Source organism: Paraflavisolibacter caeni (genome assembly GCF_025628885.1).
Lineage (GTDB): Bacteria > Bacteroidota > Bacteroidia > Chitinophagales > Chitinophagaceae > Flavisolibacter > Flavisolibacter caeni.
The window spans coordinates 1-57,671 of the sequence record NZ_JAOTIF010000004.1 but is presented as its reverse complement, the minus strand read 5'-3'; the positions used below and the strand labels follow the sequence as shown (position 1 = coordinate 57,671).

Annotated in this window: 44 protein-coding genes (1 of these 44 running past the window's edge); 22 read left to right on the top strand and 22 right to left on the bottom strand. The window is 41.4% G+C overall.

Annotation, left to right across the window (positions count from 1 at the left end):
- A protein-coding gene (xylA, locus tag OCK74_RS07905) for a xylose isomerase (RefSeq protein WP_279296480.1) crosses the window boundary here: on the bottom strand, positions 1-387 show its start. It extends 942 nt beyond the left edge of the window; the window shows 387 of its 1,329 coding nt (coding positions 1-387); the start codon lies at positions 385-387; its stop codon lies beyond the left edge, outside the window.
- 82 nt (positions 388-469) lie between these two features.
- Positions 470-1,948, bottom strand: a complete 1,479-nt coding sequence (locus tag OCK74_RS07900; RefSeq protein ID WP_279296479.1) for a xylulokinase — start codon at positions 1,946-1,948, stop codon at positions 470-472.
- A 148-nt stretch (positions 1,949-2,096) separates the two neighbouring features.
- Here OCK74_RS07900 and OCK74_RS07895 point away from each other — a divergent pair, with 148 nt between their 5' ends.
- The 4 genes from OCK74_RS07895 (at position 2,097) to OCK74_RS07880 (ending at position 7,649) form a co-directional block, all read left to right on the top strand.
- Entirely contained in the window at positions 2,097-3,005 is a 909-nt protein-coding gene (locus OCK74_RS07895; RefSeq protein WP_279296478.1) for an AraC family transcriptional regulator, read from the top strand.
- A gap of 287 nt (positions 3,006-3,292) precedes the next feature.
- On the top strand, positions 3,293-5,338 hold the full coding sequence (locus OCK74_RS07890) for a kojibiose hydrolase (RefSeq protein ID WP_279296477.1): 2,046 nt from the start codon (positions 3,293-3,295) through the stop codon (positions 5,336-5,338).
- A 143-nt stretch (positions 5,339-5,481) separates the two neighbouring features.
- The gene (locus tag OCK74_RS07885) at positions 5,482-6,849 is read left to right on the top strand and encodes a vanadium-dependent haloperoxidase (RefSeq protein ID WP_279296476.1); all 1,368 of its coding nucleotides are present in this window, start codon (positions 5,482-5,484) and stop codon (positions 6,847-6,849) included.
- Between the two features lie 53 nt (positions 6,850-6,902).
- Positions 6,903-7,649 (top strand): Mut7-C RNAse domain-containing protein, encoded by a 747-nt coding sequence (locus OCK74_RS07880; RefSeq protein ID WP_279296677.1) that lies wholly within the window; start codon positions 6,903-6,905, stop codon positions 7,647-7,649.
- A 1-nt stretch (position 7,650) separates the two neighbouring features.
- Here OCK74_RS07880 and OCK74_RS07875 read toward each other — a convergent pair whose 3' ends face one another.
- From OCK74_RS07875 to OCK74_RS07860, 4 genes are all read right to left on the bottom strand, one after another.
- Entirely contained in the window at positions 7,651-8,394 is a 744-nt protein-coding gene (locus tag OCK74_RS07875; RefSeq protein ID WP_279296475.1) for a 3-keto-disaccharide hydrolase, read from the bottom strand.
- 7 nt (positions 8,395-8,401) lie between these two features.
- Positions 8,402-8,815, bottom strand: coding sequence for a c-type cytochrome (locus OCK74_RS07870; RefSeq protein ID WP_279296474.1), 414 nt, complete (start codon positions 8,813-8,815; stop codon positions 8,402-8,404).
- 119 nt (positions 8,816-8,934) lie between these two features.
- Positions 8,935-9,987, bottom strand: coding sequence for a sugar phosphate isomerase/epimerase family protein (locus OCK74_RS07865; RefSeq protein ID WP_279296473.1), 1,053 nt, complete (start codon positions 9,985-9,987; stop codon positions 8,935-8,937).
- Between the two features lie 30 nt (positions 9,988-10,017).
- Positions 10,018-11,175, bottom strand: a complete 1,158-nt coding sequence (locus tag OCK74_RS07860) for a Gfo/Idh/MocA family protein (protein WP_279296472.1) — start codon at positions 11,173-11,175, stop codon at positions 10,018-10,020.
- Positions 11,176-11,600: 425 nt separating this feature from the next.
- Between OCK74_RS07860 and OCK74_RS07855 the strand changes: the two genes are divergently transcribed.
- The 7 genes from OCK74_RS07855 to OCK74_RS07825 all read left to right on the top strand — a co-directional run bounded on the left by OCK74_RS07855 (position 11,601) and on the right by OCK74_RS07825 (position 19,241).
- Positions 11,601-12,476, top strand: a complete 876-nt coding sequence (locus OCK74_RS07855) for a hydroxypyruvate isomerase family protein (protein ID WP_279296471.1) — start codon at positions 11,601-11,603, stop codon at positions 12,474-12,476.
- 64 nt (positions 12,477-12,540) lie between these two features.
- A complete protein-coding gene (locus OCK74_RS07850; RefSeq protein ID WP_279296470.1) occupies positions 12,541-14,220 on the top strand; it encodes a GMC oxidoreductase in 1,680 nt (559 codons plus the stop codon).
- Positions 14,221-14,306: 86 nt separating this feature from the next.
- Positions 14,307-15,770 (top strand): Gfo/Idh/MocA family protein, encoded by a 1,464-nt coding sequence (locus tag OCK74_RS07845; protein WP_279296469.1) that lies wholly within the window; start codon positions 14,307-14,309, stop codon positions 15,768-15,770.
- Positions 15,771-15,855: 85 nt separating this feature from the next.
- The gene (locus OCK74_RS07840) at positions 15,856-16,416 is read left to right on the top strand and encodes a gluconate 2-dehydrogenase subunit 3 family protein (RefSeq protein WP_279296468.1); all 561 of its coding nucleotides are present in this window, start codon (positions 15,856-15,858) and stop codon (positions 16,414-16,416) included.
- A 127-nt stretch (positions 16,417-16,543) separates the two neighbouring features.
- On the top strand, positions 16,544-17,434 hold the full coding sequence (locus OCK74_RS07835) for a sugar phosphate isomerase/epimerase family protein (protein ID WP_279296467.1): 891 nt from the start codon (positions 16,544-16,546) through the stop codon (positions 17,432-17,434).
- A 108-nt stretch (positions 17,435-17,542) separates the two neighbouring features.
- Entirely contained in the window at positions 17,543-18,127 is a 585-nt protein-coding gene (locus OCK74_RS07830) for an RNA polymerase sigma factor (RefSeq protein ID WP_279296466.1), read from the top strand.
- A gap of 1 nt (position 18,128) precedes the next feature.
- Complete coding sequence (locus OCK74_RS07825) at positions 18,129-19,241, top strand: energy transducer TonB (protein ID WP_279296465.1); 1,113 nt, start codon at positions 18,129-18,131, stop codon at positions 19,239-19,241.
- A 24-nt stretch (positions 19,242-19,265) separates the two neighbouring features.
- On the opposite strand, the gene OCK74_RS07820 is transcribed toward OCK74_RS07825, so the two are convergent.
- The 8 genes from OCK74_RS07820 to OCK74_RS07785 all read right to left on the bottom strand — a co-directional run bounded on the left by OCK74_RS07820 (position 19,266) and on the right by OCK74_RS07785 (position 26,754).
- Entirely contained in the window at positions 19,266-19,799 is a 534-nt protein-coding gene (locus tag OCK74_RS07820; protein ID WP_279296464.1) for a shikimate kinase, read from the bottom strand.
- A 134-nt stretch (positions 19,800-19,933) separates the two neighbouring features.
- The gene (locus OCK74_RS07815) at positions 19,934-21,112 is read right to left on the bottom strand and encodes an acyl-CoA dehydrogenase family protein (protein ID WP_279296463.1); all 1,179 of its coding nucleotides are present in this window, start codon (positions 21,110-21,112) and stop codon (positions 19,934-19,936) included.
- Between the two features lie 201 nt (positions 21,113-21,313).
- Entirely contained in the window at positions 21,314-21,823 is a 510-nt protein-coding gene (locus tag OCK74_RS07810) for a CAP domain-containing protein (RefSeq protein WP_279296462.1), read from the bottom strand.
- 74 nt (positions 21,824-21,897) lie between these two features.
- On the bottom strand, positions 21,898-22,698 hold the full coding sequence (gene pyrF, locus OCK74_RS07805) for an orotidine-5'-phosphate decarboxylase (RefSeq protein WP_279296461.1): 801 nt from the start codon (positions 22,696-22,698) through the stop codon (positions 21,898-21,900).
- Positions 22,695-23,978: a kynureninase gene (gene kynU / locus OCK74_RS07800; RefSeq protein WP_279296460.1), complete on the bottom strand. Its 1,284-nt coding sequence runs from the start codon at positions 23,976-23,978 to the stop codon at positions 22,695-22,697. The genes pyrF and kynU overlap by 4 nt, the downstream gene beginning before the upstream one ends.
- Positions 23,979-23,996: 18 nt before the next feature.
- Positions 23,997-24,782, bottom strand: a complete 786-nt coding sequence (locus OCK74_RS07795) for an SDR family oxidoreductase (RefSeq protein ID WP_279296459.1) — start codon at positions 24,780-24,782, stop codon at positions 23,997-23,999.
- Between the two features lie 10 nt (positions 24,783-24,792).
- Positions 24,793-25,650 carry a glycerophosphodiester phosphodiesterase gene (locus tag OCK74_RS07790; RefSeq protein WP_279296458.1) on the bottom strand — a complete coding sequence of 286 codons (858 nt, stop codon included), beginning with the start codon at positions 25,648-25,650 and terminating at the stop codon, positions 24,793-24,795.
- 207 nt (positions 25,651-25,857) lie between these two features.
- The gene (locus tag OCK74_RS07785; protein WP_279296457.1) at positions 25,858-26,754 is read right to left on the bottom strand and encodes a BON domain-containing protein; all 897 of its coding nucleotides are present in this window, start codon (positions 26,752-26,754) and stop codon (positions 25,858-25,860) included.
- A gap of 454 nt (positions 26,755-27,208) precedes the next feature.
- Here OCK74_RS07785 and OCK74_RS07780 point away from each other — a divergent pair, with 454 nt between their 5' ends.
- On the top strand, positions 27,209-27,445 hold the full coding sequence (locus tag OCK74_RS07780; protein WP_279296456.1) for a hypothetical protein: 237 nt from the start codon (positions 27,209-27,211) through the stop codon (positions 27,443-27,445).
- Positions 27,446-27,633: 188 nt separating this feature from the next.
- Here the strand turns inward: OCK74_RS07780 and OCK74_RS07775 are convergent, their stop codons facing one another.
- The gene (locus tag OCK74_RS07775) at positions 27,634-29,124 is read right to left on the bottom strand and encodes a hypothetical protein (protein ID WP_279296455.1); all 1,491 of its coding nucleotides are present in this window, start codon (positions 29,122-29,124) and stop codon (positions 27,634-27,636) included.
- 673 nt (positions 29,125-29,797) lie between these two features.
- Between OCK74_RS07775 and OCK74_RS07770 the strand changes: the two genes are divergently transcribed.
- Together OCK74_RS07770 and OCK74_RS07765 are read left to right on the top strand one after the other, a co-directional pair.
- On the top strand, positions 29,798-30,361 hold the full coding sequence (locus tag OCK74_RS07770) for a hypothetical protein (RefSeq protein WP_279296454.1): 564 nt from the start codon (positions 29,798-29,800) through the stop codon (positions 30,359-30,361).
- Positions 30,362-30,629: 268 nt separating this feature from the next.
- Complete coding sequence (locus OCK74_RS07765; RefSeq protein ID WP_279296453.1) at positions 30,630-31,859, top strand: alpha/beta hydrolase-fold protein; 1,230 nt, start codon at positions 30,630-30,632, stop codon at positions 31,857-31,859.
- A 29-nt stretch (positions 31,860-31,888) separates the two neighbouring features.
- Here OCK74_RS07765 and OCK74_RS07760 read toward each other — a convergent pair whose 3' ends face one another.
- The gene (locus OCK74_RS07760; protein ID WP_279296452.1) at positions 31,889-34,495 is read right to left on the bottom strand and encodes an MGH1-like glycoside hydrolase domain-containing protein; all 2,607 of its coding nucleotides are present in this window, start codon (positions 34,493-34,495) and stop codon (positions 31,889-31,891) included.
- 321 nt (positions 34,496-34,816) lie between these two features.
- Between OCK74_RS07760 and OCK74_RS07755 the strand changes: the two genes are divergently transcribed.
- The 4 genes from OCK74_RS07755 to OCK74_RS07740 all read left to right on the top strand — a co-directional run bounded on the left by OCK74_RS07755 (position 34,817) and on the right by OCK74_RS07740 (position 40,411).
- Entirely contained in the window at positions 34,817-35,884 is a 1,068-nt protein-coding gene (locus tag OCK74_RS07755) for a medium chain dehydrogenase/reductase family protein (protein WP_279296451.1), read from the top strand.
- Between the two features lie 54 nt (positions 35,885-35,938).
- Positions 35,939-36,586: a hypothetical protein gene (locus OCK74_RS07750; RefSeq protein ID WP_279296450.1), complete on the top strand. Its 648-nt coding sequence runs from the start codon at positions 35,939-35,941 to the stop codon at positions 36,584-36,586.
- A gap of 359 nt (positions 36,587-36,945) precedes the next feature.
- On the top strand, positions 36,946-37,242 hold the full coding sequence (locus OCK74_RS07745) for a type II toxin-antitoxin system death-on-curing family toxin (RefSeq protein WP_279296449.1): 297 nt from the start codon (positions 36,946-36,948) through the stop codon (positions 37,240-37,242).
- A gap of 700 nt (positions 37,243-37,942) precedes the next feature.
- Positions 37,943-40,411: an ABC transporter permease gene (locus OCK74_RS07740; protein ID WP_279296448.1), complete on the top strand. Its 2,469-nt coding sequence runs from the start codon at positions 37,943-37,945 to the stop codon at positions 40,409-40,411.
- 22 nt (positions 40,412-40,433) lie between these two features.
- Here the strand turns inward: OCK74_RS07740 and OCK74_RS07735 are convergent, their stop codons facing one another.
- A complete protein-coding gene (locus OCK74_RS07735; RefSeq protein ID WP_279296447.1) occupies positions 40,434-42,347 on the bottom strand; it encodes an AMP-binding protein in 1,914 nt (637 codons plus the stop codon).
- Positions 42,348-42,632: 285 nt separating this feature from the next.
- Positions 42,633-43,889, bottom strand: a complete 1,257-nt coding sequence (locus OCK74_RS07730) for an NRAMP family divalent metal transporter (RefSeq protein ID WP_279296446.1) — start codon at positions 43,887-43,889, stop codon at positions 42,633-42,635.
- Between the two features lie 496 nt (positions 43,890-44,385).
- On the opposite strand from OCK74_RS07730, the gene uraA reads away from it, so the two are divergent.
- A complete protein-coding gene (gene uraA, locus OCK74_RS07725; protein ID WP_279296445.1) occupies positions 44,386-45,678 on the top strand; it encodes a uracil permease in 1,293 nt (430 codons plus the stop codon).
- Between the two features lie 294 nt (positions 45,679-45,972).
- Complete coding sequence (gene katG, locus OCK74_RS07720; protein ID WP_279296444.1) at positions 45,973-48,255, top strand: catalase/peroxidase HPI; 2,283 nt, start codon at positions 45,973-45,975, stop codon at positions 48,253-48,255.
- Between the two features lie 150 nt (positions 48,256-48,405).
- Here the strand turns inward: katG and OCK74_RS07715 are convergent, their stop codons facing one another.
- From OCK74_RS07715 to OCK74_RS07705, 3 genes are all read right to left on the bottom strand, one after another.
- Positions 48,406-50,256, bottom strand: coding sequence for a peptide-N-glycosidase F-related protein (locus OCK74_RS07715; RefSeq protein ID WP_279296443.1), 1,851 nt, complete (start codon positions 50,254-50,256; stop codon positions 48,406-48,408).
- A gap of 94 nt (positions 50,257-50,350) precedes the next feature.
- Positions 50,351-51,595 (bottom strand): thioredoxin family protein, encoded by a 1,245-nt coding sequence (locus OCK74_RS07710; RefSeq protein WP_279296442.1) that lies wholly within the window; start codon positions 51,593-51,595, stop codon positions 50,351-50,353.
- A gap of 67 nt (positions 51,596-51,662) precedes the next feature.
- Entirely contained in the window at positions 51,663-52,790 is a 1,128-nt protein-coding gene (locus OCK74_RS07705; protein ID WP_279296441.1) for a redoxin domain-containing protein, read from the bottom strand.
- Between the two features lie 110 nt (positions 52,791-52,900).
- On the opposite strand from OCK74_RS07705, the gene OCK74_RS07700 reads away from it, so the two are divergent.
- A complete protein-coding gene (locus tag OCK74_RS07700) occupies positions 52,901-54,349 on the top strand; it encodes an NAD-dependent succinate-semialdehyde dehydrogenase (protein WP_279296440.1) in 1,449 nt (482 codons plus the stop codon).
- A gap of 364 nt (positions 54,350-54,713) precedes the next feature.
- Positions 54,714-57,167, top strand: coding sequence for an outer membrane beta-barrel protein (locus OCK74_RS07695; RefSeq protein ID WP_279296439.1), 2,454 nt, complete (start codon positions 54,714-54,716; stop codon positions 57,165-57,167).
- A 126-nt stretch (positions 57,168-57,293) separates the two neighbouring features.
- Here OCK74_RS07695 and OCK74_RS07690 read toward each other — a convergent pair.
- Positions 57,294-57,671 (bottom strand): hypothetical protein (locus OCK74_RS07690; protein WP_279296438.1); only part of this gene is annotated, 378 nt, incomplete at its 5' end.

The window sequence follows — 57,671 nt, the reverse complement described above, 5'->3', positions numbered from 1 at the left end:
CACCATGGTTTGCAGACGCTGCTCATTTTTTACAATGTCATTACCATAGTCCACAACATCCACATCATGGAAGCAGTAGTAAGGAAGGTTCATCTTGGTAATGAATTCAAAAGCTGCATCCATCTTGGCTTTTGCCTTTTCAATGGGGTCCTGGATGCTTTCCCATGGAAACAGGTGAGTGGGAGCTCCAAAGGGATCTGAACCATTGCCGTTGAAAGAGTGCCAGTAAGCACAGGCAAACTTGAAGTGATCTTTCAAAGTCTTGCCCGCTACTACTTTGTTTTCATCATACCAGCGGAAGGCCAGTGGATTGTCGCTCTGGGGCCCTTCATATTTGATCTGCCCAATGCCTTTATAGTACTCTTGCGCACCTAATAATACAGACATGTGATTGAATTTATAGATTAGAAATTGAGGTTTATAATATTAAAATTTGAATCGCTTATGATATCTTTTAGTCAACGCGCTGCTATTGCCCAAGGGCTTGGATCAGGTGTTTCTTCCAACCAACATACAATTCATCATACAACTCCGCATTACCCGGTTCAATTAATTGCAATGGCTTGATCCCATCAAAAGCTTCCCGCTCACTGAAAACTCCGGCGCCAATTCCGGCACCTATGGCCGCGCCAACACTACCATCAGCTGCATATAACTCCACAGGTACGCCTGTTGCATTCACAAAGGCTTCAGTAAATACAGGACTAAAGAACATGTTGGCCCTTCCCGCACGGATCACTCCTGGATTCATCCCATTCTCTCTCATGATATCCAGACCATAACGGAAAGCAAAAGCAATGCCCTCCTGGGCGGCACGGAAAATATGGGCGCGTGTATGGATATTCAGATCAATATCTTTTACCTGGGCGCCAACAATTTTATTATTCAACATCCGCTCAGCACCATTGCCGAAAGGAAGTATGGTCAGTCCATTACTGCCTGGCATTATGTCTGCAGCTTCTCTGTCAATTACTGCATAAGAAATGCCAGGAGCTGCTACATCCCTCACCCAACGATTTAAAATTCCGGTACCATTGATGCACAACAATACGCCCAGCCGCTTTTGATCAGGTGCATGATTTACATGAGCAAAGGTATTGATGCGTGATTGCTGGTCATAGGTCAATTGATCACTGACACCATAGATCACCCCGGATGTACCGGCTGTGGCAGCTACTTCACCAGGTTGCAGCACATTCAGCGATAAAGCATTGTTTGGTTGGTCGCCTGCTTTATATGTTACCGGTATACCTTCGGTTAACCCTAATTGTTGGGCGACTTCTTTTTGCAACCTTCCATGCTCAGAGAATACCGGGTTTACTGTTGGAATAAAAGAATCCTTGAATCCAAAGTATGACATGACCGCACGGGAGACTTCATCTTTTTGAAAGTCCCAGAAAACGCCTTCCGAAAGTGCAGATGCGCTGGTGGTTATTTCCCCTGTTAGTTTCAAGGCGATATAATCGCCAGGCAGCATCACTTTTGAAATACGGTCGTAAACCTGGGGCTCAGCATCTTTTACCCAAGCCAGCTTAGCAGCAGTAAAATTGCCGGGAGAATTCAAAAGGCTGCTTAAGCAGGTATCACAACCTATTGCCTGGAAAGCTTTTTCACCATAAGGCACAGCACGGCTGTCACACCAGATAATTGAATCACGCAACACTTCACCGTCCTTATCCACAACCACCAATCCATGCATTTGATAAGCGATCCCAATGGCAGCAATTTGCTTAGGATCGAAGTTACCCTTGGTCTTAGCTTTCTGAAAAGCCTGCTGGGTATGTTCCCACCACATTTGTGGCGCTTGTTCAGCCCAACCTGGCTGAAGGGACTTAATATCACTTTCGGTTTCGGGATACTGGGCAGATGCAACGCACTGCCTGGTTTGTGCATCAACTACAGAAACTTTTATGGAAGAGGTGCCTACGTCTATACCGAGTAAAAGCATCGTTAGATTTTTAGTGAAGGTTTAGATTTTAAAAGCAATGCAAGTTAACAGCAACTTTTCCGTTCAACAACTACTCTATTAATGATTACTGATACGATTTTAATATTTTTATCTACTTTTACACTACTGATGAACTTAATATCGTATTATGAAGCCTTTAATTGAGAAACTTCCGCTTTCTGGTGATACTTCTTTTGTGGCACGTACCCACCGTACGCCTTTATTTGAAGTACCCTGGCACCAGCACCTGGAGTATGAATTGATTTTCTTTACGGAAGGGGCAGGTATGAGCTTTATTGGAAACTATGTGGGTGAATTTGAGGCCGGGGATGTATTCTTCTTAGGATCAAACCTTCCTCACACCTTTCAAAAGAACAATGAGGACATGGTTGTAAGCGCTGTGGTTGTTCATTTTCGTGAAGATTTCTGGGGCCCGGAATTACTGCAATTACCAGAAAGCAAGTTGATCAGTAAGCTTTTGAAAACAGCCGCACATGGTGTAAAATTTTCCGGTGAAATGAAGAGTCAATTGGGCAAAATGATTCTTTCCCTGGAAAAGGAAAAAGGCTTTCGACGTATCCTCAGTTTACTGGAATGCCTTGCATTAATGTCGGAAACAGAAGAATACACCACTGTTTCAACACAGGAAATAAAAGAACTCAATCCCAGAGACCGGGACCGCATCGACCGCATTTTCCAATATACAATGGATCATTTCAGGCAACCAATACAATTAGCAGAACTGGCCGATATCGCCGGAATGACGATCCCTGCATTTTGCAATTATTTTAAAAAACGTACACGCAAAACCTATATAGATTTTGTAAATGAGATCCGGATTGGCCACGCATGTAAACTATTGCTCACCACAGAGCAAAGCATACTGGATGTCTGTTTCGATAGCGGCTACAACTCCGTAGCTAACTTTAACCGCCAGTTTATGAAAGTAAAAGGACTAACCCCCTCTGCTTACAGGAAAGAACTAGTAAATAATAAACTTACTAAAATGAAAGAAACACTGGAAATTAACCAACAAATCAGAAGCCTGACCTCCTGATTTATTTTATACCTTTTGATGCCACATTTTACATTTCCTCCCCCGACCTAATAGAGACATTATAGAGACATTATAGAGACCTTATAGAGACCTTACTGCTGTCTAACTGCATAGGAACTCCCTGTCTACTCTATACCAAAGCCCTATCAAAGCCCAGGATAAAGCATGAAAATGCAAATTTCACTTCCTCCTAACCCTCACCGATACCCATTGAATTCTCTGTTTTAATAACGTACCTTTAGCTCTGCTGAAGCCATAAACTAGTACTGATTACTCAACGTTTGAATATGAAAGTATTGAAAGCCTGTACACTCGTAATTATTTTCTTGATCTCCTTCAAAACCTTCTCCCAACCAATTGACCCATGGATCATCAAAGCCGATAGCATCAATCCAGCTAATTACTATGGTGTCACCGTGGCGAATGGCATGATCGGGATCGTTTCTTCTCCCGAACCATTAAAGGTAAAAGATGTAGTGCTGGCAGGCGCCTATGACCAGTACGGCAGGGGCCGTGTCAGTAACTTCCTTCGTAGTTTCAATCTTTTGAACATGTACCTTGATATCGATGGTAAAAGAATTAGCAACCGCAACACCTCAAACCTCAAACAAGAACTGGATATGCAGCATGCTCGCTTTACCACATCGTTTGATTTTGAAGATAAAGCAACAGTTACCTATACATACTACTCACTGCGGCATTTGCCTTTCACAGTTTTAATGGACGTTTCCATTACCGCCAAAAAAGACATAACCTTTACCGGTAGTAGTGTCATGGAAGCCCCGGATGCCCTACGTGATGTAGAAAACTATTACAATGAGATCGATCGCCCCCATATTGTGATCAGTCTTTTGACATCTTCTGCTAAAAGTCCTACCGGCAAATTACTGATGTGTGCCTCTAATACTTTTATTTTCACCGAACCGCACGGCCAGGAACCCAGGGTTATTCATGAAATGTGGGACAATAACTTGCACCTGATGAAGTTCAACAGGAAATTGAAAAGCGGTGAAACTTATACTTACTCGGTAGCAGGCTCCTCCATAACATCTGCCCACCACGATGATCCCCTCAACGAGGCTGAACGCCTGACCATCTACGCTAAACTGGAAGGACGTGAACGTTTGCTTCAGTTTCATCAGAAAGCCTGGGATGACCTCTGGCAAGGTGATATCAAAATAGAAGGTGATGATCAATCTCAGCAAGATGTACACAGTATGCTCTACCATTTGTATTCCTTTGTAAGGCCAGGTACCGCCCTCTCTCCTTCCCCTATGGGCTTAAGCGGACTAGGTTATAACGGCCACGTATTCTGGGATACAGAATTGTGGATGTTCCCGGCTTTGCTGGTAATGCGCCCCGAACTGGCCAGGAGTATGATCGAATACAGGTTCCAACGTCTCGAAGCAGCCAAACGTAATGCTTTCTCAAAAGGATTCAAAGGCGCCATGTTCCCTTGGGAAAGTGCTGAAACAGGTGTGGAAGAAACTCCGGTCTGGGCTTTAAGCGGTCCATTTGAACACCACATTACTGCTGATGTTGCTATAGCTGCCTGGAACTATTACCAGGTAACACAGGATAAGCAATGGTTAAGAGAAAAAGGCTGGCCAATCTTAAAGGAAACAGCCGACTTTTGGACAAGCCGGGTAGAAAGAAACAGCCCAGGCCACTATGATATTAAAAATGTTGTAGCCGCCGACGAATGGGCCGAAAACGTAGACAACAACGCCTTCACCAATGCAGCAGCTAAAGCGAACCTGCAATATGCTTCTCAAGCGGCCGGCATATTGGGAATACAGGCCAATCCTGATTGGCTGCATGTAGCTCAAAATATTCCCATTTTAAAGTTGGACAATGGAGTTACACAAGAACATGCCTCCTATAAAGGCGAGGGCATCAAACAAGCCGATGTGAATCTGCTGGCATATCCCTTAAAAGAAATTACAAATGCAGATCAAATCAAAAAAGACCTGGAATATTACGAAACGCGTGTGCCTACTGAAGGCACTCCTGCCATGACACAGGGAGTTTTTTCCTTATTACATGCAAGATTGGGCAATAGCGACAAAGCCTATTTCTGGTTCAAAGATGCGTACATTCCTAACCTGAACCCGCCTTTCCGGGTTATTGCGGAAACCAAGGGCGGTACCAATCCGTATTTTGCTACAGGGGCTGGCGGCATTCTGCAATCTGTAATTATGGGTTTTGGTGGCATTGAAATCACACCCCAGGGCATCAGGCAAATTAAATCGGCTTTACCAAAAAATTGGAAAAGCCTTACGATAACAGGTGTAGGTCCGGATAAGAAAACCTTCCGCAGGGTGCAGGACTAAATTATTCAACGAATATGCAACAGGTCACTTAAATATTTGGTCTGTCTAATACTAGTTAAAATGATCAATTAAAGTTAAATTGTAGAGCGATTAGAAAGGCTGCCAAAACAATGTAACATCTAAATAATAATTGCTTTAACCATATGAAGGCTTATTTCTATCTCTGCCTCGTCATAACAGGTTTATTGTCCTGTTCACAACAAAAAGATTACCACCAGTTCACTGGCGATCCGCTTTTGTACTGTAAAACAGTCAAAAGACTGAACGATGTTGTCCTGGAAAACAACTTTCCTCCTGTAATTGCCTCCCGAAATTATGCATATGCCAACATCGCGGCTTATGAATGCATCGCTGCCGGTGATAGCAATTATCATTCGTTATCAGGACAAATCAAACACCTCCCGCCCATGCCAAGACCACTAGCTGGCCAGAATATAGATTTTAACCTGGCGGCTTTGTTAGCATTTGTCAAAGTGGGCAATGCGGTTACCTTCCCGGAAGGTGTTCTGATGGACTATTACAATGAACTAAAGGAACAGGCTTCAGACGCTGGTATGCCTGAAAACATACTGAACTACACAGTTGCTTTTTCAGATACCATAGCTGCTTCAATATTGAAATGGAGTAAGGGCGACAAATATGCTGAAACACGCAGTGCTGAAAAGTTTACTGTGACCACTGAAGATGGTAGATGGATCCCTACTCCTCCTGCTTATGCCCAGGCCCTGGAGCCACACTGGTGTGACATTCGACCACTTGTATTGGATACATGCTCGCAATTCCAGTCACCACCACCTCCCAAATTTGACATGTATAAAAACAGTCCTTATTATAAAGAAGTAATGGAGGTTAAAAATACCGGCGACAGCTTAACAGAAGAACAAAGACATGTTGCCGACTTTTTCGATGACAATCCTTTTAAGCTAAACGTTAGCGGACACATGATGTTTGCAACAAAGAAATTCTCTCCTCCAGGGCATTGGATGAACATCGTAGGCATCGCAGCACGAAAAGCAAAGGCAGATTTCAATTCCACAGTAGCGGCTTATGCGGAAACATCCATCGCTTTGTTTGATGGATTTATCTCCTGCTGGAAAACAAAATTCAGCTACAATAGCATCCGTCCTGAAACCGTCATCAATAAATATATCAACCCCGACTGGAGGCCATATATTCAAACACCTCCCTTCCCCTCATATACAAGCGGACACTCAGTGATCTCCGCTGCTGCTGCCGAGGTAATGTCTCATTATTTTGGCGATCAATTCGTTTATAGAGACTCTTCTCTAAGAGAATTCGGAATTAATGATATGACTTTTAAATCATTCAGGGATGCAGCTTGGGAAGCATCATTATCCCGCCTTTATGGAGGCATTCACTTCCGCTCGGATATTGTCAATGGTAATCAGGAAGGAAAACAGATCGGTACGTATATTGTAGAGAAGTTAAAAATGAAAAATGATGCCGATAGTAAAATGTTTGCAAGCAAGCAGGTTCGGGCACAATGGTGAGTTGATAATGATGAAATCGAATTATAATTGAATGATAATCTTCCTGATGATTGGTGACAACTTTCTTCTATTTTCATAAATCACTTAATGACTTTCTTTCAGTATCAAAAAGAAATAGCTGGATTAGTTATACCTTCCATGGAATATCATCTGTTAAAGACGCCATTGAAGCTTTAGGCATTCCTCATCCGGAAGTGGACATTATTCTTGTTCATAATTTATCAGTTGACTTTACCTACCGCCTAAAAGAAAATGACCACATAGATGTATACCCGATTTTGCCAGATCATGTGTTTCCGGAAAACTATTCATTATCCAAAAAATATATCGGTCTTGATCAATTTGTTTTAGATGTACACCTTGGCAAATTAGGTAAAGCTATGCGTGTTCTGGGGATTGACTCTTTGATGGAAAATAACTTCAGTGATCAAAAGATTGCACAAATAGCTGCTTCTGAAAACAGGATCGTACTCACCCGGGATGTCGGTCTGTTAAAACATAAAGTAATTAAATGTGGCTATTGGATCAGGTCACAATACTGGGAAGAACAGCTCAGCGAAGTAGTAGAGCGGTTTAACCTAAGAAATAAAATGAAACCTTTTACAAGATGTACTGTCTGTAATGGCATCATCGAACCTGTTTCTAAAGATGTGGTTATAGATCAACTGCCGCTTGTGAGTAAACAATTGTTTACTGAGTTCTTTCAATGTACCAATTGCAAGAGAGTGTATTGGAAAGGCTCACATTATGAGCATATGGAAGAATGGGTAAAAAGGTGGACTACCAACCGTAATGAATGATTCAAAGTCGTTTTATTTTAATATTACGGTACCAGACCTGATCACCATGATCTTGTAAGGCTATTTTGCCTTTCCTGAAGGTCCCAAAATCTGGCATGTCTTTAAACTTACTTTGAGCGATCAGGCTTTTCCATTGTTCATTCCAAAGAGTGGTGGAGACAATAGGTACACCATTTAAAATGAAATCTAATTTGCCGTCATTTGCAATAATTTCTACATGATTCCACTCCCCCGCAGGTTTCTGAGCTTCTGAAGAAGAAGCTATTAAATCATATAAATCTCCTGCACGATGCTTATAGATTTGCGCATCCTTGTGAGCGACATTATCCAAAACCTGCATTTCCAGGCCCGTATGCCAGGTCTGTTTGTATTTTGTTGTGTCCTCCTGGACATAGAAAATGATGCCGCTATTTCCCTTCGGAGCTATCTTCCAGTCTACTTGTAAATGAAAATCTTCAAACTCCTCATTGGTCACAAGATCCCCGCCTTCATTTGTTTGTCCCTTTTCCTTATACGATGGATCCAGATAAAGTGAATGGTCAACTACTTTCCATGCTGAACCTGCACTTGCTTTACCATAGGTATGCCATCCCTGAGTAGTATTCCCGTCAAACAGTAATTGCCACCCATCATCTGTTTCATTATTGCCTAATGTATTTACTGTCGGATTCATCTTGGTTTGTTTTAAAGCAGTGCAGGCAGCCAAAAGAGCTGCCAGCACTACTGTTGAGAAGAGTAAACGCATTACTACTTTATTTTTTAAGCAGCAAAATGTATTTAACTATAGCCTTTGCATCATCTTTTGACAAATTCGGGTGAGGCGTCATAGGAACTTTCCCCCAAACTCCGGTACCGCCCCTGATTACCTTTGCGGACAAAGAATCTAAGTTCTCATCTGTCATCGGGTATTTAGCAGCTATTTCGCGGAAAGGTGGACCAATCAACTTTTCATCTATCTTATGACAGGTTCCACAATCATTTTTGGCTTCCAACTCTATGCCTTTTACATAATCTGGATTACTTGATAAATCAGTAGCAGGTGCAGCTTCTGCAGGTTGTTCAGTGGCCGGAGTCTCAGTTGTTTTTTCTTCAGCAGACTTATCCCCGCTTGAGTTGCAAGCAATCATAGCAACCAGAACTGAAAATACAATGAAAGATTTTTTCATGATGTTTGGTTTGGTTTAAAATTGAATCACAAATTTAAATACAAGGTATGATGTTTACACTTATGACAAAAGTCAGGTTTCATGATCGAGCTATACATAATAAATACAATGCCAGAACCCTAAATGCCCAGTATAGTTTTATTAAACGTTTCATTTGAACCTGTGCCGGCAAAATCATCAAAAGTTTTATCAGTAACAGGAATAATGTGCTCCTTAATAAAAGTTGCACCCTCACGAGCTCCTGCTTCAGGATGCTTCATGCAACACTCCCATTCCAGTACAGCCCAGCCTTTATAATCATATTGCGCCAGTTTACTGAAAATAGCTTTAAAGTTCACTTGCCCATCACCTAAAGAGCGAAAACGACCAGCACGATCGATCCAGCTCTGGTACCCACCATAAACACCCTGTTTTCCAGTTGGATTAAACTCGGCATCCTTAACATGAAATGCCCTGATACGTTCGTGGTAAAAATCTATATATTCTAAATAATCGAGACATTGTAATACAAAGTGTGATGGATCATAAAGAAGGCAGGCCCTTGGGTGATTATCTACTTCTTTTAAAAATCGTTCATAGCTAATACCATCATGCAAATCTTCACCCGGATGTATTTCATAGCAAACATCCACACCACAGTTATCAAATTCATTTAAAATAGGCAACCATCGATTGGCAAGCTCCTTAAAACCAGTTTCAACTAGTCCGGCAGGACGCTGTGGCCACGGATATACGGTATGCCATAATAATGCTCCGCTGAAAGTAGCATGTGCATTAAGCCCAAGATTCTGGGAAGCCCTGGCAGCCCACTTCAATTGCTGAACCGCCCACTCTGTACGCACCTTCCCTTTCCCCCGGTATTGCTCGGGCGCAAAACCATCAAACAAACTGTCATATGCCGGATGTACTGCTACCAATTGTCCTTGCAAATGGGTCGAAAGTTCAGTGATCTGCAAGCCACATTCATTAACCAGGCCTTTTAGTTCATCAGCATAAGTTTTACTTTCTGCTGCCTTTTGCAGGTCTATACAACGCGCATCCCATGTTGGAATTTGAACGCCTACATATCCCAATCCTTTAGCCCACTGACATATACTTTTAAGATCATTGAATGGAGCCTGGTCCCCTAAAAATTGCGCTAAAAAAATGCCTGGCCCTTTAATAGTTTGCATGATGTTCTAATTTGAGAGGTTTACTAATTATTAAATTTCGAATTCTGTCCATTTTTTACTGCTGCCTGAACTACGCACAACATTCTCAATAAATGCCATACCTCTAACGCCTTCCTCTACTGAAGGGAATTCTATATTGCCCGCATCTATATTTTCAGCATTGATTCTTGAAGAAAGGGTGATTGCAAAGTTTCTATAGATGTTTGCAAACGCTTCTAAGTAGCCTTCCGGATGGCCACCTGGCGTGCGACTATTGTGTTGTGCAATGGAAGATAAATATCCGGATCCGGCGCGAAGTATTTCAGCTGGCTTATCCTGCCATTTTAAGATCAAGGTATTGGGCTCCTGCTGCTGCCAGACTAAGCCTCCCTTTTCTCCATATACTTTTATGATTAATTCATTTTCTTCCCCAGCTGCAATTTGGGTAGCAGTTAATACACCAGATGCCCCATTATTGAATTTAAGTAATACAGCACCATCATCATCCAAAAGCCTGCCCTCAACTACAATGTTTAATTGGGCACAAAGTTCTGTTACCTGAAGCCCCGTTATGTATTCAGCTAAATTAAATGCATGGGTGCCGATATCCCCCATTCCACCAGCTTTTCCGGATCTTTTAGGATCAGTCCTCCAGGCTGCCTGTGTACCTTCTTTGCTACCAGAAAATTTACTGAGCCACCCCTGGTGATAGGAAACATATATTTTAACAATATTACCCAATGCGCCACTGGCTACTATTTCCTTCGCCTGCTTGACCATAGGATAACCCGTATAGGTATGTGTAAGCCCAAGTAACAAGCCTGATTTAGAAACCTTCTCTTTGAGTAATTTAGCCTCCTCTAAAGAAAGCGTAATCGGCTTATCAATCATTACATGGAAACCGCTGTCTAAAGCTTTGTAAGCTGGATCAAAATGTGCATGGTTAGGCGTTACAATACTAACAAAATCCATTCTCTCATTAGAAGGTAATTTACTTTCCCTTTCGATCATTTCATCATAACTGGCATAAATCCTTTCGTCCGGCAAAAACAGATTGCGTCCACTCTCCATAGCGACATCCTTGCGCGTGCTGAAAGCGCCACAAACTAATTCAATCAACCCATCTGTATTTGCTGCAATTCGATGCACAGCCCCGATAAAAGACCCGGTCCCTCCTCCAATCATCCCCATCCTTAGTTTTCTTTTCATATTGATTTGTTTAATGAAATTTATTGCAAAAGATAATAAACAATATGAAATAGCAATGACTAATTATCCTTTTGTTCAATTACCTACCTATTTGCCATTATTCACCAAAAAATAAATAATCTTATAGAAATATATCCCAATAATTAAAAAATGTTCATTAAAAGACAAGTTTATAAACATTTTTAAAATAAAAAAATTACATTTAGCCCTATAATTCTAACGATAAAAGCAATTGATTGTCATGTATGTACAGAAACATAATGAATCATTCCACTACTTCATAGGTGATAGGCCCTACTTTCCAAAAGCATTATCATTATTTACTATAATCCACAGGAATTGTCGTTATTAATCATAGTTTATAGACAATGGCTGAATATTCCAACTACAATTCAATCGAACATTCATTAATTAATACTAAATAGATGCTCCATAGAAGAAAAATGATGAAACAATTGGTTGCAGGAACATTAGCCGCAGCAACATTCAATTCATCTGCCTTTGCCTCTAAAAGTGAGGCATTAAAAACAGGAAACCTTATGAAAAATATTAATCATTCAGTTTGCCGCTGGACCTATTCATTTTTATCATTAGACGAACTGTGCACCACAGTTAAAAAAATAGGTTTTAACGCCATTGACCTTGTAGGTCCAAAGGATTGGGCTACTTTGAAGAAGCATGATGTTTATTCTTCAATGTGTAACGGAGCTGAGATTAGTTTAACTGAAGGCTGGAATGATAAACAATACCACCAAAAACTCATTCAAAATTATACCGAGCACATTGATCTGGTAGCGAAAGCTGGCTATAAAAACCTGATATGCTTTAGTGGCAACCGTAGGAATATTGATGACGAAACTGGCATGATTAATTGTGCGGAAGGTATAAAACAAATTATGGCCCTGGCAGAAAAAAAAGGAGTGATCATACTAATGGAACTTTTAAACAGCAAAGTGAACCATAAAGATTACATGTGTGACCATACCGCCTGGGGTGTAGAACTATGTAAGCGTGTGGGCTCTGAAAACTTTAAATTACTGTATGATATTTACCATATGCAGATAGACGAAGGAAATGTAATACAAACAATTACAGAAAATCACAACCACCTGGGACATTATCATACGGGAGGTGTGCCTGGACGTCATGAAATTGATGAATCACAGGAATTATATTATCCGGCGATTATGCGTGCAATTGTAAAAACAGGTTTTAAAGGATATGTAGCACAGGAATTTATTCCAGCAAAAGAAGACAAAATAGCTTCCTTGCAAGCTGCTATAAAGGTTTGTGATATTTAAGTAAACAGCAAAATCACCAGGTGATTTCATCTATTATTTTATATTAATTAAACGATTGGGCAATATGGCAAATAATGTTTATGATGCGATTGTAATTGGTTCGGGGATTTCCGGAGGTTGGGCAGCAAAAGAACTAACCGAGAAGGGACTCAAAGTATTATTATTGGAAAGAGGCCGGAATGTTGAACATGTAAAGGACTATGTAAACGCAACCAAAAAACCCTGGGAATTCCCACATCGTGGAGGCCGCACCCAGCAAATGATTAAAGACTATCCTGTACTGAAAAGGGATTATCCATTAAATGAAACAAACCTGGATTTCTGGGCCAATGAAAAAGATAATCCATATACAGAAGTCAAACGATTTGATTGGTTTCGGGGTTACCAGGTTGGCGGACGATCGCTATTATGGGGACGTCAGTGTTACCGCTGGAGTGACCTGGACTTTGAAGCCAATGCAAAAGATGGTATTGCTATTGACTGGCCAATACGCTACAAGGATATAGCGCCCTGGTATGATTATGTTGAAAGATTTGCAGGCATCAGTGGTTCAAAGGAAAATCTGCCCCAATTACCCGACAGCCAATTTTTGCCAGCAATGGAAATGAACTGTGTTGAAAAAGAAGTGGCAGCCCGGATAAAGAAACACTATAATAATAAACGGACAATGATCATTGGTCGTGTGGCTAATATCACAGAACCCTTACCCGGAAGAACCAATTGTCAATATAGAAACAAATGCTGGTTGGGTTGTCCGTTTGGTGCTTACTTCAGCACTCAATCTTCAACCTTACCTGCTGCCATGAAAACTGGGAACTTAACACTTCGGCCATGGTCCATTGTTACAAGAATATTATACGATAAAAATAAAAAAAGAGCAACAGGCGTTGAAATCATTGACGCCCAGGACAATAAAACTTATGAATACCAGGCGAAGATCGTATTCGTGAATGCCTCTGCATTAAACAGTGCATGGGTACTTATGAATTCCGCAACAGATGTTTGGCCTGATGGATTGGGCAGTAGCAGTGGAGAATTAGGACATAATGTAATGGACCATCACTTGGGTGTGGGCGCCTCTGGTCTAGTTGAAGGTTTTGAAGACAAATACTACTTTGGTCGCAGGGCCAATGGAATTTATATTCCCAGGTACCGTAACTATGGTGATGACAAACGGGATTACTTACGAGGTTTCGGTTACCAGGGAAGTGCCAGCCGTGAGGGATGGAGCCGCGACGTGGCAGAATTGCAAATAGGTGGAGATTTAAAAGACGCATTATCAGAACCCGGTCCTTGGGTAATGGGTATTGGTGGCTTTGGGGAAATTCTACCGTACCATGAAAACAAGATCACCTTAGATAAAAGCAAAAAAGACAAATGGGGACTACCAGTTTTAGCCATTGATTCTGAGTGGAAAGAAAATGAAAGAAAAATGCGTATTGATATGGTTAATGATGCAATGGAAATGCTGACAGCAGCCGGAGCCAAAAATGTAAAACCCCGGCAAGGAGATGGCACTATTGGCCGCGGTATCCATGAAATGGGGACAGCACGTATGGGAAAAGATCCAAAGACATCAGTTCTGAATGCGAACAACCAGGTTTGGGATGCGCCCAATGTATTCGTTACAGACGGAGCTTGTATGACATCGGCGTCCTGCGTGAATCCATCATTGACCTATATGGCCCTGACAGCCCGTGCAGCTGATTTTGCAGTAAAAGAATTGAAAAAGGGGAACATTTAAAAATGCTATGATTTGAAATCATATGTCAGTAACCTTTCCAATGATTCGTCATTCAAAGCAGTGTCTCATCCTTAAAATAAACCAGTATGACTGACAAAGAAAAAGAGAACTCTTCGGGGAATTCCAGAAGAAGCTTTTTAAAAAATACAACTCTTGCCGCTGCAGGATTTTTCATTGTACCCCGTCATGTATTAGGAGGAAAAGGGTTTATTCCGCCAAGTGACCGTTTACTGGTTGCAGGAATTGGCGTTGGCGGCAAAGGAGAAAGTGATATTTGGAATTTTTACCAAAGTGGAAAAGCTGATATTGCATTTTCCTGCGATGTAGATGACCGCAGGGCAGCAACTTCAGTGCAAAGATTTCCAAAGGCTAAATACTACAAAGACTGGAGAAAACTGTTTGAAAAAGAAGCAAAACATTTTGATGCAGTATCTGTTTCAACACCTGACCATAACCATGCGGCCCCTACCCTTGCCGCTATGCAGCTGGGTAAACACGTATATGTACAGAAACCATTAACGCACGATATCTACGAAGCAAGGATGCTTACTGAAGCCGCCAAAAAATATAAAGTAGTGACACAGATGGGCAACCAAGGCGCCTCAGGAGATGGTGTACGGCAATTGGTAGAATGGTATGACGCTGGTCTTATAGGTGAAGTTCATACCATCTATTCATGGACAGACCGTCCTGTATGGCCGCAAGGAATTCCCTGGCCAGCAGCCAAGGCAGAAATACCTAAAGAACTGGATTGGGATCTATGGTTAGGTACCGCACCTTACAGGGATTATATTGAAAAACTGGTACCATTTAACTGGAGAGGATGGTGGGACTATGGCACAGGCGCTTTAGGCGATATGGGATGTCATATGCTGGAACCAGCATTCCGGGTGTTGAACTTAAAATATGCAACTGACGTTCAGGCAAGTGTCGGCAGCGTTTATGTTGATGAATTCAAAAGAGGCTATTTCCCAGAGAGTATTCCTCCTTCAAGCCATGTAACCTTAACCTTTCCCAAAACAAATAAAACAAGAAATAATGTAGTACTGCATTGGATGGATGGAGGTATACAACCTGAACGCCCCGAGGAACTCGGTGCAGACGAAATGTTCGGAGATGGTGGTAACGGAACATTGTTTATTGGTACGAAAGGAAAAATGATGTGTAGTACATATGGCGAGAATCCACAGTTATTACCCACCAAGAGAACAAATGAAGTACAGTTGAAGCAAACCATAGCCCGTGTTCCGGGAGGTGCAGGAGGTCATTATGCACAATGGGTTGAAGCTTGTATTGCTGGCTATGGCAAAAAGGAAGTCAGCGCTCCTTTTGAAATTTCAGGTCCTTTAACTGAATGCTTGCTGATGGCCAATTTAGCCATCAGAGCATATGACATCCGCATCCCAAAAGCAGATGGTAAAGGCTTTAATTTTCCCGGAAGGTACCGTAAGCTGCTTTGGGATTATGACAACATGAAGGTTACAAACTTTGACATCGTCAACCAGTTTGTAAAACGTGAATATAGAGATGGATATAGCTTGAAGGTGTAATGTTTCATCATTGCTTCAAAATATAATCCTGTTTAAATTAGAAGAAGCAACAATTTAGAATTCTTTAATAATTCAAACTACTTACATGACCAGAAGAGAAGCCGTAGAATACATCAGTATATTACTTGGGGGCACTATTGTAGGCGCTAATGCCTTTATTACAGGGTGTAAAAGCGAAACAGGAAAAGAACATGCATTCACCGAGGATGATATAGCCTACCTGGACGAAATAGCCGAAACTATTTTACCAGCAACCAAAACTCCAGGTGCTAAAGCTGCTAAAGTAGGCATGTTTATGACAGTAATGGTCAACGACTGCTACGAGGAAGATCAACAAAAGGTTTTCAAAGAAGGAATGAAGAAAATCAATGAACTATCCAACAAAGAATACAGCAAGGATTTCATGGAGATTGATCCGGCGCAACGTCATGCATTATTGGTAAAGCTGGACGCTGAACAGAAAGAGTATAATAAAAAGAAAAAGCCGACCGATCCGCCACATTATTTCCGCCTTATGAAAGAATTAACCCTAAATGGTTATTTCACTTCTGAAATTGGCTGTACACAAGCCAGGCGTTATATTGAAACACCTGGAAAATTTGAAGGTTGCGTTCCTTACCAAAAGGGCGATAAAGCATGGGCTTAAAACAATCAGAGCAAATGTGAAAAATTGATAAAATCATAATTACCTGATAATGATTTTATAACAAGTGGTAATTGAACAAAAGGACTCATTTAAATACATCAATTTGAATAATTAAATTCAACATTTCATGCCAATTCAACGTAGAGCATTTCTGAAAACATCTACATTACTTACATCTGGTTTAGCACTGGGTTTAGTGAATAGTAATCTTTTAGGCTGTAAACCTCCTACTTCTAAAACACCTTCTATGAATGAAAATTTTGGCCTCCAATTGTACACTCTAAGAGATGATCTACCCAAAGACCCCAAGGGCGTTTTAAAACAGGTTGCCTCTTTTGGATATAAACAAATCGAGAGCTATGAAGGCCCACAAGGCATGTTTTGGGGCATGAAAAATACTGAGTTTAAAAAATTCATGGATGATCTTGGAATGCAAATTATATCCAGCCATTGCAATTTCAACGAGAATTTTGAACAAAAAGCAGACGAAGCCGCAGCTATCGGAATGCAATACCTGATTGCTCCCTACCTGGGACCTCATAAAGAGTTAGACTTTTATAAAAAGGCTGCAGAACAATTTAATGTATGTGGCAATATCTGTAAACAAAGAGGAATCAGATTTGCTTACCATAATCATGATTACTCTTTTAAACCAGTTGAAAATCAGCTCCCTCAAGATGTAATGATGCAGATGACAGATAAGAATACTGTCGATTTTGAAATGGATATTTACTGGGTAGTCACAGCTGGACAAGATCCCATTTCATGGTTCAACAAATATCCGGATCGCTTCCGGCTGTGTCATATAAAAGATAGAATGAAAAACGTCCCAGCAGGTGTAGGAGATGCATCAACCACTTTAGGTACTGGAGTCATCAATTTTACTGAAATACTGAACGAAGGCAGAAAAAAAGGATTACAGTATTTTATTGTTGAACAGGAAAAGTATGAAGGCACAACGCCTTTACAGGCAGTAAAAGATGATGCAGTATATATGAAAAACTTGAAACTGGCCTGAATCTCATCTTAATCTTTCAGTCTGTCTTCACCAAAAAGAATCCTAATTGAATATGTAATTTTAGGTACAAAAGCCACAGTAAACCATATTTGTGCTAATTTATTTAAGGTGAAATTTCTAAGAAGCAAATTGGCCCCAGTTGCAACCGATGAAGAGCTCATTGCTGCTTTTAAGCAGACCAATGACCTACAGAGGCTTGGGCAATTGTATGAGCGGTATATGGAACTTGTTTATGGTGTTTGCCTGAAATACCTCAAGGATGTTGAGGGTGCTAAAGACAGCGTCATGTTGATATTTGAAGAATTGATCATAAAACTCCCAAAACATGATGTAACAAATTTTAAGAATTGGCTGCACCAACTATCTAAAAATCATTGCTTAATGAGAATGCGAAGTGAAAAAAGATTTTCAAAAGCCAATTTTGACCCCGATCTTATGCAATTAGAAGAAAATGTGCATCTGAATGGTATATTAGAAAAGGAAGAACTTTTAACTCAGTTACAGCTTTGCCTGGAAAGTCTTCCCGGGAAACAGAAAACAGCAGTGGAATTATTTTACCTGGAAGGTAAATGTTACCAGGAAATTGCAGCGCATACTGGATTGGAATGGAATAAAGTAAGAAGTTTTATACAAAATGGAAGGAGAAACTTAAAAATATGCATGGATAAGCAAAATACAGCTACAGCTTTTTAAAATGTCCGATCAATCGAAACATACCAGGAACTATAGCGCAGCAGATTTCGAACGCTATTACAATGGTGAGATGTCACCACAAGAGATGCATGAGCTGGAAAAAGCTGCGCTGGAAGATTCCTTCCTGGCTGAGGCCCTGGAAGGTTACAATTATACCTCCACTCCTGAAGCAGATGTTGCAGCATTAAAAGCCAGATTGAGTGACACCCATCGGAGAGGACATATCATTCCATTGAATACACAGAAAAACAACTCCAGGCTCTTCAGAGTAGCGGCTATGCTCCTACTATTACTTGGTGCCGGATGGCTCGTATACGAGTTTGCCATCAACAAGCCGGAAACCAATATTTCTTTAAATGACCAGCCTGCAAGACAGGAAAAGCCAGCGCCTGAAAAATCAATTGAAGAACAGGCTCCCATAGAACAAAATGTTTCAAAGAGTGACGCTACAACCGAACATAAGGACAACAGCAAACCAGTAACTAAAGTAAAAAGATCCTCCACTCCAGTTATAAAGCAAAATAACGAACCAGTTGTTTTTAATGGTACACAGAACCCAACTCAAGACTCTTCACTTTCTGAAAGGAATGAACAGGTTGTAAGTATGGCTCAAGACCAGGTAGCCGCATCAGCAGCAAGACCGGAAGGCCGCCAAGAATCTTCTATTGTATCTATGAAGAGAGCAATGCCCATGAGTGCAGGCATAGGCATATCTGCCAATCCGAAAGTTGAGATTACCCGGAATGGCAACCAGGTGATCATCACATTGAAGGAATCCCAGGACAGCGTCAATGAATACGTTTTAAAACAGAACAAAAGAGATTCCCTGGCTAAAAAAGGGCCTCGCATTATTATTGAAGAAGCAGAACCAGAAGAAAGTTGGAGTTCCTTTGGGGAATACATTTCTGACAATCTTCCAGAAGACTTACAAACAGAAACAATTAAAGGAACTGTCAGGCTTTCTTTTGATGTTAACCCTTCAGGTAAGCCTGTAAATATTCATGTTGAAAAATCCCTCTGTCAGAAATGTGATGAAGAAACTTTAAGACTCCTGGAAGAAGGGCCTAAATGGAAAAGAAAATCAAAGAGAGGAAAGGTCAGCTTTTCATTTTAATGTACTTCCCTCCCTATTGAGTACTCACCATCTGCGCTTCGTATGGAAAGATTCAGCATTCATGATCTCTTCAGTCAACTTTTCTAATGACACTTCATCATTTTCAATAATAACTGAAGCCTGCTGGTAGTAAATGCGGCGGTCTGCATACTTCTTTGCAATATACGAACGTAGCTGATCGTCGGACAGATCCCTGATCAAAGGACGGCCTTCTTTTTCTTTTATTAACCGTTCAAACAGTTTGTCAACAGAACTGTTGATCCAGATCGTAGTACCAGACCTATTCATGTAATCAATGTTGTTATAGAAACAGGGTGCCCCACCTCCGCAGGCCATAACAAAATCATCATGGCTTTCTGTTATAATATAAAGTACTTCCTTCTCTTTTAACCTAAAGTATTCTTCACCCTCTTTTTCGAAAATCTCATTAATACTCCTACCTTCATTAGCAACAACCTGTTCATCCAAGTCGAAAAATGGTATTCCTAGCTTCCGACTTAATTGCTTACCCCAATGGGTTTTACCGCAACCCATAAAACCGATCAAATAAATTTTCATAAGTATTCCTTCATGCCTCCAATCTTCGTAAAGCAAAAGTTTTGATGCTTAAACTTGCGAAGAAATGGAAGCTACTGTTTGAAAAATGTATTTTGCGAATCTAGGTGGAATAGTATAAATAAAATACATGTTTTTTATTTGAATGCATTTAACCCGGTAACATCCATACCTGTAATCAATAAATGAATGTCATGCGTTCCTTCATAAGTGATCACGCTTTCCAGGTTCATCATGTGTCTCATGATACTAAACTCACCTGTTATACCCATTCCACCCAACATTTGTCTTGCCTGCCTAGCAATATTCGTTGCTATTTCACAGCCGTTTCTTTTTGCCATACTTACCTGTTGAGGAGTGGCTTTGCCTTCATTCATTAAAACACCCAACCGCCAGTTCAACAATTGTGCCTTGGTAATTTCTGTTACCATTTCAGCCAGCTTTTTTTGCTGTAACTGGAAAGCTCCAATTGGCCTGTCAAACTGAATGCGTTCCTTGCTATACCGCAATGCAGTATCGTAACAGTCCATAGCAGCACCAACACTTCCCCATGCAATTCCATAACGTGCCTTTGTCAAACAACTCAAAGGGCCACGCATCCCTTTAACGCCAGGTAAAATGTTTCCCTTGGGCACCTTTACCTGGTCAAACACCAGCTCGCCGGTTGCAGAAGCACGTAAGCTCCATTTTCCATGCGTTGTGGGCGTACTAAATCCTTCCATACCTCTTTCCAATATCAATCCCCTTACCTCGCCATTTTCATCCTTGGCCCAAACCACTGCCACCTGGGAAAAAGGCGCATTGCTGATCCACATTTTACTGCCATTAAGAACAACATTGTCACCGGCGTCTTTAAAACTTGACATCATGCCGGCAGGATTGCTTCCAAAATCAGGTTCCGTCAAGCCGAAACATCCCAACCACTCACCAGAGGCAAGCTTTGGGAGGAATTTTCTTTTTTGCTCTTCACTTCCATAAGCATAAATGGGAAACATGACCAGGGATCCCTGAACAGAAGCTGTGGAACGTACCCCGCTATCACCTCTCTCCAACTCCTGCATCATCAATCCATAAGAAATATAATCCAATCCTCCTCCACCGTATTCCTGCGGAATGGTAGGGCCAAAGCAACCCATTTCTCCCAGTTGTTTTACGATCTGTTCCGGAAACTCTGCCTTTTGAGCATATTCCTCAATAATTGGAGAAATCTCTTTCTTTACATAATTACGTACTGATTCACGAACCAGTTTCTGCTCTTCTGTTAAAAGTTCATCAACATTAAAGTAATCAGGCGATTGGAAGAGATCGGTAGCCATGGCGTTTACAATTTAATCAATTCAAGATGAAAGATACTACGCCTGAAGTAGTTCTAAAACAATATTGAACTGTTTTAGTGCTATGAATAAATAAGCCCCTGAGATGGGGCTTCATTGCCAAGGTAGGCTTACAAATGAATTATAATATTAATTAAGTGAGATAATAAGCTCTGAACCAGATTTGTATGAGAGCAACCTCCATTATCTTGAACCTAGCGTTTGGGTCCAATAATTTCCTACCCGGGCTATTGCCATTTCCTTAAACTTCTTGTTCATGATATTCTTACAATGCCCCGGGCTACTGAGCCATCCTTTAATTACATCCTTTTCATCCTTGTATCCCAATCCAATATTTTCGCCAAATGAGATCCAATGATAACCTACGGATTCCATCCTTTCACTTACGCTTGATCCATCTTTGCCTGTATGATCAAAATAATTATTTTGAAACATATCGTTCGCGTGGTTGAAAGCGGCTTTTTCCAGCAAATCGTTCCATGTTAAAGGAGATGCCGGCGCATAATATGTGTCCCCGCACTGGCAGCCTTTTTTACGGGCATCATTTACGAGTTGCAACAGCATTTCTTTATTGATGGAGTTGGGCAACACGATCTTGTTGCCTGGAGGCGGATCAGTCACCCCTTCTGCCCTGGTACAGGATATAGACAACAAAGCAGCAAAAAGAAGGGGAATAATCATATATATCTTCATATTATATTAATTAACTATTCCCCTGTCTAAATATTGTAATAACGAACGTTAAAAGATTGTTGAACTGCTTTCTGCTATAGGTACAAACTCATTTCTTCCTGGTACTGCTGAACAATTAATGATGCCTCATCAGCAAAATCTTCACCATTGGATGCATAGATCACAGCGCGGCTCACATTGACCAATATTCCGCAATCATCAATCATAGCCTTTTTGGATATTTCTTTCAAACTACCGCCCTGAGTACCCACTCCAGGCACCAGGTAAAAATGACCAGGGGTCAGCTTCCGTATATTGGTAAATTCATCTGCCTGGGTAGCGCCAATCACGAACATCAGGTTATCAGTAGTTCCCCAGCCTGAAGCCGTCTTCAATACTTTTTCATATAAGTATTCATCGCCAGACTTTTGCAATTCGAAATCTTTCGCCCCGGCATTTGAAGTCAAACCTAAAAGAATGGTCCATTTATCTGTATGTTCCAAAAAAGGCTTGATGCTGTCTTCTCCCATATAAGGAGCTACTGTAATGGCATCAAAATTTAAAGTTTCAAAGAAAGCTTTTGCATATTGGGCTGAAGTATTACCAATATCGCCACGTTTGGCATCAGCAATTTTAAAATGTGTTGCAGGGATATAGTTGACGGTCTTTTCCATTGCCTCCCAACCTTTCAATCCAAGAGCTTCGTAGAAGGCAGTATTGATCTTATAACTAACACAATAATCTTTCGTAGCATCAATGATCTGCCTGTTGAATTCAAAAATTGCATCAGGATGAGATTGCAAATGCTTAGGAATCTTTGTAATATCTGTATCTAAACCAATACATAAATAGGACTTCTTACTGAAGATCTGTTCTGTTAATTGCTTACGGGTCATGGGGTAAAAGTAAGGAATGCTTCTTTCAAAACCTGCCCAAATTGCCATATTTCTTCATACTTATTATACAAAGGAACCGGTGCTAAGCGTATGACGTCAGGCTCCCGCCAATCAACAAAAATTCCTTTTTTTGTCAGGTAATCAAATACGAATCTACCCTTCTTTGGGACAAGCATAGATACCTGGCATCCCTTCTCCTGCAATGGTGTGATCATTTGAAATTGATTACCGATCTCCTTTTGAACATCCTGAAGAATAAATTGCAGGTAATTACTGAGCTGCTGCCCCTTATGAAAGACAGCATCGAGGCCGGCTTCTGCGAATATTTCTAAAGCAGCTTTATGAGTGGCATATAAAATGGGGGAAGGTGTGCTCAGTTGCCAACCTTCTGCTGTCAATGTAGGCCTGAAACCTTTTTCCATTAAAAAGCGGGTGTTTTTATCATTCCCCCACCACCCTGCAAAACGGTTGATGGAATTATCCGCATGATAACGGTTATGAATATAGGCACCACCGATGGCCCCCGGCCCTGAATTCAAATATTTATAGCTACACCAGCTTGCAAAATCAACATTCCAATCATGAAGTTGCAACTTAATATTGCCGGCAGCATGTGCCAGATCAAAGCCAGCTATTGCGCCAGCCTGATGTGCTGCCTGGGTTATACCTTTAATATCAAATACCTGTCCTGAATAATAGTTCACTCCTCCCCAGAATACTAAAGCCAGTTCATCTTCATTTTCTTTTATAGCAGTAATAATGTCCTCATACCTGATGAGGGATTCTCCATCCCTGGCCTTCACCTCGATGATAACTTCACCAGGATCCAATCCTCTTTGCCTTATATGGGTTTCCAGCAGGTACTGATCACTGGGGAATGCTTTTTCTTCACACAGTATTTTATTCCGTTTACCCACCGGATTATAGAAACTGACTAGTAACAAATGAAGATTCACTGTCAGGGAATTCATAACGACAACTTCCCCTGGCCTGGCTCCAACAAGTGAGGACAGCGGGTGAATCAATTGATCATGATAATCTAACCAAGGTTGATCTCCTGTAAAAAATCCTTCAACACCAAACTGATTCCACTGTCGCAATACCTGTTCGATATAAGACCTGGCTCTTTTAGGCTGTAGACCCAGGGAATTCCCTAAAAAATATACCTGCTCTTTATTTTCATGTACAGGAATCAAAAACTCCTTGCGGAATGGCTGCAAGGGATCTTCTGCATCCATTTGCCTTGCAAAAGAAAGCGTATTGTGATATTCCTGAGGCATCTTTACAAACTGTTCTTTTTAAATACTACCCGTTCTGCCACCATCAACAGGAATACTGGTACCACTTACAAATGAAGCTGCAGGCGATGCCAGGAATGCGGCCATGGCAGCAATCTCGGAAGGCTGCCCAAAGCGCTTCAAGGGGATCTCATTTTTCATTGCTTCTTCAACAGCCACAGTTGAAACCTGCCTCTTCTGCGCCGTGTTCTGAACCAGGCTCTCCAACCGTGCGGTTTTTGTTAGTCCCGGCAGCACATTATTGACTGTTATATTAAACATCCCTAATTCATTAGCCATCGTCTTAGCCCAGGAAGCTACGGCGGCACGTATGGTATTAGATACACCCAAATTTTGTAGAGGTGTTTTTACAGAAGTTGATATTACATTGATAATGCGTCCATATCCCTCTTCTTTCATTCCAGGAACGACAGCTTTTGTTAGAATATGATTGCAGATAAGATGCTGTTGAAAAGCATTCAGAAAGTCCTCCTCCTGCGCATCCATTATGGGTCCTGCAGCAGGCCCGCCCGTATTATTCACCAGAATATGAACAGGTTTCTGTTTTACAATTTGGGCAATGGCTACCTGAACCTCTTCCTGTTTGGAAAAATCTGCTACCGCATAGGAATGCTCCTGATTAAAGTCTGTGCTGAGCTTTTGCACAGCATGCTCCAGAGCACCTGTATTTCGTGCCAATAAAATACAATTAGCACCCAGCAAGGCTAGTTCCTGAGCAATAGCAAATCCTATTCCCTGGCTACTACCACAAATAAGTGCATTTTTCCTCTCTAATGATAAATTCATAATGCTGGAATTAAAATGTGTTCAAATTCTTATATAAATCCGGAAAATCACTGATCAAGCCATCCACCCCCATGTTTTTCAATTGCTGCATTTCACTAAGATCATTAACCGTCCAGGGAATCACTTTTATGCTTTTTTCATGACATTTCTTAATGAGCTCTTTAGTTACTAAAGAATAATGTGGACTATAGATACTGGGATTAAATCCTAATGCCCGCAATTGTTCATCCACTCCCCTTTTGTCAAAGTCTTCGATCAACAGGGATGTCTTGATGGATGAATATCTTTTGTGAAGGTATTGCAGTGTCCTGATATCAAATGATTGTATGATTGTCCGCTTGCCAATTCCTCTATCCTTAACAACTTTCATCAACAATTCAACGAACTGGAAAGGGGCTGGATGGTACAATCCATCTGTATATGGAGTGGATTTCGTTTCTATGTTGTAAAAAACCGGTTGAAGTTTATTAGTTTTTATGTAATGCTCAACACTGTCTATAACATCTCTCAATAAAGGCTTTACAGCATTCATTTTTCTTTGTCCAGGGAAACGTGGATGAGGCTTCATTCCTACATCATATTGTTCTACCTCTTTGTAGAGCATCTTGAAGATGTTCAATTGTTTTTCCTCATTTTCAGAAACGGAACTACCATCTGGTTTGGAAGAGATCTCATGATTGAAATATGGGTCATGTGATAAGATAACCTGGCTGTCTTTAGTAATGACCGCATCCATTTCTAATGTCGTTACACCTAGGTCCAAGGCAATCAGCATTGCAGGGATCGTATTTTCGGGCATTAGTCCCCGGCAGCCCCGATGCCCTTCTAAATCAAAACCTGGCATTTGATCTGGTTGATTGGAATTCATTTTCTTTCCTATAGAACATGATATTAGAAAAAGTAGTATAAAAGATATGTACTTCATTGGTCTAACCTTTAACAGGTAAGTAAATGCCACTCTTTTTAAATACATTGATCACAGGATTGAAGATAATTCAACCTATGTTAAAATTAAAAGCTATCCCAGATCATTGAGATAGCTTTTAAAAGAGCAACCAATGGGTAAACACAATCATTAAACGTTTGTATTCCTGTTCCTGTTGGTATTTGAGACATTAACGGTACTGCTTCCTACGGAGAGCCTTTCGGTACCTACATGCAAACGATTTTCAACATTCCGAACGCCAGAAATATGCTCCGCAATATCTTCAGCCCGGCGTTTTGCATCCCGACTGTCTACAGTTCCCAATAAGATCACTTCACCGCTGGTCACCTGCACATCAATATCTGATGCGTCAACATAATCATCATCACTCAACCGGTCGCTGACGTCTTCCCTGATTCTTTCATCGGAGCGACTATACCCCTTAGGACCTTTACCTCTATGTTGCCCGGCAAATTGCTTATCTCCCTCACGTCTCCTTTCAGCCGCATCATCTCCAAACCATGAAGAAACCTCATCCGTCGTTTTATCCCACCAGGAACGATCCTCTCTTACATTTTCTCTACCCCGATTTCTATCATAGTCCCGGTTTCTACCATAGTCACCTCTAGCATAATTACTCTTCTCATAGTTGCCACCGTAATACCCTTGTTCTCCAAAAGAAGTTCGCTGGTTGTAATCCCAGTCATTTTCCCTGTTCCGCCGTCCCTGATCATAACCCCTTAGGTCCCAATCTCCTTCCCTATTTCCGTATCCACCAGAAGTGCCATACCTGCTACCATAACCCTGGTTCTGATTCCCTGATGTACCATATTTTCCCCTGTTATAATCATCCTGGTAATCGTTGCCGTATCCCTGATTGAAATTCCCGTAATCCCTCCTTCTTTGGTCATCATCACGGTCATAATTAGCATTACCATAATTCCTGTTTCTCCGCTGATCATCCTGATACCGATTGTAGCGATTTTCATTTTGATCCCAATCCTGGCCATAAGGATTGCTCCATTGATCACGATTTTTGTCTGCCATAGTTAAAGGTGTTTTATAATAAACAAATAGGTTATACCAAATAATTATAAAAAAAACCATGCCTATTGTTTTAAAGATCGAGTCTTCTAAACTTCCTATTCCTGGAGCAAAAATGCCATAATACCCCTAAAAATATTTATAAGTTTTCACTAAGAATTCTACGCCCTGCTTCTTTGCATAAGGATGAGATTTTTGTAATATTGTCCAGTTGAAACAAAATAAAGTTTACTTTGCGTCGTTTGGAATTTGAATACTTTCCAAGCAAACTTTTGGTTGAAAACTCTATTTTTAAACCGTTAATTACTAATAGATTATAAAAGAGAAGTTGAACTTTGATAAAAAGATAATTGGAGGAATATAGAATTACTTTGATGCAATTCTATATTTAGAAACCTTTACTGATATTATTATTCAAATTTCAGTAACATTACTTAAAGCCCTTAATCTAAACATAATGAAAAAGCATTTTACAAAATTGATCAAATCAGGAGGCAGATTACGTGAGTTTAACTTCAGAAAGCTGGCTAGTCCCAATGATAACTTATTCCATGTAGATGTCAGTGACGACCGTGGCAACCGCATCATATTCAAGGTGAAGAAAGATAATGGAAGCTGGAAGATAGAAGAAACCGGACTCCCCAAATGGGTCTATGAAGTAGAGGACAGTTTGAGAGAGGCTATTGAAGAATAATTGCTCTGCAGGCAAACGCTTACAAAAATATTTTAATAGTAAATTAATTACAAAAGCTAAATAAAAAGGGCCCCATAAAAATGAGGCCCAAACAACTAACCCATTCTTTTCAACAAGAACAGAACAAACAAAGTGTAAATATAACATTTTATCTCTTTACTAAAAATATTAGCACCATATTTTTATCCTCAGTTTCCTTTTTCCAATGCAACTTTTGTGTGGGATGATTTGGAAATTATGTCCTCTTTCCCGTTGAAATCACGAATTTCATTTCTCATTTTGCCATTGAATATGTATTCATCACGGCCTTCGCCGCCATACATATAAACTTTAATTTTTGTATTTACGGAGGTATCGATCAGGAATTTGTCGTTACCATTATAGCCCATCAGGTAAATGTGGAAAGTTTCGCCTTTTTTAAATTTCCGTTCATAGATCTTAGTACCTTTTTGCCCCTGGGCCCCTTCCCTGAAAACAGAAATATTGAGACCATTATCAGCTCCGCTCACCTGGAAAATCTCATCTTCATTCGTTCCATTTACCTGAACGTTTTCGGATATATACTTATAATATTTCATTACATTGGTCAGCAAAGAATTTCTCCTGCTTATTAACTTCTTCTCCAGTTCTTTACCGCTCAATGCATAGATTTCGGGTGGCAACCTATTCACGGCGTTAGCAATTTCCTGGTCTGCCAGTCTTGTTATAAATTCCTTAGTTGTTCTTTCCCATTGAGCCTTATCCAAATCATTTAAAAACAGCTGATCGAAATTCCAGGATTTATAACTCAGCCACTGGAGTCCTTTTGCCTCATCTTTGAACCAATTGATATGATGCATGCCCACAAACTTGCCTACCCGAGGGATCAACCCTTTGGCCAAAAAGAAAGCCTGGTCACGATCTTTCGGTATTGCATAATAGTATTTAGCCTTCGTGGAATCGACTATGCCCCACCTCCATTGGTCTGCATGCCTGTCCCAATCGGCGATCAACATATCCAATAAGCGGGCCTTTAACACTTCACGCTGCAGGACCAGCCGGTCGTTTGCTTCAAAGATGTCTTCCTTTACTTCCAACGTACTTTCCGTTTTTTCACTTTTTTTCCGAGTAGGTTCTCTTTCTTCTAAAAAACAAACCTTACCAGTAAAAATATCCTGGTATTTTCCCAATCCCGCATCAGCAGGTACATAATACAATTCAGGATCCGGCGCCACGACTCCAACAGATTTTGCCAGGGAACCGGCAACTAATGCACCATAAGGAAAAGAACCTGAAATTGATTCCTGTACAATCGTTTGGACTAAAGTACCTCTCATCACTTTTGGAATAGCGCCAGCAGCGTCCTTATCTACAGTGCGCAGGGACCATTCACGACCCTGGTGGTCTTCCAATTTCAGGGATTTTGTTTGTTGTCCACCACCCAGCTCAACGACTTTCATATCGGTATGAGTCAACCGGAATACCGGCATCTTTACGGCTGTGGACCACACTTTGCTATAATTTTCCCCGATTAAAAAGCGCTCAAGCACAGTTGGATTCTTAAATTTTTCACTGGCCACCACTGTTACAGAATCAGGCGCGACAATACGACTAAAAGAATTCTGAGCTTTTAATGGTACTAAAATCCATAAAGCCCAACATGTGTATATGCTTCTTCTTGTTATTTCTGATAGTTCCATCTGATATTGCTTAGCCGTACTGTTACTAAAGAAGAGCTACATCAAATGATTTGCCGGATTTACAAAAAAGGGCAATTAAGTTTATTTCGGGAATTACTGTAAGGTATACCCGAATTATTGATTGCAGAATAAAAGATTTGCGTTTTCAGGCATTATCCTGGGCTTTGGTAGGGAGTATCCTGGGAGCAGGTAGGAGGAAGATGATGGATAGCAGATGCTGGATTATTAATAATTAATTATTGATTATTGGTCCATAGGGAAAGGTGAAATGAGGTATTGGGGTATTGGAATGGCATGATATGGGAGATAAAAGTGGTTTTCTAGGCTTTTCCTAGGCTTAGCTATGGATTCAGTAGGGCTCAGGTAGGGCTGAGCAACGAAAGATGAACCGCGGATTTGCACGATTAGAAAGGGAGGAATAGGATTTTTTGATGGAGGAGGCAGTGGAGGGGGATTGGGAAAAAGGGGTTCAGGAACGAAGGGGGCATACTGTAGGTATACTCTAGGTATACTGATGGTATGCTTCAGGTATACTTGATCTACGAAGGATCCCTACTTGTAACCTGAAGGGGAAGCGGACAAAAGCGGTCATTTCCTGCCATTTCCTGCCAAAGCGGCCAGAGGGGTTGGAGGGGTGGATGGGCAGCCCTAGCTTTAGGGGGAAATGAAAAAGATGAAACAGCTTTACATTGACAACAGGACCCGCTTGGTGGTGGTGGATGACAAGGTGATGTCCCGGCTGCTGCTGGGCATCATCCGGGGCTCCATTGGGAAGTGCTTTGTGGTGAAGCACTACCGGGCCAACAAGAAAAAGAAGTGGAAGAAAAGGATTGTGATCACCAAGTACCCGGACATGAGTGGAGTGGTGGCTTCTGAAAAGCAGCGGGTAAGGAGGGATCTGTTCCGGGAGGCCGTGGTCTATGCCCAGTGGATCCTCTCGGATGCGGAAAGGAAGGAGGCCTTCCGAAAGACCCTGCCCAGGAAGAAGAGGAAACATGTCTACCAGGCGGCTATCCGGTTGTATATGAACATGCAGGGGGATAAGCAGTGGCTGAGAAAGCAGTTGGCGGTGAGGGTTATGATGAGCACAGGCAGAAGGGAAAGGGTGGAGATGAAAGATAGGAATGGGTTTGAGCAGATGGGGCCTTGGCAAATTTGGTGGAAAAAAGAAATAATTGGACAAGAAGTGGCAGTAGTATATGGGAAACAGGATGGGTGTGAGGTATTGCGGATTTAGAGAGGTGAGTTGAGAGATGGGAAGTAGTTGCATTTCCTGCCTTCAGCAAAGCGGCAGAAAGCATCAGTTTCATGCAAGTGAGGCTATGAGAAAACAATTAAACACTATATTTTTAATCAGCATTTGTGCGAAAGAGTAGCTCTGGTAATAGAAACATCCACTTCTACAAAATCGATGAAAAACGCTGTGCGTCACTTTATTCCTAAGTAATTGGCAACTTAATTAAGATCAGTGTAGGGCTTAGTTCATGTATTAAAAAACCACCTATATGCATAGAAACTTCCCATTCCCTGCAGTCTTGCATTTACGTCGAAAAGCAGTAGTTATTATCATCATGATGATGGCTGCCGTTCCGTTGTATGCACAATGGAGTACAGCAAAACCTGATATTAAGGAATACACGCTAACTTCAAAGGTTTTAAATCAAAAAAGAAAAATTACGATCTACAGACCTCCAGTATTATCTAAATACAGTGAGTCGGTATCGCCGGTTTTTTATGTACTGGACGGAGAGTTCTCGGCATTTTATTATTGCACGCTGGTTAATTATTGTTGCCAGCGAATGCCTGGGTTGCCACCCATTACGGTAGTAGGAATAGAAAATGAACCAAGCTTTATCACTGAAAGCGGCGGTACTAACTCCATAGGCCGTAACAGGGATTTTACTCCTATTGTTGCCCGTGACAGTACCTTTTATAAAACCAGCGGTGGCGCTGAAAAATTCTTGCAGTTCATTAATGAAGAACTGGTTCCTTTTGTTGAAAAAGATTATAAAAAAATGCCTTATCGTGTTTTTGCGGGTAACTCACTGGGTGGCTGGCTAGTAATGCATACTTTCTTAAAGCACCCCGGTATGTTTAATGCTTATATAGCCACTAGCCCGGCGATGCAAATGGATAAGAGTGCATATATGCAAACTGTGGAAGAGACCATCCTTAATGCGACTGAACGAAACAACCGGCTTTTTTTTAGTGTGGGAAATGAACCAGACCCTTACCTTCCAAATGCCAGGAAAATTGATTCGCTTCTAAAAAACAAAAACTTTAAAGGTCTGACTTACCGGTTTACTTATTATCCAAAAGAAGGACATTCAACACTAAAAGCGATGCAAGACGGCTTTCAATATATTTTTCGAATGGAGGAGTTGCCCGTGTATGAGACTCCGCTGTCCAATATCACATACAGCAAGTTCGAGGATCACTATAAAAACCTTTCCCAGATATTTGGATATGCAATGAAGCCGGATGAGGGCATGATAAACAGTTATGGCTACTATCTTCTAAATAGCGCCAAGGATGTTGATAGAGCGTTAGAATTTTTCAAAAAAAATGTTGAGAACTACCCGCAATCGGCGAATGTGTATGATAGTTATGCAGAAGCATTGCTAGTAAAGGGAGACAAAGAAAATGCCCTGATCAACTATGAAAAGGCTTTTGCAATGGACCCTACAAATACCGGTGCAAGAGACATTATCATTGAATTAAGAAAGGGAAAATAGCGGTATTTTACGTGCATAGGAAAAGGCTGCTACATATTTGATTGAGATTGTATATAGAAAGTAGCAATTAAAGCTGTCCACCCAGTTTGGTGCGAGGCGCCCAGCCCTTTGCCGCTTTCGCCGTGAAAGTATTCGTGGAAAAGAAGGTAATCTTTAAAGTGTTCATCTTTTTGCATTTTTTCCGAATTGCCAAATACCGGACGCATACCATTGCTGTTTCGCTCAAAGATCCGGAATACACGACGGCTTAATTCATCAGCCACTTCGTTTAAAGTCATCAATCTGCCCGACCCGGTCGGGCATTCCACTTTAAAGTCATCACCATAAAAAATATAATATCGCCTTAAGCTTTCAATAACCAGCCAATTCATCGGTAGCCATATAGGTCCCCGCCAGTTACTGTTGCCGCCGAACATATTATTGTCGCTTTCACCAGGTATGTATTTTATCGTGGACGTTTTTTCGTCTCCGTTGAATTGATAAGGATGCTCTAAATGGAATTTAGAAAGGGAACGAATACCGTAATCACTTAGAAATTCATTTTCGTCCAATAAACGTTCCAGGGTCCTCTTCATCCTGAAGCCCCGCATCAGGCTGAAGAGATGAGTGCCATTTTTATTTACTGTATTCCAGTGTGCAACAAGGCTGGCTAAGTCAGGCCGGTTTTCCTCAAACCATTTTCTGCGCTTTTCAAAAAATTCATCTTGCTTGATCTCACTGTCCGCTACAGTTTCTACTACAAAAAGCGGAATCAACCCCACAAGACTTCTGACCTTTAGTGGTACAGACAGGTTACCGGGCAAGGACAACTGGTCGTAATAAAAGTTGTCTACATCATCCCATAAATTTTCTTCTACACCATTCATGGCACCGGCGATGTACAAAAAATGTTCAAAATACTTCGACGTTATTTCGGTATATGCGGGATTATGCCATAAAAGCTCGTGGGCAATACGAAGCAGGTTCAGTGCATACATGGCCATCCAACCAGTGGCATCTGATTGTTGCAGGTATTCACCGTTAGGCAATGGGCTGCTCCTGTCAATCACGCCAATATTGTCCAGCCCTAAAAAACCTCCTTCGAAAATATTATTACCCTTTGCATCTCTCCTATTCACCCACCAGTTAAAATTGAGCATGAGTTTATGAAAAACTTTTTCCAAAAACAATACATCCCCTTTGCCTTGATTGGCTTCCTTTTCAGCTTTGTAAATTTCCCAGGTGGCCATTGCATGAATTGGCGGGTTGCAATCACTGAAGTTCCACTCATAGGCCGGCAGTTGTCCATTGGGGTGCATGTACCACTCCGTTGCCAGGTACAATAATTGACTTTTGGCAAATTCCATATCTATCATGGCCAAGGTATAACAGTGAAAAGCCATATCCCAGGAGGCAAACCAGGGAAACTCCCACTTATCCGGCATCGAAAGAATTTCTTTACTGTGCAGGTGTTTCCAATCAACATTGCGTAATTGCAATCGATGCGGAGGAGGCGGAGGTTGCCCAGGATCTCCCTTGAGCCACTGGTGCACATCATAATAATAAAATTGCTTGTTCCACAACAGGCCCGACAGTGCCTGCCTTTTGATATTGATCACATCCGGATTTCTTTCACCTTTTAAAACTTCCTGATAAAAGGCATCGGCTTCGTTCTTTCTTTGGGTGAAGATGTTGTCAAAGTTTTCAAATGCGTAATCCGGATCCTGTGACAGCGACAAGCGAACAACAATATGTTCACCGGCAGGGATGGCCAGGTCGTAATTGAAGGCAGCTTTGGTACCTCTCTTTGCCGGATTAACGCTTGCGGAACCATGGATCAAATAATCGTTAATGCCATCTTTATAATACCCGGTGTTTCCATGATGCCCATACAAGCGAACGGTATTGGTTTCATTGTCGCAGAACAATGATCCAGGCAAGCCTTCACCATGAAGATAATATTGCCCCAAAGCCTGATGATCAGCTTCAATGGCCCCAGCACGACTGGAAGCTAATTGGGGCTTGTAAGTATCATACCCCCAGGCCCAGGTGTTCCGGAACCAAAAGGTGGGCAGTAGGTTGATGGCTTGCTCTCCGTTTGACCAGTTATAGATGGAAATCCGGATTAAAATATGTTGTGGCGATTGTTTAGCATATTCTACTACAATATCAAAATAATGATCGTCATCAAAAACGCCTGTGTCTACGATTTCAAATTCAGGGTGTTGCCTGGTTCTGCGGTGATTTTCTTCAAGGAGCTGGGTATAAGGAAAAAGAGCTTGAGAATATTTATACAACATTTTCATGTATGAATGCGTAGGCGTATTGTCCAGGTAATAATAGAGCTCCTTAACATCCTCGCCATGATTGCCTTCCGTATTGGTTAAGCCAAAATAGCGCTCTTTCAGAACAGGATCTTTTTTATTCCATAGGGATAATGCAAAACACAATAGCTGTTCGTCATCACAAATACCAGCAATGCCTTCCTCGCCCCAGCGGTAAGCTTTGCTTCGAGCCATATCATGTGTCGTATAATTCCAGGCATCGCCGTTAGCACTGTAATCTTCACGCACCGTCCCCCACTGCCGGTCACTGACATATGGCCCCCATTTTTTCCAATTTGCCAGTTTCATTCTTTCCTGTTCAATCGTCATCATTATGGATTTCACATTTATGAATAGACGTTCCCAAAAAAGTGTTCAGCATTTTGATGCATGATTATTATTTTGGAAAATATACTGGTTGCCACAGCCGGATTATGGTGTTTACTATTATAGCTAAGATACGAATAAGAGGCGCTAGGATGAAATGCCTTCGTCTCTCCCCTGCCGTTAATATTAGCTATTAAATTATTCTTTCTAGTTTCAGTTTTTTCAATTAAATTAGATAAGGACAAGATGGTAATAAATATCCTTGTCACCACAATTACCGAGGCCCCAGAATCAAGTCCCAATGCCCGGTATAGGAGGAATAGATCTATGAAACATACGCGCATCATCGTGTACCACTACGGCGGGCCCGATGAACTTCGGGTGGTTGAGGAAGAATGTCCTGAACCAAAGCCGGGTGAAGTGCGCGTGAAAGTACTTACTGCAGGAGTTTCCTTACCAGACATCATGATGCGCGAGGGTTTTCATCCCGAGACGCCCCGGCTGCCCTTCACGCCAGGATGGGATTTGGTTGGCGTGGTAGACCGGCTCGGTGATGGTGTCTTAGGAATAGAACCAGGCCAGCTAGTTGCTGCCCTACCCATCTTTGGTGCCTATGCGGAGTTTGTCTGCCTGCCACCACGTAAACTGGTCCCGGTGCCACCCGGCCTGGACCCTTCCGAGGCTGTCAGCCTTGTGTTAAACTACATCACAGCGTACCAGATGTTGCATCGTTCCGCAAAGGTCAAACCCGGCCAGCGCGTGTTGATCCATGGCGCAGCAGGCGGGGTGGGCACGGCACTCTTGCAGCTTGGGCGTCTCGCGGGCCTAGAGATGTACGGCACCTGTTCAGCGCGGGATGCATCGACTGTTTCCAATATGGGCGGTATCCCCATTGATTACAAGAGTCAAGACTTCGTTAAAGAAATTCAGAGGCTTACAGGCGATGGTGTAGATGCTGTGTTTGAAAGCATCGGAGGCACCCACACCTGGCTTTCCCGCAAAGCGCTTCGTCGCGGAGGAAAGGTCGTGGCTTATGGTCTTACAGGATCACTACGTGGGGGGCGATCGACTTTAGGTAGTCCAGGTCGTCGTCAACGCTTTCGTGCCATCGCCATCTTTGCGTGGTACATCGCTGTTAGCTGGCTGCTCCCTGGACGGAAACGAGTGGTCCCCTACAGCATACAGTGGCTTGAACGCCTGAAACCGGAATTCTTCAGACAAGATTTAAGCACTTTGTTTGACCTCCTTCTACAACAAAAGATCAAGCCGCTCATTTCGCAGCGCATGCCTCTTGCCGAGGCCAGACAAGCACAGGAATTACTTGGGAAGGGAGGTGTGACAGGCAAGATCGTGCTTGTGTGTAACGAAGCATCCCCTGAACCAGGAAGAGCATAACAATGGCTGCGGTTACCTTTCTCCCTTTTTCGATATTAAAGAGAAAGACTTGTTATGAAAAAGTTTGTAGCTGCAAGCCTCTTCATTACCGCTTTTTTGCTTCTTGGTTGTGAACCTGCCGCAACATTTGATAAACCTCAGCCTGCCGATGTAAAATCGTTGACATCTTTTCCCAGACGCTTACAGGGGAAATATATAAGCGCTAACCAGGCATCCGTAATCACCATAACAGATCAACTAATCACAAGACAGTACGATTTTGATGTCAAAGAACATAAAGACAATATTGGATCTTCCTACAAGTTGGTAGGTGACACAGTTGTTGATCAAACAGATGGAACAAAGGAAAAGGTTGTTGTAACAGACGACTCCATTATTTTTCATGCAAATTGGACAGACACTTTATTTAGTGTAACAACTAGGAATGTTATTAAGAAATTCAAAGGATACTATTTTCTGAACAAATACTATGGTGACAATGCCTGGGAGGTAAATAAGTTATCCCTTCAAAATGGTGTGTTGTCCGTTGGCAGCATTTCTGACATAGATGATATTCAGAAGTTAAAAGCAATAACAGAGACAACTAATGATACAATGGCTAAGCACTTTGCTTTGTCAAGGCGACAATTCAAAAAGTTTGTAAGGCGGGATGGTTTTAGTGAAGAAGAAACATTTGCGCGGGTTGAAGAAGATGGGATGTAGCGATTGGAGGTCTATAATTATAGCTAAGTAGTAATTTGGTGCTTTAAATGCAAATAGTTAACAGGCGGATGTACTGGGAAAGGAATAGGGATGGCTGATATTTTGGGAGGCATCTGGTCTGTTATACACCATTCTATAATCCTCAAAAATAAAATTAGTAACTTGTTTTTCTTTTTTATGTCAAAAGATCAGTTAAAACTTGAAATAAACCGGGTGCTAGATCATCTCTCAGATACTGCACTGAAGGAGCTTTTAGCTTTTTTGAAGAACTTGGAACAAAAGAATCTAAAGGATTTGGACCAGGATCATCTTCATAAAATTCTTTCAGAAGACAAAGAGTTACTTTCAAGACTGGCTCAATGATTACATTAATTCAGGCTGAAAAAATTCACAATATTCTAATAGATAGTTTTGGTGGTACAAAGGGGATCAGAGATCAAGGAGGTTTGATGTCAGCTCTTTCAAGACCCTTTCAAACCTTTGAAGGCAGCGATTTGTATATTACAGTCATTGAAAAAGCTGCCGCTCTGATAGAAAGTTTAATAAATAAGCACCCCTTTATTGATGGAAATAAAAGGACAGGTTATGTGCTTATGAGACTTTTGTTACTGGATAATGGCCGAGCATTATTTCAGGTTAGTAATCAGCCACTTTGATACTCCCTACATCCATAGGACATACAGAAGGGCTGAACTAAAATTGGCCGACGCCTTATTGAACCTTGCAAGTAAAGATGCATCGTTAGAAGCCTACCAACTCATTAGCGCTTTTCCAGAAAGTGAACTAACGCTCAATGACCAATTGTTCTATTTCTACCAATTGGCATCCTTGGTCTGTAATTCCTTAAATAAAACGTCTGAAGCAAAAGAACATGCAAGGCGGGCCATAAACCTGGCTCGCATAACAGAACCACAATTTTCAAGACACAAATCAGTGGGGCTTGGTCAGGCACTAGAACAGCAAATAAGTATATTAGAGAGTATCCTTCAAGAATAAATAAAAGGACATATTATCAATATTTGCTAACCGGATGCTACTTTGCACTTAGCTGTAGGTTTACAATACATTGTGATGATTTATGGTATTGAAGTGCTGTTGAGTTGGAAGGGAAAGGAAACGGAAACTTTACACACAGAGCTGGGAAGAGGAGACACAGAGAAAATTCGAAATAGTAGCATCCTGATATCAACAATGTATAATATCCGTACAGTTGCTGTATCAAAATCGCACAGTGCTTAACCGGTATCAATTTGACAAGGTCTGAATATCAGCTAGATAAGTTGGTGGTATCTCATTTGTTGATTTTTAGCTGCACCTCATTGAGCTCTTTCTTTTACTGCCTTAAAACATGCTTTTATGTTTAGAAATTATCTCACTATTGCTGTGCGCAACCTGTTGAAAAACAAAGTTTTTTCGGCAGTAAATATACTTGGGCTTGCCATAGGAATGGCCGCATGTTTTTTTGTCTTTCTTTATGTAAACTTCGAATCGAGCTATGACCGTTTTCATAAGAATGCAGCCAACTTATATAGAGTTACTATCAGCTACTCAGGGAGCTTTTCCAACCTACCCCCTATGGCCTCTAACCATCCGGCAGTAGGGCCTGCTATGAAGAATAATTTTCCGGAGGTGATTGATTTTACCAGGGCAGTAAATACTTCCTTGTTCGGCGGTGTAGTTGTATCGTACACAAACAATAAAGCAAATCCTGTTACTTTCAATGAAGATAAAATTCTCATTGTTGACGACTCCTTTCTTAGACTGTTTTCCTTTCCGCTTATCACAGGTAACCATAAAACTGCGCTGTCAGATGGGAACACAGTAGTTATATCCCAAAACACCGCCGCAAAATATTTTGGAAACGAAAATCCTATAGGCAAAACACTATTTATCAACCAACAGTTACCTCTTAAAGTAACTGGTATTATAAAAGAAGTCCCTGAAAATTCCCATATCAAATTCAATATGCTTGTTTCTTTTAAAACATTGGGAGAGAACTTCGGTTATGATAACTGGACCTGGCCTGAATACTATAACTATGTTTTATTAAAACCCGGTGTTGATATAAGAAAACTGGAAACAAAACTTCCTGCCTTTGTCAATAAATACCTGGGGCCAACGATGGCGCAGTTAAATTTTGGTTGCCAGTTGCACTTACAAAAGGTTACTGATATACATCTCAAGTCACACCTCATGAAAGAGGCAGAATCCAATGGTAGTGAAAAAGACATTTATTTCCTTTCCATCATTGGCGTCTTGATTCTCTTAGTTGGTTGGATCAATTATGTTAATCTGTCAACAGCAAAATCAATGGAACGTGTAAAAGAAGTAGGGTTGCGAAAGGTAATAGGCGCATCACAAGCACAATTAATTACACAGTTTATTTCTGAGTCTTTTATCCTTAACCTGATGGCCATTTTTATAGCAGCCCTCATTGTATTATGCTGTTTTCCTTTTTTCAGCAATTTCATAGGTAAAAATATAAGCCAAGAGTTTATCTCGTCTGGATTATTACAACAACCAAAGTTCTGGGCCATCGTTGTAGCCTTGTTTATTACAGGAGCATTTCTTGTAGGCGCTTATCCTGCATTTGTCCTGGTTCGTTATAAACCTGCCCTAGTGTTAAAAGGAAAGTTTTCTCAATCAGTAAAAGGGATTTTTTTAAGAAAAGCGCTGGTGACTCTCCAGTTTATTTTGTCTGTTCTTCTCATAGCTGGAACTATTGTCGTATATAAACAATTATCCTTTATGCGAAGCCAGCAATTGGGTTATAATAAAGATCAAATAGTAGTAGTCAAGGCACCTGTTAGTTCAGACTCATCCTTTGGCTCCAGGATTGTGGCCCTAAAAAATGAGTTGCTTAAAAATCCGTCTGTAACCGGGGTAAGTGGTTCTTCTGAAATTCCAGGCAAATTAATTATTGGCAGGAATTCGATCAGAAAAGCCAGTGTCGACAAGACCCATAACTTCATTACATTTATCCAGGAAACAGATGAAAACTTTTTGGACACTTATGAAATGAACCTGATCGCAGGCAGAAAATTTTTGCCAACCGATACTGCCAGCTTTTTTGCGCCAACACAATATCCCAAAATTATGGTGAATGAAGAAGTGGTTAGGGCTCTAGGCTTTGAAAGTAATGAAGCAGCCATCCATCAGCCCGTTATATTCAGCTATGGAAATGGAGAGAACAAGGGAGAAATAGTTGGTGTGGTAAAAAACTATCATCAAAGATCTTTGAAGGAAGTTTACGACCCGATCATTTATCTCCGTCCATCCGGGAACAATTGGAATTATATATCTATTCGTGTGGAAACAAAAAATCTGTCTCAGAATATTGCTTCTATTGAAGCTGTATATAAAGGCATTTTTACAGCCAATGTTTTTGAGTACTTTTTTTTAGATGATTTTTTCAACATGCAATACCAGGGAGATCAGCGGTTTGGGAAGGTGTTTAGTTTGTTCACCATACTCGCAATTTTTGTTGCTTGTCTTGGCCTTTTGGGTTTGAGCAGTTTTGTAAGCAGACTGCGCATAAAAGAAATAGGCATACGCAAAGTGCTTGGAGCTTCTGTTTATAGCATATTGGTTTTACTTTCAAAAGACTTTGTAAAACTGGTGCTCATTGCTTCTGTCATCGCCATTCCTATTTTTTATTTTGTATCGAACATATGGCTTCAGAATTATGCATTTCATATTAAGCTAAACTGGGTAATGTTTGTATTGCCGCCATTACTGTTACTGTTTATTGCTTTGATCACTAGTAGTATACAAAGCGTGAGTGCAGCACTAGCTAACCCTGTTGCCTCTATACATACTGAGTAGGTGACAGGAAGCCTCCGGCCTTTTAAGCACTACTATCCTGCTGAAATGCCAGACCAATTTTGCGCTCTTTTAATTTTTCTGATATCTCGGTAAGAATTAGCGGATCATCGATTGTAGAAGGTACTGCGTATTCAACACCGTCTGCAATATTGCAGATGATTTTACGAAGAATTTTGCCGGAACGTGTTTTGGGTAATCTTTTTACGATGGCTGCATTTTTAAAACAAGCGAGTGCACCAATTCTTTCCTTGATTATACTTACGAGTTCTTCTTCCAGCTTTTTTTCTTCTATGGTTGTGCCATCCTTTAGTAAAACCAATGCAACAGGACGTTGCCCCCGTAACTCATCCGCAATTCCTACTACAGCACATTCGGCCACAGAAGCATGCATGGCTACCAGTTCTTCCATTGCTCCCGTGCTTAAGCGATGACCTGAAACATTGATCACATCATCAATGCGACCCATGATGGAGAAATATCCATCAGGGTCTTTATGACCACCATCACCCGTTAAATAATAACCAGGAAAACGCTCGAGGTATCCCTTTATGAATCGTTCATCATTATTCCATAGTGTGAGTAAACAACCTGGAGGCATCGGTAATTTTACTACCACCGTTCCTTCTCGGTTTTCTTCCACTTGATGACCGTCTTCAGAAAGAATTTGTACATCGAATCCGCAAACAGGCATTCCTGCTGAACCGGCTTTGGCTGGCAATTGTTCAATGCCTGTCATGATGCCCAGCATAGGCCATCCGCTTTCCGTTTGCCACCAGTGGTCAATTACAGGGCGCTGCAACAAGTCTTTCATCCAGTAATAAGTGGGCGGATCACAACGTTCGCCCGCAAGAAACAACGTATCAAAATGGCTGAGATCATAAAGCTTCAATAATTTTCCCTGGGGATCTTCTTTCTTTATGGCACGAATGGCAGTGGGAGCCGTAAATAGACTTCTTACTTTATGTTGTTCTATCACACGCCAGAAGGCACCGGCATCAGGTGTTTTCACAGGTTTACCTTCATACATAATGCTGGTGCACCCCTGAAGCAGCGGAGCATATATCATATAGGAGTGACCTACAGCCCAACCTATATCACTCGCTGCCCAGAACACATCACCGGGATCAATATTATAGAAATAGGTCATGCTGAATTTTAGAGCAGTAGCATGGCCCCCATTATCCCTTATTATGCCTTTTGGCTTTCCAGTGGTGCCTGAAGTATAAAGAATATATAAAGGATCAGTTGATAGTAATGGAACATAATTGGCTGCAATACCACTCTCCAGCACATTTGTAAAATCAAGTTCATCTTTCCCGTTTAAAACATCATAGTCCGGGTGGCGCTGGAAATAAATTTTATAAGCAGGTTTATGTTGTGCCTGTTTGATTGCCTCATCAACAAGTGGTTTGTATGGGATCACCTTGTCAATCTCAATTCCGAATGATGCAGAGATGATCACTTTAGGCTGGGCATCATCAATGCGAATACTTAATTCACGCGGGGCAAAACCTCCAAATACAACAGAATGAATGGCCCCGATCCTTGCACATGCCAGCATGGCAATTGCGGCCTCGGGTATTACAGGCATATATATTACCACTGTATCGCCTTTGGTAATTCCAAGACTATTTAGGCCACCAGCAAATTTCGCAACTGCATTTTGTAATTCTGAGTAAGTGTATTTTTTTATTATACCAGTAACTGGGGAGTCGTATATCAATGCTGTTTGCTCACCTCTCCCCTGTTCTATTTGGAAATCAAGACACAGATAACAAGTATTCATTTCACCATCAGAAAACCAGCGATAAAAACCTTTTTCATTTTTACTTAAAATGTTTAAAGGCTCTTTAAACCATTTAAGCATGCGTGCCTGCTCTGCCCAGAATTTTTCTTTCTCATCAATGCTGTATTGATAAAACTCTTTATAGTTCATGGATGGCAAAAGTTACTTAAGGTTAATAAAATGGAAGAAAAAAGGTGACGGAATTCTATATAAAATTACGAAAGCAGGATGATCAGCCATTGGAACGTGAATTACAAACTGCCCGGCAGTTAAAGGTTCGTTGTTGTGAAGAGTGCCTGAAGCTGTTGACGAAATCCTACAAAAGCAAAGGCCGGTGTCGGTTCAGTCAATAAAAGTTCCACTGCTGATAGAGCATGTTAAAACCCAGCGGAAAGAAAGTACGTCTTTATCACTCACTTGTGCCTGGAACATGATTTAATTTTTGAACTGTAAATAAATTAATAACACTGCGGCCGCTGTCATCAAAATAAGTGTTGTGAACCCTATGAAATTGGATAGCCGGCTATTTGTATAACTCCCCATCACTTCTTTATTATTGCAAACGTGGAGTATAATGGCAATGAGTACAGGTGCTGTTATGCCATACAGAACCGCTGTATAAATTAATGCTTGTACCGGGCTTACTCCGGTAAGATTGATAAGGAGAGCAATACCCATCGAGATGATCAGCACAATATAAAACCCATGCGCTTCATGAAATTTTTTGTCAAGCCCTTCCTGCCAGCTAAATGTTTCAGAAATAATATAAGAAAGTGATCCGGCGAGTACCGGAACAGCAAGAAAACCTGTACCGATTACTCCTATCGTAAACAGTGTATAAGAAAGTTCACCGGTAAGTGGCCGTAATGCCAGGGCTGCCTGATCAACAGTATCAATCTTATGCAAACCTGCATTGAATAAGACAGAGCCGGTTGTAAGGATGATAAAGTAGAATACAAGATTTGAAAAGAATATGCCGGAATTCACATCCACTTCCATATCGTGAATAATAGTCTTGTCAACTATCAGTTTTCGATGATTCTTTTCTTCGACTTCCATAGCAGTTTGCCAAAAAAATAAATATGGTGAAATAGTAGTTCCAAGAATTCCTACCAATACCAAAAGAAAATCTTTATCAAATTTGAACTGTGGAATGAATGTATGAAGGATCACATCTACAAAGCCAGGTTTTGAAATAAACGGAACTATCAGGTAGCAGAACAAAACCAGGCATAACCATTTTAAAGTTGAAGCTATTTTGTAGTAAGGTAGCCAGATAACCAATACAACAATAACAATAGTAAATATAAAAGAAAAGGCAAAAGTTGGAATTTGAGGAACAATCATGTTAGCTACCGCACCCATCCCGGCAATATCTGCTCCAATGTTGAGCGTAATTGCTGGAAAACTAAATAAGACCAGCAGCCATAATATTGGCTTAGGATAATTTCTTTTGACAATCCCAGTCAAGCCGAGAGAAGTAACAAGTCCAATGCGAGCACACATTTTCTGGATAGATATCATTAACGGATAGGTAAGGATAGCCGTCCACAAAAAAGACAAGCCAAATTTTGCTCCGGCCTGCGAATAGGTTGCAATGCCCGATGGGTCATCATCACTTGCACCGGTAATTAATCCGGGCCCAAGTTTAGACCAGAAACGTTTAAACGATATTGTTCTTCTTTCTTTCATTTTTATTTTCTATTGCTTATAGCTACGACAATTATTAGTAAAAGAAATAATCCGGTTATTATATTAATCATTAAAGGGTTGCGGATTTAAGTTTTTATGAAACAGCCAGTAAATATTTGTAATTGTAAAAGTTAAGGCTACCAGTAAAGTTATTACAACAGAGTTTTTCTTATTCATAAAGAACAATAAGTTATATCTTAATAGTGTCCCTTTTAAAATTATCGCTGCAATACTGACGTAGATTATCTACCCTGTAACATCCAGGCAGATTGGAGAAGGACACAGTAGCTGCCCGAATGAAGGCCGGGGAATTGCAAGGGTTTGACGCGCTACTTGCCGACCCGGTCGATAGAGACCTTAAAACCTGGTGAACCGCAGTTACCTTTGTGCATTCTGCTCTTTGGCGGCAAATTCGGCCCTCCTGTGTTTAGTGTGAATGAATAAACGAAAGAAAAAATATTGGACACTTTATTATTTAATTTTCAACACTCTATGAATGGCAACAAAACGAGTTATCGGTATTAATGAAAAACTACCGCTTTTAGAAAGTTTACCGCTAAGTTTTCAACACCTCACTGCAATGTTCGGAGCAACCATTCTGGTTCCGATACTGATAGGTGTTGACCCCGCGATTGCATTGTTGATGAATGGAATCGGCACACTGATTTATATCCTGGTTACAAGAGGCGGCATTCCCGCCTACCTGGGTTCAAGTTTCGCATTTATCGCGCCGGCAAGTTTAATCATCAGTTCGGGCGGCGGACTTGCCCATGCCCAATCAGGATTTATCTTTTTCGGGATATTTTTTGTGCTGATATCTTTTGTTGTAAAGCTGTGGGGCATTCGTTGGATTGATGTAGTGATGCCGCCTGCCGTAATGGGTGCCGTGGTGGCCATTATCGGTTTGGAACTGGCACCCGTTGCTGTCCGGCAAGCAGGTTTGGCTCCCTGGCCAACCGATGCAGGAAAGGTGGTTGCCGCCTTTACGCCTGATACCAATACGTTGATTGTATCCATGTTTACGTTAGCTGTGGGCATTATCGGTATTGTCATGTTCAGAGGTTTTATGAAAGTGATCCCTATTCTTACCGCCGTGATTGCAGGTTATCTTCTTGCGCTGGGCATGAACATGGTGGATACCGCCAAAATCAGCGAAGCTGCCTGGTTTGCATTGCCGAAATTCGGCGCGCCTGTTTTTGATTTGAATGCAATTGTGATCATTGCTCCTGCCTGCATTGTAGTGCTGGCGGAACATATCAGTCACTTGATTGTAACAGGAAAGATTACCGAAAACGACCTGATGAAAAAGCCCGGATTGCATCGGTCCTTACTGGGCGACGGAATTAGCAATATTGTATCGGGTTTAGTGGGTTCTCCGCCCAATACAACTTATGGCGAGAACATCGGGGTAATGGCTATTACCCGTGTGTATTCCGTTTGGGTTATTGGCGGCGCGGCTCTACTGGCCATTGCGTTTTCCATGATTGGCAAAGTGTCAGCAGCTATTTCAACCATTCCTACGCCGGTTATGGGCGGCATCACCATGTTGTTGTATGGCGTAATAGCCGTTCAGGGTTTTAGAATGTATGTTGAACAAAAAGTTGATTTCAGTCGCAACCGCAATATGGTGCTTGGCGCGCTCACTTTCGTTGCGGGCATCAGCGGCGCAGGCATCCAAATTGGAACCGTTGAATTGAAAGGAATGGCGCTTGCTGCAATAGTCGGTGTGGTGCTTTCGTTGATATTTTGGCTGTTCGACAATTTGGGATTGCTGAATAAAGAATCTTAGCATTTGTAACCGAAATGCTTAGGACGTGGGACTTTCTTTTTCCACTGAAGACGTTTTATTAGTCCCCACAGATAATCATCCGAGACCGAAAATCCCAGTTCCTGCTCCACTTCCTCTCGGATGTTGCCTCGTTATTATGTTTTCAAGTGATCCAAAAGTTATAGATTTAAACTATTGAATCATAGAATTAACTGATTTCAGCTATTTGCCAATTGTACTTATTTTGCAATATCACTACATTTCATCCAGGTACTGTAGTAGCTGTATCCCTCCGAATTAAATAATAAAAAAATTATGGACAAAAATTCGCAAGACATCAGCAAATGCCCTTTTCACAACGGAGCTATGAAGCAAGCCGTTGCCGGAGAAGGTACCAGAAATCGCGACTGGTGGCCCGATAAACTAAATGTGGGCATCCTGCGCCAGCATTCTTCCTTATCGAACCCGATGAATAAGGATTTTGATTATGAAGAAGCATTTGAAAGCCTCGATTATGAAGCACTGAAAGCCGACCTGCATGCACTTATGACCGACTCACAGGATTGGTGGCCAGCCGATTTTGGCCATTATGGTCCTCTTTTCATACGCATGGCCTGGCATAGTGCCGGCACTTACCGTGTATTTGACGGCCGTGGAGGTGGCGGCATGGGCCTGCAGCGTTTTGCACCCCTCAACAGCTGGCCAGACAATGTAAGCCTTGATAAAGCCCGCCGGTTGCTGTGGCCCATCAAACAGAAGTACGGTAAAAATATTTCGTGGGCCGACTTGATGATCCTTGCGGGTAATGTAGCCCTTGAAAGCATGGGCTTCAAAACTTTTGGTTTTGCCGGTGGCCGTCCCGATGTATGGGAACCTGCCGAAGATGTGTATTGGGGTTCTGAAAATACCTGGCTGGGCAATGAAGACCGCTATTCGAAAGGCGTAGAAGGTGTGGTGGCTGAGCACGGTGTGTTGTCGTCTGATGAAAACGCCGCTGGTAGCTTTCACTCCCGCAACCTGGAAGAGCCGTTGGCTGCGGCACACATGGGTTTGATTTATGTGAATCCCGAAGGACCGGACGGCAATCCCGATCCAATTGTGGCAGCGCGTGACATCCGCGTCACCTTTGGCCGTATGGCAATGAATGATGAAGAAACCGTAGCCCTGATTGCCGGTGGTCATACGTTTGGCAAGACACACGGCGCGGCCTCCTCCGACCATGTAGGCAAAGAACCCGAAGCGGCCGGCTTAGAACTGCAGGGCTTTGGCTGGGCCAACAGCTTTGGCTCAGGTAAAGGTGCCGATACCATTACCAGTGGTTTGGAAGTAACCTGGACCAGAACGCCCACAAAATGGGACAACAACTTCTTTGAAAATTTGTTTGAATTTGAATGGGAGTTGACCAAAAGCCCCGGTGGCGCCCACCAATGGGTAGCCAAAGATGCCGGCAACATTATTCCCGATGCACACGATCCTTCCAAAAAGCACCGCCCCACCATGCTGACGACCGATTTGTCGTTAAGGCTGGATCCGGAGTTTGAAAAGATTTCAAGGCGATTTTTAGCAGACCCCGAAGCCTTTGCCGATGCATTTGCCCGTGCCTGGTTTAAGCTCACCCACCGCGATATGGGACCGAGAGCCCGCTATCTGGGACCGGAAGTGCCGGATGAGGAACTGATCTGGCAGGATCCCATCCCGGCAGTAGACCATCCGTTGGTGGATGAAAATGATATAGCCACATTGAAAGAAAAAATTTTTAGTACAGGATTGAGTATTTCCGAATGGGTATCCACTGCCTGGGCGTCTGCTTCTACTTTCCGAGGTTCAGACAAGCGTGGCGGTGCCAATGGTGCCCGTATCCGCCTGGCGCCGCAAAAAGACTGGCAGGTGAACAACCCCATTCAATTGGCGAAGGCTTTATCAGTGTTGGAAGGCATTCAGAAAGAATTTAACGAAGCAGCCGAAGGGGGCAAGAAAGTATCCCTTGCCGATTTAATTGTGCTAGCAGGATGTGCTGCTGTAGAAAAGGCGGCTAAGGATGCCGGTTTTGACATTGCTGTGCCTTTCACTCCAGGCCGCATGGACGCTTCGCAGGAGCAGACCGATGTGGAATCCATTAAATACCTGGAGCCAATGGCTGACGGCTTTAGAAACTACCGTAAATTTCATGCCTTTGCCTCCACCGAAGCCATGTTGATTGACAAGGCGCAACTATTAATGCTTACGGTGCCAGAGTTAACGGTCTTAATTTCGGGTATGCGTGCCCTGGATACCAATTATGATGGCTCAAAGCATGGCATATTTACCGATAGGCCAGGTGTATTGACTAATGACTATTTGATAAACCTGCTGGACATGAACACCGCCTGGAAAGCAATGGGCGAAGACAAGGAAATGTATCTCGGTACAGACCGGAAAACAGGCCAGCCGAAATGGACCGCTACCCGTGCCGACTTGGTATTTGGTTCCAACTCCGAACTCAGAGCCGTTGCCGAAGTGTATGGCAGTGACGATGCAAAGGAAAAATTTGTAATAGATTTTGTGACTGCTTGGGATAAAGTGATGAATTTAGATCGGTTTGATGTTAAAAAGAAGTAGGCTGGCAAAAAGTAAAAGTTGAAACAAAAGGCAGCGAGTTCCACTGCCTTTTGTTTTATGTCATCAAGAAATTAGACAGATGCCTTTCAACCACAAATATGTTGTCATTTCACTATTTCACTACGGCTGCGACAGTTCCGGGCTGACAAACTACCTGCTTTCCTTGTTTACTCTTCCGGTAAACATCCTTTCATCGTTTGCATATACGTCTACTATATATCTTCCCGGAGGTAAGGATGCGATACTATACGTAAAAATGCCCTGCTTTACTGATTCATATTCGTGCAGCTGTTGCAATATACCATCAACTGTTATTTTAACAGTAAGCTTTGCAGCTTTACTTAACAGAACATCCAAATCAATCTTGTCTCTTGTACGTCTTGGATACATAGAAAATGCTCCGACGATTTTGCTGGTATCTAATTTATATTGAGCGGATGCATCTATGAAAGTTGTTTCGCCTTTGCCACAATCGCTTTCTACTATGTGTACTAAATTTCCATTCATATCAGTTAACCTTAAATAGCCATCGCCTTGTCGCGGATTGGCCCAAAACTGTAAGCCATCACCAGCAGTATCCTGTAAAATCAACGCATATTTTCCTTCTTTTAATTGTAAAGTGTCTGCATAAATTGTACTGGGTTTTACATCAGCTGGCAGTTTTTTAAACAATGTATCGCCGGAAGCATTTATCAACAAAATCGTATTGTCCTGCGGGTTATTATTGGTTTTATATTGCACAATCATTTGTTGCGGGAATTGTTTTGGTGCCATAAAACTGCTGGTCATACTGTTGTCGCCAGTCCATGCATCTGCTTTACCATTAGGTTTGCTGATGGTAACTGAAAATTTATTCTCTCCGGGCCTGGCATAAATTTCTCCGGGTAATACAACCAATGCAGTTTGATTAAAAGTTAAATTACCTTTCCAGATATAACGTTTTTTTGCAAAACCAACTGTTCCGTACTCAATCTGCAATGAAGTCAAATTATTGCTGCCTACATTACGAACCAGGATTTTTGCTTGGTCTATTGCGGGGTTTAACCTGGCATATTGCTGTTTATTAGTAGGTGCCCAAATTTCTTCTATCGCAGCATCATATTTCTGTTGAGGAGCAGCATAAAAAAACAGATAAGAGCCTATATGTTCATAAGCCTGGATATTTCCCGTTGCCGTATAGGGTTGCATAAAAACAGATGCTTCATGTTTTCCTGCCTGAATGGGAACATCAATAACATCGGGCTGTTGCAAATCGCCGGGGCACCAGTATGCCCTGCTGTAAATCCATGTACCCCCTTGAGGATATAAAGGATTTACGCTGCAATCTTTCCAGAGATTCCTTTGGTCTACCACATTTTGATCGATCATTATCTTGCGCCAGCGAGTGCAAAATTCGCTACACTGGCGAGGTTGATCGGCACCGTGCCCGGTATGCTGAATCCTGATACGATTGATAGCAGCGCCTTGGGGAACAGTATATTGAACAGGTAATAAAGAAGCGGTGATGGGCTGTTTGTCATCGCCATATTTATATTTATCATTCCACAAAGGAATCATACCCATCGGCTTTACAATTTCAGGTCCGTAAGTAATGGCAAAATCAAGGGTTAAAGCCCATCCAACCGATACAGGTTCGTAGCCGGTATGTAAATATTCTATTTCTACACTATCTTGTAATAAAGACTTAAAATCAGTAACATCTACTTCCCATTGCCATTGCCATCCTTTACGGTAAATACTTCCATAAGGCGTTAACATTCTTCCAATTTCTATATGCTTGTCTGCACTGTCTTTACTTTTGACTCTTCTAATATTGATATTATCGCAATAGTCCCAATGTGCAGTAGGAATTGAATCCGGTGAACCCAATGTCAACAGCATCTTTACGGAGCGAATCTTTTTACTATCCTTTGGAAAAACACCCCATTGTTTGTAAGAATTTTCACCTTTTGAAGGATCGGTAACTATGGTTACCCGGTTATGTGTTATTACATGATCCATAACGGGTGATTGAGCCAAAGCATTGTGGATATTAAAACAGAGCATCAGAACACATAGCAGGCAAAAACGTTGTAACATATCTTCTATTTGTATTTTATTTACTTTTATTTTCCGCTGCTCTTTTTGCCAGTTTTTCCCTGTATTCCTGAATCATAGCGACCTGTGAATCGATCGTTTTGGTTGATTGATTGGTACTGATGGCATTGGCTCGTATCTCTTTTGCAATTTCAAGGGCCTGGTCAAAGTGGAAATTTCTCCAAAGTATATAAAAATAAGTATCCAGATACTTAGGATCACGTTTTCTTTGTAAAAGGTCTTCCATCCATTTGATTCCTGCCACTCCCTCGTCAGCTTTGCCGACACAGTTGCCCAACAAGCTTGTTAGTGCAATGGTATAACTATCATTGTTCTTACCGTATTTTTTCAAAAAAGCATCCCCTCGTTTCATGTATTCGTTGACGTCAATATGGCCAGTGCTGTCCATGACCTCAAAGGCACTATAAAACATATCAAACTCTTCGTAAAAGGGATAGTTTTTAGCTTTAAACCTGGCCTTTGCGCTGTAATATTCTTTCAGATTCTTTGGCTGGATCATGTTCTTCAGGTACCACAGATAGGAATCGGCTATATATTTATCGATTTGCGCGCGGCCAACGGACTTGTCATATTTCTTCCGGTTTTCCTCGATATAGGTAAATACCGGTGAGAAAGGCACTGGCTTTACATATTGAGTCAATTCGAACGTACTTTTTTTAGATTTGTCTTTATCTGTCAGATCATTGAAGTAAATAGCAAAATCATTATTTAGTTTTTCGCCCCGGTAAGCTGTTTTCAATGCCTTGAAATATTTGGAGACAAATTCCTCTTGCCTATTTCCGGCGTTCCATTCTTTAATCAGTGAAAACAGGTTGCGATCAGGATTCAGTGCAATTTTACCCAATTCTATAAATTGTTCGGCTGAAGAAGACCCTGCAGCAGAATGAAGGAGCTCTCCGTTTTTATCAAGATACATCAACGTAGGATAAGCGTTGACCTGATATTTCTTTCCAAGCTCTACCCCTACTCCATTATCATCACACTGAACCTTACAGCTAATGAATTGCTTGTTGTAAAAGCTGCCTACTTTTTCCAAAGGAAATACTTCATTAGACATGGTCTTACACGGACCACACCAGGAAGTATAAAAATCTATAAACACAATCTTATTTTCCGCTTTTGCTTTTACCAGCGCGGCATCCAGGTCATGCATAAACTCAATACCCTGAGCATGCAACATAAAAGGACTACAAGCCATTCCCAATAATATAACAGGAATAGCTTTAATTCTATTAAGGTCCATTTAAACTAAAATTTAATGGTGATTAAGTAAAGGCTGCACATTAATATGATATCATACAGATGGAATGCTACAACTGAAATAACTCGGCCAGTTTCTTTTCCAATGCTTCACCTCTTAGGTTCTTCGCAATGATTTTACCGGTTGGATCCAACAGAAAATTTTGAGGAATGGATCTAATGGCATAAAGCTGCGCAACTTCATTGTTCCAGTATTTCAAATCAGAAACCTGCGGCCATTTTAACCCATCCTTCTCAATGGCTTTTATCCAATTCTCTTTTCCCTTCTCATTGTCGAGGGAAACACCCAAAATTTCAAATCCCTTTTCATGATACTTCGCATAGGCTTTAACGACATTGGGATTTTCAACCCTGCAAGGACCGCACCACGATGCCCAAAAGTCCACCAGCAAGTATTTGCCCCGGAAGCTGGATAATTTTACCATATTTCCAGAAGGATCATTCTGCGTAAATTCAGGAGCCATCGAGCCAATTGAAGTGGCGTTCAATTTATCAAGCAGTACTGCATATTCTTTTCCTGCAGTACTGTTTTTCACAGACTCTGAGAAAGACTCAAATAAAGGAGCAACGACTGCAATATCCGGAGTTGCTCCACCAAACCTTTTTAAGGCATCCAAACTGACGATTGTGTTCGGATGTGATTTAATAAAACCTACATAAGCTGCTTTCTGCTCTTCATCAATAGCGTTATACTTCTTGTCCAATACAGCTCTTACTGATGAGTCCTTCTGCTTATCGGGTGGCAGGGCGAAATAATCAGCCATGAAGGCGGCCATCTTGTCTGAGGAAGGTTTTAATGCCTGTGTAAGCTTTTCATTATCGACATTGATCTTACCAGATATCTTAGCAGTGGTGAGCGAGTCTTTACTATTTATTTTGATACGGGTGGCTTCCAGGTAAAAAGGCCGCCTATGCACAAGCTTTCCTTTGGTTCCGGTCCCCAGGTAATTTAAAGTAATCACTCCTTGTACCGGTTCATCAATAGCACCCTTGAATTCAAATACACCGTTGGTAACAGCCGAAGAATCTGTAACACTGCTATTTGCCTGGCGATAGGTAAGGTATGCCGTCGCTGGTGCATTTACCTTTCCTATTTTCCCTTTAATGGAGAATTCTTTTTGTTGAGCAATCAAGGCGCAGGGCGCTAATAATGCAAGAGCAATTAAATTTCTTTTCATATGTTTATTCTTAGCGAAAGGTTATTTTTATGCCAGTTACAAACAACTACAATTTTGACATATAGTGATGCTTTTTTTGCAATTGAAGGTGAAGATGTAATTTTAAAACTATGGAATTAAAAGGTCTTCTAAAAACACAGGCATATATTAACGGCAAGTGGGTTGGTGCAGCTAGTGGGAAAACTTTTGATGTTACTAACCCGGCAACAGGCGAGATCATTGCGGCGATACCTGATATGGACCGCAGTGATGTACAGAAGGCCATTGATGCAGCTGATGCTGCCTGGCCGGCTTATAGAGATATGACGGGCAAGGAGCGGGCAGGTATCATGCGCAACTGGTTTAACCTGATGATGGAAAATAAGGATGAACTTGCTTACCTTATGACAATTGAATCAGGGAAAGTGATGACAGAAAGCCTGGGAGAGGTGACATATGGTGCTTCTTTTATTGAATGGTTTGCAGAAGAGGCCAAACGGGCTTATGGAGACGTTATCCCCCAACATACAAGAGACAGGCGCCTTGTGGTGATCAAACAATCGGTGGGTGTGGCTGCAGCGATTACTCCCTGGAACTTTCCTTTGGCAATGATCACGCGTAAGGTTGGTCCCGCCCTGGCGGCAGGCAGTCCTGTTATCGTGAAACCACCTTCTGAAACACCACTTACAGGATTGGCTATATCTTACCTGGCAGAAAATGCAGGATTTCCTCCTGGTGTTTATAATACAGTAACCTCTACGAACAGCAGCGAAGTCGGTAAAGAATTTTGTGAAAACAAAAAAGTCCGTAAACTTTCTTTTACAGGTTCTACACCTGTAGGAAAAATATTAATGAGCCAATCGGCTCCAACATTAAAGAAACTTTCCCTTGAGTTAGGTGGGAATGCGCCTTTCATTGTATTTGATGACGCAGATATTGATGCGGCTGTAAAAGGTGCACTGATATCGAAGTATCGTCATAACGGACAGACTTGCGTATGCGTGAACCGGATACTGGTACAGGACAAGGTATATGATGAGTTTGTCGATAAGTTTACACAAGCTGTACAGGGCTTAAAGTCAGGTAATGTGCTTGACAAGGATGTACAGGTTGGGCCGTTGATCAATGAAAAAGGGTTGAATAAAGTAAAAGAGTTTATCAAGGATGCAGTAGATAAGGGTGCCATCATCACTACCGGTGGAAAAGGTACAGGAGGATTGTTCTTTCAACCAACAGTGCTTGCCAACGCTACCCAGGAAATGATCATAGCACGTGAAGAAGTGTTCGGCCCTGTGGCTCCTATTTTCCGTTTTCATACAGAAGAAGAAGCGATCCAGATGGCCAATGATACAGAATATGGTCTTGCCTCCTATTTCTACAGCAAGGATGTCAACCGCTGCTGGCGCGTGGCAGAAGCTTTAGAATACGGTATGGTGGGCATCAATGAAGGTATTATTTCTACAGAAGTGGCACCGTTCGGAGGAATGAAGGAATCCGGCTTTGGAAGAGAAGGATCAAAATATGGAATGGATTATTTTATGGAGATCAAATACCTGTGTTATGGTGGGGTCAAGTCATAAATATTGGAATTTACATGCTTAGATGCAGCTTCACCATTAAGGGAAACCGTATTGAAAGTGTACAACAATGCTTAATAGGCGCTTGTCATTAAAGCTTAGTTACATGGGCAAAAGTTTGAAGTATGAATTCTTTGTAATTAAACAGGCTCTTGTTTATACATTATTCCACTTACAAACAAATAGAATAATGAAGGGTTAAATCAGATTCTGAACCTTGCCCGTCCATCACAAATAACATTGGCAGCATACTAAATGTTTGTAAATTTAAAGTAATCCTTTCCTGTAAAAATTGCATATACCTTGTGCTTTATGGAGTTTTTGTGGTTGTGTCAATAGCATTACCACAATTTAAAATGATACGGATATGCAACAAACCACTGCCGATCATACAAGAGCCAGGTGCACTTGTTTATTGCTGCTGCTTCATTTATTATTCATCAACGGGTTTGCCCAGACGAAAATTAATGGACAAGTAATTGATGGGAATGGACTACCCATATTCAATGCCAGTGTTTTATTGCTCAACTCCAAAGATTCATCCCTTGTTAAGGGATTTATCACTCCAAAAAACGGTCGTTACTCTTTTGATAATATCAAACCTGGTGTGTACCTGATCTCCTCAACCTTTTCAGGTTATAAACAAGTGTACACGCCTCATTTTACAATAGAAAGCACAAAAACTGAGTTCAATGTAACTGCTTTAAAATTAACAGAAAAAGAAGTGCAACTTTCAGGAGTAACGGTTTCTACAAAAGTGCCTTTATACGAACAAAAGATGGATCGGATGGTGATCAACGTTGCTGCAAGCATTACCTCATCAGGCAGCACCGCATTAGATGTCCTGGCCCGTTCCCCGGGTGTGATTGTTGATTACCAAAATAATTCCATTTCCCTTAACGGTAAGGATGGAGTCGTGTTCATGATCAATGGAAGGATCAGCCGCATGCCTATGGCCACTATTGTACAAATGCTGGCTGGTATGTCGTCGAGTAATATTGAAAAGATTGAACTGATCACCACACCACCTGCCAATTTTGATGCAGAAGGCAATGCGGGCTACATCAATATTGTATTGAAGACCAATACACAATTCGGCACTAATGGCACATATACGTTGATGGGAGGCTATGGTAAAGGATTGTTATCTTCCGGCAGCATCAACTTCAATCACCGGAAAGCCAAATGGAACTTATATGGCGATGGCTCTGCTGCGGTCAGCAATATTGTACAAAGTATGGATTTCTACCGTAAAGTTTCCAATAGTGGCAATATCATTGAAAGTAAAATAACAACAGACCGGGAAGCTAAAATATCAAATGTCAATGGCAGGATTGGACTGGATTATTATGCTTCCAAGAAAACGGTAATTGGTGGCTTAATTACTGGAAACTATAATAAATGGTATGTGGAATCAGATAACAACAGTTATATATCGTTAAATCAAAAGTTGGATACGATTATTCAAATTGCAAATATAGAGTCCCATCCACTACAGAACTATACGGCTAACATGAATGTACAGCATAGCATCAATGCAGACGATAAATTTACTGTCAATCTTGATTACATATATACCAAAGACCGGAATCCATCAGATTATGTAAATACGTATTTTGATGAATTATGGAATTATTTATTTACAGAAAAGGCAAAGAGTGATAAATATACGCCTTTAAGGTTCTGGGTAGGTACTGCAGACTATACAAAGAAATGGAGCAAGAAAATAAGCATGGATGCTGGTATAAAAGGTACATTTTCTAAATTCACCAATGATGTGAATGTTGAGAAAACTGTAGATAATAACTGGGTTAAAGACGAAAGCCTAACCGCTATCTACGATTTAAAAGAAAATATAAGTGCAGCATATACTACGTTCAGTGTGAGTTTGAGTGATAAAACAAATGCAAAGATCGGCTTGCGTTATGAGTATACTAATTCCAACCTAAACTCTGCTACTGAAAAAGATATTGTAGACAGGCATTATGGAAAATTATTTCCCAGTTTCTTCCTATCACAAAAGTTAGATGATAAAAACGCGCTTAATTTTTCATACAGCCGAAGAATTACAAGGCCTTCCTTCTGGAACCTAGCGCCTTTTGTACTTTTTGTTGATCCCAATACTTTTTTTTCAGGGAATCCAGCATTACAACCTGCTATTTCAGATGCTTTGAAATTCGATTATCTTCTTAAAAAGTGGATCTTTTCTATTGCATACACTTATGAGTCAAGGCCCATTACCAATTTTACTCCTAAAATAGATTCTATCAGCAATAAACAAACCCTTGCCGCTGAAAACCAGAGAAATAAACAAACTCTTGCTTTGACTTTTTCATTACCAATTACCATCAACAAATGGTGGAATATGCAAAACAACATTATTGGAACCTTTCAACAACTGAATGGGGTTTATAAAAGCGAGCCATTTCAAATCAGGCAAAAAGGTTTCAATATAAGTTCTATTCAAAACTTTACATTACCCAAGAACTTTTTTATAGAACTGAGGGGATTTTATCAATCAGCAGGCGTTTTTGGGATTTATAAAGTAAAGTCATTTGAAATTTTTGATTTTGGGATTCAGAAAAAGTTCAATGATAACAAGGACAATTTAAAGTTTGCTCTTAATAGTATAACAGGAGCACCCGTATTTAAACCCAGTGCCAATTTACCAGAGCAAAACCTGGTGGTGCGGGGTGAGCTTCAATTCTGGAATAGAAATTTCAGACTAACCTACACTCATAATTTCGGTGATCAAAAATTAGCGGCCAAGAGAGAGCGTAAAACCGCATCAGAAGAAGAACAGGGCAGACTTGCCAATTGATGATTCATCAATAATGTAGGGCAATAAAGAAGGCCATGTATAGACATACACGGCCTTTGTACTCGCCATTTGCTTATCTGTCATTACACCCTGAATCTATTTGAAGGACAGGCGCCTTCCTCAGCCTCAGTGGCCGGTGTGGAAGATAAAGCCCACATTAAGGCTCAAAAAGGACTGCCCATCCAGTTCATCATTGTTGAAATTCGCATAATACTTGCCCCCCACCATCAAATCCATACCCGAGGGCCCCTTGATCCTTACCCCCAACTCCGGCCGCAGGCAAAACTGCCAGGTGTTGGTGGTGATGCGATACAACCCAAAGTCGGTAGCCCGGTTGGTATAAGTCGTGCCCAGGCCCGCCCCCACATAGGGCATCAGCATGTCATTATTGGTATGGGGGTAATACTTGGCCCCCACAATAATGGGTACCGAGTTGGTGTAGCGGTACTGCACCCCCGAAATGGAGGCCGTCTTGTCGGTATAGACCTTGTCTTCGACCCGCTC

Bases quoted from the DNA above. Each gene is read 5' to 3' on its own strand.
- OCK74_RS07900 (WP_279296479.1), bottom strand. From the start codon at position 1,948: ATGCTTTTACTCGGTATAGACGTAGGCACCTCTTCCATAAAAGTTTCT.
- OCK74_RS07895 (WP_279296478.1), top strand. From the start codon at position 2,097: ATGAAGCCTTTAATTGAGAAACTTCCGCTTTCTGGTGATACTTCTTTT.
- OCK74_RS07890 (WP_279296477.1), top strand. From the start codon at position 3,293: ATGAAAGTATTGAAAGCCTGTACACTCGTAATTATTTTCTTGATCTCC.
- OCK74_RS07885 (WP_279296476.1), top strand. From the start codon at position 5,482: ATGAAGGCTTATTTCTATCTCTGCCTCGTCATAACAGGTTTATTGTCC.
- OCK74_RS07875 (WP_279296475.1), bottom strand. From the start codon at position 8,394: ATGCGTTTACTCTTCTCAACAGTAGTGCTGGCAGCTCTTTTGGCTGCC.
- OCK74_RS07870 (WP_279296474.1), bottom strand. From the start codon at position 8,815: ATGAAAAAATCTTTCATTGTATTTTCAGTTCTGGTTGCTATGATTGCT.
- OCK74_RS07865 (WP_279296473.1), bottom strand. From the start codon at position 9,987: ATGCAAACTATTAAAGGGCCAGGCATTTTTTTAGCGCAATTTTTAGGG.
- OCK74_RS07860 (WP_279296472.1), bottom strand. From the start codon at position 11,175: ATGAAAAGAAAACTAAGGATGGGGATGATTGGAGGAGGGACCGGGTCT.
- OCK74_RS07855 (WP_279296471.1), top strand. From the start codon at position 11,601: ATGCTCCATAGAAGAAAAATGATGAAACAATTGGTTGCAGGAACATTA.
- OCK74_RS07850 (WP_279296470.1), top strand. From the start codon at position 12,541: ATGGCAAATAATGTTTATGATGCGATTGTAATTGGTTCGGGGATTTCC.
- OCK74_RS07845 (WP_279296469.1), top strand. From the start codon at position 14,307: ATGACTGACAAAGAAAAAGAGAACTCTTCGGGGAATTCCAGAAGAAGC.
- OCK74_RS07840 (WP_279296468.1), top strand. From the start codon at position 15,856: ATGACCAGAAGAGAAGCCGTAGAATACATCAGTATATTACTTGGGGGC.
- OCK74_RS07835 (WP_279296467.1), top strand. From the start codon at position 16,544: ATGCCAATTCAACGTAGAGCATTTCTGAAAACATCTACATTACTTACA.
- OCK74_RS07825 (WP_279296465.1), top strand. From the start codon at position 18,129: ATGTCCGATCAATCGAAACATACCAGGAACTATAGCGCAGCAGATTTC.
- OCK74_RS07820 (WP_279296464.1), bottom strand. From the start codon at position 19,799: ATGAAAATTTATTTGATCGGTTTTATGGGTTGCGGTAAAACCCATTGG.
- OCK74_RS07815 (WP_279296463.1), bottom strand. From the start codon at position 21,112: ATGGCTACCGATCTCTTCCAATCGCCTGATTACTTTAATGTTGATGAA.
- OCK74_RS07810 (WP_279296462.1), bottom strand. From the start codon at position 21,823: ATGAAGATATATATGATTATTCCCCTTCTTTTTGCTGCTTTGTTGTCT.
- pyrF (WP_279296461.1), bottom strand. From the start codon at position 22,698: ATGACCCGTAAGCAATTAACAGAACAGATCTTCAGTAAGAAGTCCTAT.
- kynU (WP_279296460.1), bottom strand. From the start codon at position 23,978: ATGCCTCAGGAATATCACAATACGCTTTCTTTTGCAAGGCAAATGGAT.
- OCK74_RS07795 (WP_279296459.1), bottom strand. From the start codon at position 24,782: ATGAATTTATCATTAGAGAGGAAAAATGCACTTATTTGTGGTAGTAGC.
- OCK74_RS07790 (WP_279296458.1), bottom strand. From the start codon at position 25,650: ATGAATTCCAATCAACCAGATCAAATGCCAGGTTTTGATTTAGAAGGG.
- OCK74_RS07785 (WP_279296457.1), bottom strand. From the start codon at position 26,754: ATGGCAGACAAAAATCGTGATCAATGGAGCAATCCTTATGGCCAGGAT.
- OCK74_RS07780 (WP_279296456.1), top strand. From the start codon at position 27,209: ATGAAAAAGCATTTTACAAAATTGATCAAATCAGGAGGCAGATTACGT.
- OCK74_RS07775 (WP_279296455.1), bottom strand. From the start codon at position 29,124: ATGGAACTATCAGAAATAACAAGAAGAAGCATATACACATGTTGGGCT.
- OCK74_RS07770 (WP_279296454.1), top strand. From the start codon at position 29,798: ATGAAACAGCTTTACATTGACAACAGGACCCGCTTGGTGGTGGTGGAT.
- OCK74_RS07765 (WP_279296453.1), top strand. From the start codon at position 30,630: ATGCATAGAAACTTCCCATTCCCTGCAGTCTTGCATTTACGTCGAAAA.
- OCK74_RS07760 (WP_279296452.1), bottom strand. From the start codon at position 34,495: ATGATGACGATTGAACAGGAAAGAATGAAACTGGCAAATTGGAAAAAA.
- OCK74_RS07755 (WP_279296451.1), top strand. From the start codon at position 34,817: ATGAAACATACGCGCATCATCGTGTACCACTACGGCGGGCCCGATGAA.
- OCK74_RS07750 (WP_279296450.1), top strand. From the start codon at position 35,939: ATGAAAAAGTTTGTAGCTGCAAGCCTCTTCATTACCGCTTTTTTGCTT.
- OCK74_RS07745 (WP_279296449.1), top strand. From the start codon at position 36,946: ATGATTACATTAATTCAGGCTGAAAAAATTCACAATATTCTAATAGAT.
- OCK74_RS07740 (WP_279296448.1), top strand. From the start codon at position 37,943: ATGTTTAGAAATTATCTCACTATTGCTGTGCGCAACCTGTTGAAAAAC.
- OCK74_RS07735 (WP_279296447.1), bottom strand. From the start codon at position 42,347: ATGAACTATAAAGAGTTTTATCAATACAGCATTGATGAGAAAGAAAAA.
- OCK74_RS07730 (WP_279296446.1), bottom strand. From the start codon at position 43,889: ATGAAAGAAAGAAGAACAATATCGTTTAAACGTTTCTGGTCTAAACTT.
- uraA (WP_279296445.1), top strand. From the start codon at position 44,386: ATGGCAACAAAACGAGTTATCGGTATTAATGAAAAACTACCGCTTTTA.
- katG (WP_279296444.1), top strand. From the start codon at position 45,973: ATGGACAAAAATTCGCAAGACATCAGCAAATGCCCTTTTCACAACGGA.
- OCK74_RS07715 (WP_279296443.1), bottom strand. From the start codon at position 50,256: ATGGATCATGTAATAACACATAACCGGGTAACCATAGTTACCGATCCT.
- OCK74_RS07710 (WP_279296442.1), bottom strand. From the start codon at position 51,595: ATGGACCTTAATAGAATTAAAGCTATTCCTGTTATATTATTGGGAATG.
- OCK74_RS07705 (WP_279296441.1), bottom strand. From the start codon at position 52,790: ATGAAAAGAAATTTAATTGCTCTTGCATTATTAGCGCCCTGCGCCTTG.
- OCK74_RS07700 (WP_279296440.1), top strand. From the start codon at position 52,901: ATGGAATTAAAAGGTCTTCTAAAAACACAGGCATATATTAACGGCAAG.
- OCK74_RS07695 (WP_279296439.1), top strand. From the start codon at position 54,714: ATGCAACAAACCACTGCCGATCATACAAGAGCCAGGTGCACTTGTTTA.